Here is a 43152-nt window from a genome sequence, read left to right on the forward strand (position 1 = left end):
GACGTCGCCGCCGCGGAGAAGGCCGACTCCTCGAACCCCGGCCACGTCGCCGCGCTCGTGGGGTTCTCCTCGAGCTTCGTCGTGGTGCTCGCCGGGCTCCAGGCCGTCGGCGCCACGGCCGAGCAGGCCACCTCCGGCCTGCTCGTGCTCTGCCTGGGCCAGGGGCTGGCGATGCTGTGGCTCTCGCTGCGCCACCGCACCCCGCTCAGCCTCGCCTGGTCGACGCCGGGCGCCGCCGTCCTGGCCGGCGCCGGCGGCGTCACCGGCGGCTGGTCGGCCGCCGTCGCCGCCTTCGTGGCCACCGGCGTGCTCATCGTGCTCACCGGGCTGATCCCGCGCCTGGGCGCGCTCGTCGCCGCCATCCCGGTGCCGCTGGCCCGCGCGATGCTCGCCGGCGTCCTGCTGCCGCTGTGCCTGGAGCCGGTGACCGCGCTCGTCGCGAGCCCTGCCGCGGTGGCTCCGGTGGTGCTCGTCTGGCTCGTCGGCCTGCGGGTCGCCCGCCGCTGGGCGGTGCCCGCGGCGCTGCTCACGGCGCTGGTGGTCGTCGGCGTCACCGCCGGTGACACCCTCACCGCCTCCTCGTTGGTGCCGCACCTCGACGTCACCGCCCCGCACCCCACCCTGGGCGCCCTCATCGGGCTCACGCTGCCGCTGTACGTCGTCACGATGGCCTCCCAGAACGTGCCGGGCGTCGCGATCATGGCCGCCGCCGGCTACCGCGTGCCGTGGCGGGAGACCATGACGGTCACCGGCCTCGGCACCGCCGTCGTCGCCCCGTTCGGCGGCCACGCCATCAACCTGGCCGCCATCACCGCCGCCCTCTGCGCCGGTCCCGACGCCGGCCCCGACCGCGACCGTCGCTGGATCGCCTCGGTGACCGCCGCCTGCTGCTACCTCGTGCTCGCCGTCGGCTGCGGTGGGCTCGCCGCGCTCGTCGCCGCCGCACCCGACGGGGTCATCCAGGCGGCTGCGGGGCTCGCCCTCGTCGGCACCCTCGCCGCCTCCCTCGCCGAGGCGCTCGGGGACGAGACCGAGCGCGAGGCCGCCGCCGTCACGCTGCTCGTCGCCGCCTCCGGCATCACCGTCGCCGGCGTCGGCGCCGCCTTCTGGGCGCTGGTGGCCGGGCTCGCCGTCCGGTTCGTGCTGCGGCGACGCTGAGGACGCACCTCGAGCCCGACACCGAGGTGGTCACGGGCTGGGGCTCAGCGGGGTGTCAGGGTGCGGGGGTCTCGACAGGCTCGACCACCGGAGCCGTGCTCGACCACCGGAGTCTGACGGTGATCGAGCCTGTCGAGATCCGGTGAGCCGCGGGGCGGCAGAGCCCGTCAGCGCGCCTTCACGCTGAACGTGAACCACGTCGACCGCAGCCCCAGCCGCGAGCGGAGGGCGTCGCCGGAGACCTTCACGGTGGACTTCGAGCCGGTGAGGGTGACGGTGCCGACGCGGCCGCCCCAGGTGCCGTTGCCGTCGCGGCCGCCGATGCGCATCGAGCGCAGCGTGCCGAGGGCCGGGTAGGCCTGCTCGAAGGTGCGGTCGGTGAGGGTCTTGGTCCAGGAGTGGACGGGGTTGCCCGACCAGCCGTCGTAGGGGTCCGAGCGCGCGGTCAGGTAGGGCTGGGAGCCCTTCGCGGTCCAGCCGCCGCTGCTGGAGCCGAACTGGGTGAAGGCCGGCTCACCGTCGTGGAGGAGCACCTGGCCGCGGGTGGCGGTGATGGCGGCGTCCGAGGCGGCCTGCTCGGCGTCGACGCCGCCGTAGACCTGGCAGGAGGTGGTGTCGCAGAGGTCCCACGGCTTGGTGGAGTCGCGGCTCTCGAAGAGCGCGTAGGTGCGGGCGGCGACGGCCTGCGCGCGGACGGCGGCGGCCTTCCACGACGCCGGGATCTCCTGGGGCACGACGCCGCGGAGGTAGGTGTCGAGGCCGACGCGGTTGACGGTGACGAGGTCGGAGGAGCCAGGGGCGGCGGGGATGAGCTGCAGGCGTCCGCGGTAGGCGGCGGTGCCACTGGGCGTCACGAGCGTGACGGGACCGCCGGCGGCGCCGAAGCCCGGGCCGGAGCGGCCGTCGAGGCTGGCGTACCAGCGCCAGGGCTGACCCGAGCGCTGGTAGGAGAGCACGAGCCGTGAGCCCGAGCGGGCCATCCGCCAGCTCAGGATGCGCGAGCTCGGCAGGGCGTAGCGGGGCTTGTCGGCGTCCGCGGGGTCGACGGCGACCAGGCCGGGCTGGGCGCGCACGACCAGGTCGTCGCCGGTGTCGGCGGTCAGCAGCACCTTGAGGACGTCGTCGGCCTTCGCGAGGGTGGTGCCCGGGTAGTAGAAGGCGAGGATCTTTCGGTGGTCCAGGCCCTCGCGGGCCGCGCCCTCCGCGCCGTACTGCGACATGCCGTGGCCGTGCCCGAAGCCGCGGCCCGAGACGGTGATGGTGGCCGAGGACGGCACCGTCCAGGCGTCGGCGGCCGACGCGGGCTGCGGCGCGAGCACGAGGCCCGACGCCGTCAGCGCACCCGCTCCGAGGGTCGCGCCGACGACCGTGCGCAGGCGGCTGCGGACGGGCTCGGACGGGCGCGTGGAAGCGTCGTGAGGGAGCACGTCGTCCATCGCATCACGCGTCACACACGTCACGCAAAGGTTCCTGGGTAACTACAATCCTGTAGTTCGAGGGCGCCCGCCTGCATGCCCCCGGGAGTCTCCTCAGAGCACCCGGAACCAGGTGCTCCGCAGGCCCATCCGCGAGCGGAACCGGTCGGCGGACTCGCCGGTGATCGAGCCGTTCGTGCCGCTGATCGTCAAGGTAGTCGCGCGGCCGCCCCAGAAGTTCCCCTGGCCGTCGGTGTCCGTGATCGTGACGCCGGTGAGCTGGCCGATGCTCGGGTACCAGCCCTCGATCCTCGACGCGGGGATCTCCGCCGTCCAGGTGCTGTAGGGGTTGCTGGAGGTGCCGTCGTAGGGGTCCTCCTGCGCCACCAGGTACGGCTGTCCGCCGTCGCTGCTCCAACCGCCGTCGCTCGCGGCGAACTGCGCGAAGATCGCCGAGCCCGCGTAGGTCACGACGCGCCCCGCCACCGAGGAGATCGCGGAGTCGCTGTTCGGGTGCTCGGCGCTGGCGCCGCCGTAGACCTGGCAGGCGGCGGTGTCGCAGAGGTCCCAGTACCGGCCCGACGGCGCGTGGTCGCGCTCGTAGACCGCGTAGGTGCGGGCGGCGACCGCCTGGGACTGCACGGCAGCGCGAGGCCACAGCGCGGGCACCTCCTTCGGGACGACGCCGCGCACGTAGGTCTCCAGCGGCACGACGTTCACGACGTCACGGCCGCCGGCGCCGTCGGAGGCCAGCCGCAGCTGGCCGCGGTAGCGCGTCAGCGCGCCGTCGTCCTCGCGCAGGGTGAGCGCGTTCGAGGAGGCAGAGAACTGCACGGTGCCGGAGAGGGTCTTGTAGCCGACCCAGGTGCGGCCGTCGCGGCTGCGCTGGACGCGCGTCTGGCCGGAGGTGCCGTACGGCACCGCCCGCCACCAGGTGGCCTTCGGGTCGACCGAGTAGAGCTTGGTGGCGCTCTTGCCGATCTGGGCCACCGTCAGCGCCTTCTGGGCCCGGACGGGGAGCCGGTCGTCGGCGAGCTCGGTGAGCCGCACCCGGATGCTGCCGCCGGCCTGGCCAAGGCTGGTGCCGGGGTAGTGGAAGGACAGGATCTGGCGATACGTGAGGTCGTGGTCCCGCGCGGCGCCGAGCGCGCCGTACTGCGAGAGCCCGTGGCCGTGGCCATTGCCACGGCCCTCGAGCGTGAAGGTGGTGACGGCTCCGCTTGCCTCAGCCGCCTGGGCGGGGCCTGCGAGGAACGGGGTCAGGGGTGCGAGCAGGCCGACGACCAGGGCGGTGCGGGCTGCGCGAGGCGTCCGAGAGCGCATGGCGGCAAGCGTGCCACCCGGCACGCCCGCGCCGCCAGGCACGGACGGACCGACGTCAGAAGCGGTGCAGGCGGCGCGCGGCCTCGGCGATGGAGCCGCTCATCGACGGATAGACCGTGAAGGCCTGCGCGAGCTGGTCGGCGGTCAGGGACTCCGCGACGGCGAGCGAGACCGGGTGGATCAGCTCGCTGGCGCGCGGCCCCACCACCACTCCCCCGACGACGATGCCGGTGCCCGGGCGGCAGAACAGCTTCACGAAGCCGTCGCGCACGCCCTGCATCTTCGCCCGCGGGTTGCCCGAGAGCGGCAGCATGACGACCTCGGCCTGCATGTCGCCGGCGTCGACGGCGGCCTGCGACCAGCCGACCGTGGCGATCTCGGGGGCGGTGAAGACGTTGCTGGAGACCTTCTTGAGGTCCAGCGGGTGCACGGTGTCGCCGAGGAAGTGCCACATCGCGATGCGGCCCTGCATGGCCGCCACCGAGGCGAGCATCAGGACGCCGGTGCAGTCGCCGGCGGCGTAGACCCCGCGGGCGGAGGTGCGCGAGACGCGGTCGACGTTGACGAAGCCGCCGTCCTTGAGGATGACGCCGGACTCCTCCAGACCCATGCCCGCGGTGTTCGGCACCGAGCCGAGCGCCAGGATGCAGTGCGAGCCCTGGACGGTGCGGCCGTCGGTGAGCGCGACGGTGACGACGTCGCCGTCGCGGGTGACCGACTCCATCCGCGAGCGGGAGAGCACGGTCATGCCGCGCCGGGTGAGGACCTCCTCGAGCACGGCCGAGGCGTCGGCGTCCTCGCCGGGGAGCACGCGGTCGCGGCTGCTGACGAGGGTGACGGGGATGCCGAGCGCGAGGTAGGCGCTGGCGAACTCGGCGCCGGTGACGCCGGAGCCGACGACGATCAGCTCGGTGGGCACCTCGGTGAGGTCGTAGACCTGCTCCCAGGTGAGGATGCGCTCGCCGTCGGGCTGCGCGCTGGGCAGGGTGCGCGGCGCGGCGCCGGTGGCGACGAGCACGGCCTCGGCGTCGATGACCTCCTCGCCCCCGTCGTCGAGCGCGGCCACGACGCGGCCCGGACCGTCGAGACGACCGCGGCCGCGGACGATGCGCACGCCGTCACGGTCGAGGCGACGCGAGATGTCGGAGGACTGCTCGGCGGCCAGCGCCTTGACGCGGCGGTTGACCCGCGCGAGGTCGACGCGGATGGTGGTGGCGGCGTCGCCCTCGGAGTCCTGGAAGGCCACGCCGAGCTCGGCGGCGCCGGCCACCTCGGTCATCAGCTCGGAGGTGGCGATGAGGGTCTTGCTCGGCACGCAGTCGGTGAGGACCGCCGAGCCGCCCGGGCCGTCGGCGTCGACGAGCGTGACGTCGGAGCCGAGCTGGCGCGCCACCAGGGCCGCCTCGTAGCCGCCGGGTCCGCCACCGATGATCACCACGCCTGCCATGGCTCCATCCTCCCAAGGACGGGCGGTGGACGCACATCGGGCGGGCCCGGCGAGGGAGCCGTCAGGTCTCGGCCGTCTCCACGCGAGGCTCGCGCGGCGCCGGGACGAGCGCGGCGACGAACCCGACGCCGATCAGCACGGCCGGGACGAAGCGCGCGAGGACGGTGGCCTCCGCCCCGGGCAGCAGCACCAGCAGCACGCTCAGGACGGGCATCGCGACGGTCAGCGTTCCCAGGGCGCGCACGAGCGGCGGCATCGATCGGAAGCCCGTCCACGGACGCCCGGGCCGGGGATGCCCGAGCCCGTCGCGACGGCGCCACAGCGTCACGGCGAGGAGCCCGAGCAGTCCCACCGCCCCGCGCACCGCCCACGGGACGTCGCGCGCGGCCAGGAGCGCCAGCGTGAGCAGGAGCAGACCTTCGGCGAGGAGGGTCTCGCGGATCATCCGGGAGCCCAGTCGGAGGGTCTGGACCATGAGCGCGGGCTGGGCCGGTCGTCCGACGCTCTCCGCCCGGAGATGCCGCATCGTCACGCGACCGCCCTCGCGCGAGCGCCGGATCATCGCGAGGTTCGCCGACCCGACGGCCGAGGTGGGATCGATCCGCACCGCCTGGGCGTAGGCCCACTCGGCGGCGTCGGGGCGGCGCTGGCGCTCGAAGAGCAGGCCCAGGGTGATGTGCAGGGAGACGTCGTCGGGGGCGCACCGCAGGCCGGAGTCGACCCAGTCCCGGGCGATGAGCAGCGAGGGCCGGGGGCACAGGACGAGGGCGAGGGCGACGGCCTCGTGGAGACGGGGGTCGTCGGGCACCCGGGCGACCCCCTCCTCTGCGGCCCGCTGAGACTCCTCCCAGCGCCGCAGGTCGCGCAGCGCGTCGGCCCGAACCCGGTGCGCGGCCCCGAGGTCGGGGGCGAGCGCGATCGCCTGCTCGGCGAGGCCGAGGGCCTCCTCCGGGCGCCGGCACCCACGCTCGGCGCGCGCCCGCAGCACGAGCGCGTCGACGTCGTCGGGATGCTGCTCGAGGTGGCCGACGAGCATCGCCGAGGCCTCGACCCACTGCAGCCGCTCCAGGCAGGCGCGGGCCTGCTCGACGACGGTCGTGCGCGACCCCTCCGGACCTGAGCCGCCCTCTGGCTCCTCGGCCTGCTCGTCCATGCGTCCCCCCGAGATCCGCGACCTCCGAGCGGGTGTCGCGAGGCGCGACGCTAGCAGCGACGACCGGGCCCGGAGGAGGCCTCGCGGGAACGACGACGGGGCGCCGCCGGCGAACAGGCGACGCCCCGTCGATCAGGGATCAGAAGTTGATCATGTGCCCCGCGATGCCGTGGACGGCCTCCTTGACCGCCTCCGACAGCGTCGGGTGGGCGAAGACGTTGCGCGAGACCTCGTCGGCGGTGAGGTCCCACTGCTGGGCCAGGGTCAGCACCGGCAGCTGCTCGGTGACGTCGGGGCCGATCATGTGGGCGCCGAGGATCTCGTTGTGCTCGGCGTCGGCGACGACCTTGACGAAGCCGACGGCGTCGCCGAGGCCCTGGGCCTTGCCGTTCGCGGAGAACGGGAAGGTGGAGGTCTTGACGTCGTAGCCCTTCTCCTTGGCCTGGGCCTCGGTGTAGCCGAAGGAGCCGATCTGCGGCTGGCAGTAGGTGGCGCGCGGGATCATGTCGAAGTCGATCTCCATGGTCTCCGCGCCGGCGATGGTCTCGGCGGCGACGATGCCCATGGCCTCGGCGACGTGGGCGAGCATCATCTTGCCGGTGACGTCGCCGATGGCGTACACGTGCGGCACGTTGGTGCGGCCGCGGCCGTCGACGGCGATGGCGCCGCGCTCGGTGAGCTCGACGCCGAGGGCCTCGAGGCCGTAGCCGGCGGTGCGCGGGGCGAAGCCGAAGGCCGCGAGGAACTTGTCGGCCTCGAGCACCTGCTCCTCGCCGCCGCCGGCGGGGGCGACGGTGACGCGGACGCCGGAGCCGGTGTCCTCGACGTTCTTCACGGCGGTGGAGGTCAGCACCTTCACGCCGAGCTTCTTGTAGTGCTTGGCGAGCTCCTTGGACACGTCGGCGTCCTCGGTGGGCACCATGCGGTCGAGGAACTCCACGATCGTGACGTCGACGCCGAAGTTCTTCATGACGTAGGCGAACTCGACGCCGATGGCGCCCGAGCCGCCGATGATGATCGAGCCCGGCAGGTTCTCGTCGAGGATCTGCTCCTCGTAGGTGACGACGTTCTGGCTCAGCTGCACGCCCGGCACGAGGCGCACGGTGGCGCCCGAGGCGATGATGAGGTCGGTGCAGGTGTGGGAGGTCACCGAGCCGTCGGGGCCCTTGACGTCGATCGACTGCGGGCCGGTGAGGGTGCCCCAGCCGTCGATCTCGGTGATCTTGTTCTTCTTCATGAGGAAGTGGACGCCCTTGACGATGCCGGCGCTCACCTGACGGCTGCGGGCGTGCGTCGGGCCGAAGCTCATCGTCACGTCGCCCTCGATGCCGTACTTGGCCTTCTCGTGGGTGAGGACGTGGGAGAGCTCGGCGTTCTTCAGCAGCGCCTTGGAGGGGATGCAGCCGACGTTGAGGCACACCCCGCCCCAGTACTTCTCCTCCACGACCGCCACGGTCTTGCCGAGCTGGGCGGCGCGGATGGCGGCGACGTAGCCTCCGGGGCCGGCGCCGAGGACGAGGACATCGAAGTGGGTCACGCAGGCCAGCCTAGTGCGGCGGCCGACCCGCTGCGCGGGGTGGTGTCGAGCCCCGGCAGGGGTGGGGCGCTAGCGTTCGGACGCGTGACGCTCTACGCCGCCTACGGGACCAACCTCGACCCGGCCCGCATGGGCGAGCGGTGCCCCCACAGCCCGCTGCAGACCACCGGCTGGCTCGAGGGCTGGCGGCTGACCTTCGGCGGCGAGGAGCACGGCTGGGACGGCGCCCTGGCCACCCTCGTCCAGGATCCCTTCGAGCACGTCTTCGTGGCCGTCTACGACGTGACCCGCGAGGACGAGACCCGCCTGGACTCCTGGGAGCAGGCCGACACCGGGCTGTACCGCAAGACACGGGTGCGCATCGAGACCCTCCCCGGCGAGCAGGTGGTGTGGGTCTACGTGCTCGACGCCTACGAGGGCGGCCTGCCCTCGGCGTCCTACCTCGGCGTGCTGGCCGACGCCGCGGAGGCCGCGGGCGCGCCGGACGACTACGTGGCCGCCCTGCGTCGTCGCCCCTGCCGTTCGATCGAGCAGTAGCCGGCCACAGCGGGAACGCCTCAGCCGACCGCCACGCCGGCCTCCTCGGCCTCCTCCTTGTGACGGCGCACGGCGTCGACGCCGGGGAGCGCGAGGCTCGCGACGGCGGCGACCAGCAGCGCGATGCCGGGCACGAGCAGCGCGGGCAGCAGCGCGTCGCGCAGCACCGGGCCCGACGGCGGGCCGTCGACGCCCTCGAAGAACACGACGCCGACGATCGCCAGCAGCATCGCCGCGCCCACCTGCTGCACGGTGCCGATGACCGCGGAGGCCGCGCCGGCCGAGGCCAGCGGGACCGTGGCCAGGGCGACGTCGAGCAGCGGGATGGCCGCCAGCGCGAGACCGACGCCGCCGAGCGCCATGGGACCGATCAGGTCCGAGCCGCCGAGGGCGTCGCCGTGGTGGTCGACGCTCTGGGCGAGCCAGGCGATGGCGGTGGCGAAGAAGATCAGGCCGAGGGCCACCAGGCCCTTGCCGAGCCGGGTGACCAGCGGCACGCAGCTGGCGGAGGCGACGAACGCGCCGATGCTGAACGGGACCGTGGCCAGCGCGGCGGAGATCGGGCTGAAGCCGAGGCCGACCTGCAGGTAGATCACCAGCACGAAGAACATCGCGCCGATGGAGCCGAAGAACCCGAGCGAGGTGAGCACGCCGGCGCTGAAGCCGCGATCGCGGAAGAGCGAGAGCGGGACGAGGGGGTCGCCGCCGCGGGCCTCGAGGCGCCGCTGGGTGAGGGTGAAGACGCCGAGCAGCACCACTCCGCCGGCGATCATCGTCCAGATCCACCACGGCCAGCCCTCGGGACGACCCTCGATGAGCGCGAAGACGACGAGGAACAGCGCCACCGAGGACAGCGCGACGCCGACGAGGTCCAGACGCACCCGGCGCTCGCCGCGCGACTCGGGGATGACCGCGCTGCCCAGCGCGAGGAGCAGCAGCCCCACGGGCACGTTGATGACGAAGATGCTGCGCCACTCCAGCCCGAGCACGTCGTAGGTGGTGAGCACCCCGCCGAGCAGCGGGCCGGCGACGGCCGCCGTGCCCGTGACCGCGCCGTACGCGCCGAGCACGGCCGCACGCTCGCGGGGGGCGTAGAGCACCTGGATGATCGAGAGCACCTGCGGCACCATCGTCGCCGCGAAGAGGCCCTGGACGAACCGGGCGATCACCAGCGACTCGGCGTTGGGCGCGACGCCGGCGATCATCGACGCCGCGGTGAAGCCGGCGACGCCGATGAGGAACACGCGCTTGCGGCCGTAGAGGTCGCCGAGGCGGCCGGTGGTGACGAGCACGACGGCGAAGGCCAGCACGTAGCCCGACACGATCCACTCCAGCTGCGAGGGGCTCGCGCCGAGGTCGGTCTGGATGGAGGGCAGCGCGACGTTGACGATCGTGGTGTCGAGCAGGTCCATGAACGTCGCGAGGAACAGCACCAGCACGGCGATGCCGCGGGCGCGGCCGGGCGTCGCGGCGGGCCGGGCAGGGTCAGCGAGGGCGGCGGCAGCCGCGGGCAGGTCGGTCGTCACGAGCGTGTCCTGGGGTGTGAGGGAGGGCGGGCAGACCGGAGCGGTCGCTGCACTGCGACGCTGCGAGAACAGCCGGGCGCCGCATTCGATTCCCGGGCGTCGCCACCGGAGGGGCGGCGTCCTAGGGTGGCCGCGTGAGCACGCAGACGACCCCCTCGGGCACGACCCCCTCCTCGACCACCTCCGCTGCCGACCCGTTCGCCGACCCCGCCGTCGACACCGACGCCCTCGCCCGCGCCGCCGCCGACCGCCTGCGCGAGCTGACCGGCGTCGAGCGCCACGACGTGGCGCTCGTGCTCGGCTCGGGCTGGCTCCCGGCCGTCGACGCCCTCGGCGAGGCCACCGCCGAGATCGACACCACCGATCTGCCCGGCTTCTCCGCGGCCGCCGTCGCGGGCCACTCCGGGAAGATCCGCTCGGTGCGCGCGGGCGACAAGCAGCTCCTCGTCTTCCTCTCCCGCACCCACTACTACGAGGGCCGCGGCGTCGCCGCCGTCGTGCACCCGATCCGCACCGCAGCCGCCGCGGGCGCGCGCACGATCGTGCTGACCAACGGCTGCGGCGGCCTCAAGGAGACCTGGACGCCGGGCACCCCCGTGCTCATCTCCGACCACATCAACCTCACCGGCCAGAGCCCGCTGCGCGGCGCCCACTTCGTCGACCTCACCGACCTCTACTCCCAGCGGCTGCGCGACCTCGTCCGCGAGGTCGACCCGACCCTCGACGAGGGCGTCTACGTGCAGTTCACCGGCCCGCACTACGAGACCCCGGCCGAGGTGCGGATGGCCGGCGTGCTCGGCGGCCACCTGGTCGGCATGAGCACCACCCTCGAGGCGATCGCGGCCCGTGCGGCCGGCATGGAGATCCTCGGCATCAGCCTGGTCACCAACCTGGCCGCCGGCATCAGCGACGCTCCCCTCGACCACGCCGAGGTGCTCGAGGCCGGCCGCGCCGCGGCCAGTCGCATGGGCGACCTCCTCTCCCGGGTGGTTCCGCGGCTGTGACCGTCGACGAGCAGGGAGGCACCCCCTCCTACGTGCCCGGACAGGGACTCGGGTCCGGCCCGGCCCGCGAGACGCGGCTGCGTCTCGTGGAGGCCGCCACACGCGCCTTCGCGGAGAACGGCGTCCGCAACGCCTCCCTGCTCGACATCACCCGGCAGGCCGGGCAGCGCAACCGGGGGGCGGTGCACTACCACTTCGGGTCGCGGCTGGGCCTGCTGCTGGCGGTGCTCGACCAGCACGTCGACTTCCTCGGCGTGCGCGAGGGCGCCCTGCTCGAGGTGGCCCTCACCCGCCCCGACGACGATCTCGGCTCCGCCATCGAGGCGATCGTGCGACCGACGACCGAGCTGGCCGGCACCGGCTGGGCCGGACGCTGCTTCCTGGTCATCGTCGCCGACCTCATCGCCGAGGAGCAGACGGCCGCGCTGCCCGGCGTCGCCGAGGTGCTGGCCCGCAGCGGCGGCGTCCCGGTCTACGAGCTGATCTCGGCCCGGCTGCCCCCGCTCGCGCCGTCGCTGATCGACGAGCGCCTCTCGCTGGCCACGGCGTTCGTGCTCCGCGCCGTCGCCGACCGCGCCCGTGCGCTCGACGCCGCGGAGCAGGACGACACCCCGCGCCGTCAGCAGCTCGACGACGACGCCTTCGTGGCCAACCTGGTGGCGATGGTCGTCGCGATGCTGCGGGCGCCGGCCACGTGATGCGGGGCGGACGTTGACCTGGAGCGCACTCCAGGAGTGAGGATGGGGACATGACCCCCGCCGCCCTCCGCCCGCCCGCCGTCGACGCCGTGCCCATCGCGGACGCCGCGGCGCTCACCGGGCTCAGCGTCGACACCCTGCGCTACTACGAGCGCGACGGCCTGCTGCTGCGCCCGGTGCCGCGCTCGGCCAGCGGCCAGCGTCGCTATGAGGACGCCGACCTGCGCTGGATCGAGCTGCTCACGCGCCTGCGCTCCACCGGCATGCCGATCCGCGACGTGCGCCGCTACGCCGACCTCGTCCGCGAGGGGGCCGGCACCGAGGCCGCCCGGCTCGACCTGCTGCGCGCCCACCGCGCGGCCGTGCTGGCGCAGCTGGCCGAGCTCACCGAGCACCTCGGGGCGATCGACCGCAAGATCGGGATCTACGAGGAGACCCTCTCCTCCGGGGGTTGACCTGGAGCGCGCTCCAAGGGCTTGAGTGGGGTCATGAGCACTCCCACCCGCACCCTCGGCACCGCGTCCCCCCTGACCGTCTCGGCCCTCGGCCTGGGCTGCATGGGGATGTCGGAGTTCTACGGCAGCCCCGACGAGGCCGGCGGCATCGCCACGATCCACCGCGCCCTCGACCTCGGCGTCACCTTCCTCGACACCGCCGACATGTACGGCCCGTTCACCAACGAGCGCCTGGTCGGCCGGGCCATCGCCGGCCGCCGCGACGAGGTGCAGCTGGCCACGAAGTTCGGCAACCAGCGCGCCGAGGACGGCACCCGCCTGGGCATCAACGGCCGCCCGGAGTACGTCCGCGCCGCCTGCGACGCCTCGCTCGAGCGGCTCGGCGTCGACCACATCGACCTCTACTACCAGCACCGCGTCGACAAGACCGTCCCGATCGAGGAGACCGTCGGCGCCATGGCCGAGCTCGTCGAGGCCGGCAAGGTGCGCCACCTCGGCCTCTCCGAGGCCTCGGCGTCCACGATCCGCCGGGCCCACGCGGTGCACCCGATCACCGCCCTGCAGACCGAGTACTCGCTGTTCACCCGCGACCTCGAGGCCGAGATCCTGCCGACCCTGCGCGAGCTCGGCATCGGCCTGGTGCCCTACTCCCCGCTGGGCCGCGGCATCCTCACCGGCCGTCTCACCGAGAGCTCGATGGAGGAGGGCGACTCCCGCACCAGCGCCTACTTCCCGCGGCTCAACGGCGAGGCCCTCCAGGCCAACCTGCGCCTGGTCGACCGCGTGCGCAGCATCGCCGACGAGGTCGGCTGCACGCCCGGCCAGATCGCGCTCGCCTGGGTGCTCGCGCAGGGCGACGACGTCGCGCCGATCCCCGGCACCAAGCGCGTCACGTACCTGGAGGAGAACCACGGCGCGGTCTCCGTCCGCCTCACCGAGGCGCACGTGACGGCGCTGCGCGACGCCGTCCCGGCCGACGCCGTCGTCGGCGACCGCTACGGCGACCTCTCGAGCATCGACGCCTGAGCCGGCACCAGCCAGCACCACCCTGACGGGGACGCGGCCCCGGTTAGGTTGCGGGCATGGACGAGGTGACGACCCAGCTGCTCGACCGCGCGCGGGCCTGGCAGGACGACGACCCGGACCCCGACACCCGCGCCGAGCTCGCCGCGCTGATCGCGCAGGTCGAGCAGGGCGACGACGCCGCTCGCGCTGAGCTGGCCGATCGCTTCAGCGGACTGCTGCAGTTCGGCACCGCCGGCCTGCGCGGCGCGCTGGCCGCCGGCCCGAACCGGATGAACCGCGCGGTCGTCGCCCGGGCGGCGGCGGGCCTGGCGGCGTACCTGCGCGCCGAGGTCGGCTCCGGCACCGTCGTGATCGGCTACGACGCGCGCCACCTCTCCGACCGCTTCGCGCGCGACACCGCGGAGATCGTCACCGGAGCCGGGCTCGAGGCGCTGCTCCTCCCCCGGCCGCTGCCGACCCCCGTGCTGGCCTACGCCGTGCGCGAGCTCGGCGCGATCGCCGGCGTCATGGTCACCGCGAGCCACAACCCGCCGCAGGACAACGGCTACAAGGTCTACCTCGGCGACGGCAGCCAGATCGTGCCTCCCGCCGACGCCGGCATCGCCGCGCGCATCGACGAGGTGACCTCGGTGGCCGCGCTCCCCCGGGGCGCCGGCGGCCGGGTGCTCGAGGAGGACGTCGTCGACCGCTACCTCGACGCCGCCGCCGGGCTGGTCGAGGACGGCCCGCGCGACCTGCGCGTCGTCTACACCCCGCTGCACGGGGTGGGCGCCGAGCCGGTGCTCCAGGTGCTCGAGCAGGCCGGCTTCGACGCGCCCCAGGTGGTGCCGGAGCAGGAGCAGCCCGACCCCGACTTCCCGACCGTCGCGTTCCCGAACCCCGAGGAGCCGGGCGCCCTCGACCTCGCGCTGGCGCTCGCCGCGCGCACCGACGCCGACGTCGTCGTCGCCAACGACCCCGACGCCGACCGGTGCGCGGCGGCCGTCCCGACGCCCACCGGCTGGCGGATGCTGCGCGGCGACGAGGTGGGCGCGCTGCTGGCCGACCACCTGCTGCGTCGCGGTGCCGTGGGCACGCTGGCCACCAGCATCGTGTCGTCCTCGCTGCTGGGCCGGATGGCCGCCGACGCCGGGCGCCCCTTCGCCGAGACCCTCACCGGGTTCAAGTGGATCGGCCGCGTGCCCGACCTCGCCTTCGGCTACGAGGAGGCGCTGGGCTACTGCTGCGACCCGGCCAACGTCCGCGACAAGGACGGCGTCTCGGCGCTGCTGCTGCTCTGCGAGCTCGCCGCCGCGCTCAAGGCCGAGGGCCGCACCCTGCTCGATCGCCTCGACGACCTCGCCCGCCGCCACGGCCTGCACGCCACCGACCAGGTCAGCGTGCGCGTCGAGGACCTCTCGCTCATCCAGGACGCCATGGCCCGCCTGCGCGCCGACGCCCCCACGAGCCTGGGCGGGCTCGCGGTCGAGCGCGTCGACGACCTCGCCGCCGGCGACGGCGGGCTGCCTCCCACCGAGGGCCTGCGGTTCGTGCTCGCCGAGGGCGCGCGAGTGATCGTGCGGCCCAGCGGCACCGAGCCGAAGCTCAAGGCCTACCTCGAGGTCGTCGTCCCCGTGGAGTCCGGCGGCGCCGCTGACGACGACGCCGTGGGCGCGGCCCGCATCGCCGCGGCCACCCGCCTCGACGCCCTCGCCGGCGACGTGCGCCAGGCGCTGGGGCTCGACCGGTGAGCCGGGTCCGCGAGGGCAGCGCCTCGGCGGCCGACCTGGCCCATCTGCGCGAGGCCATCGCGCTGTCGGTCGCAGCGGTCGTGCACGGAAACCATCCCTTCGGCGCGGTGCTCGTCGACGCCGACGGCGCCGTGGTGGCCCGAGCGGAGAACACCGTGCTCACCGAGCGCGACGTCACCGGCCACGCCGAGACCAACCTCGTGCGCCTGCTGGGCGATCGCACGCCCGAGGAGCTGGCCGCGAGCACGCTGGTCACCAGCTGCGAGCCGTGCGCGATGTGCACCGGGGCGATCTACTGGGCCGGCATCGGCCGCGTCGTCTTCGGCCTGCCGGAGTCGGCGCTCGTCGAGCTCACCGGCGCCGACCCCGAGAACCCGACGCTGCGGCTGCCCTGCCGCCAGGTGCTGGCCGCCGGCCAGCGCGAGGTCGAGGTCGTCGGGCCGCTGCTGATCGAGGAGGCGCGAGCGCCCCACGAGGGGTTCTGGGGCTAGGCCAGGGTCAGCACGAGTCCGAGCACCAGGGAGCCGGCCAGGACGACGATCTCCGGCCAGGCCCAGCGGCGCGTCGGCGGACCCTCGGGATCACGGAGGCGACGCGCCTCGTCGGCGGCGTGGGAGATGCGGTCGACGACGAGCTCGGCGACGTCGACGTGGTGGCTGGGACGCTCGGTGGTCTCCGCGGCGATGAGCGCCGCGAGACCACGGCGGCGCTGGCGGTCGGGGCCGCGCTCGGCCTGGCGCAGGCGACGGCGCGAGCTGCCGATCGCCGCCGACAGGTAGCGCCCCTCGCCGAACGGCACGACGAGCATCTGGCGCACGACCGGGGAGCCGACGCCGACCAGCGGCAGGTCGAGGGTGGAGACCATGCCGCGGATGCGCAGGCGGGCAGGGCGCTCGGCGGGCACGAGGCCGACGCGCGGGCGCAGCAGGACGCTCCAGGAGAGCACGGCGACGAACACCGCGGCGCACAGCGTCGGCGGGCTGGCGTCGGCCGACCAGTCGACGACGGCGAAGGCCACCAGGCCCGCCGCGGCCACCAGACCGACCACGCCGCCGAGCAGCCCGCTGGTCGCGGGGAGCCATGCGACGTCGTCGTGAGGTCGACGCGAGGGCCCGGAGGTCGACGGTTCGGCGCTCATGCCGCCCAACCCTATGCTGACGCCCATGGCAGCCAGTCCCACCCTCGACCTGCCGGATCCCAGCGACGTCACCACCTCCGACGCCGCCCTCCGACGGTTCCTCCACGGCCTCCCGGGCGTCGACCAGGTCGGCGCCGAGCAGCGCGCCGCCGCGCTCGGCACCCGGTCGATCAAGACCACCGCGAAGGCCTTCGCCCTCGACCTCGCGATCTCGATGGTCGACCTCACCACGCTGGAGGGGCAGGACACCCCCGGCAAGGTGGCGGCCCTCGCGGCGAAGGCGATGCGTCCCGACCCCACCGACCGCACGTGCCCCTCGACGGCCGCCGTGTGCGTCTACCCCGACCTCGTGCCGGTGGCGCGGGAGGCCCTCGGCACCAGCGGCGTCCAGGTGGCCGCCGTCGCCACGGCCTTCCCCAGCGGCCGTGCGTCGCTGGCCATCAAGCTGGCCGACACCCGCGACGCCGTCGCGGCCGGCGCCGACGAGATCGACATGGTCATCGACCGCGGCGCCTTCCTCACCGGGCGCTACGCCCAGGTGCACGACGAGATCGTCGCCGTCCGCGAGGCCTGCGCGCGCCCCGACGGCACCGCCGCGCACCTCAAGGTGATCCTCGAGACCGGCGAGCTGCAGACGCTCGACAACGTGCGCCGCGCCAGCCACCTGGCGATGCACGCGGGCGCCGACTTCATCAAGACCAGCACCGGCAAGATCCAGCCCGCGGCCACCCTGCCCGTCACGCTCGTGATGCTCGAGGCCGTCCGCGACCACCGCGAGCAGACCGGCCGGATGGTCGGCGTGAAGCCCGCCGGCGGCATCCGCACCAGCAAGGACGCCCTGAAGTACCTCGTGATGGTCAACGAGGTCGCCGGCCCCGACTGGCTCGACCCCGTCTGGTTCCGCTTCGGCGCCTCCACGCTCCTCAACGACCTGCTGATGCAGCGGATGCGCCTGCGCACCGGCCGCTACACCGGCTCCGACGACGTCACCCTGGACTGATCCTGATGAGCACTCCCACCGCGGGCACCCCCGCCACGCCGTTCTCCGAGTCCCCCTTCGCCTACGCGCCGGCCCCGGAGTCCACCGCCGTCGTCGACATCCGGCCCACCTACGGCCTCTTCGTCGACGGCGCCTTCACCGACGGCCGCGGCACGCCGTTCAAGACCGTCAACCCCGCCACCGAGGAGGTCCTGGCCGAGGTGGCCGAGGCCTCCGAGGCCGACGTCGACGCCGCCGTCAAGGCCGCCCGCCGCGCCTACGAGAAGGTCTGGGGCCCGATGCCGGGCCGCGAGCGCGCGAAGTACCTCTTCCGCATCGCGCGGATCATCCAGGAGCGCGGCCGCGAGCTCGCCGTCCTCGAGACGATCGACAACGGCAAGCCGATCAAGGAGTCGCGCGACGTCGACATCCCCACCGTCGCCGCGCACTTCTTCTACTACGCCGGCTGGGCCGACAAGCTCGAGCACGGCGGCTACGGCACCACGCCGCTGGGCGTGGCCGGCCAGGTCATCCCGTGGAACTTCCCGCTGCTGATGCTGGCCTGGAAGATCGCCCCGGCGCTGGCGTGCGGCAACACCGTCGTCCTCAAGCCGGCCGAGACCACTCCGCTCACCGCGCTGCTGTTCGCCGAGATCTGCCAGCAGGCCGAGCTGCCACCGGGCGTGGTCAACATCGTCACCGGCGCGGGCGCCACCGGCCAGGCGCTGGTCTCCCACCCCGGCATCGACAAGGTCGCCTTCACCGGCTCCACCGACGTCGGTCGCGCGATCGCGCGATCGGTGGCCGGAACCTCGAAGAAGGTCACCCTCGAGCTCGGCGGCAAGGCCGCCAACATCGTCTTCGACGACGCCCCGCTCGACCAGGCCGTCGAGGGCATCGTCAACGGCATCTTCTTCAACCAGGGCCACGTGTGCTGCGCGGGCTCGCGCCTGCTGGTGCAGGAGTCGGTGGCCGAGGAGGTGCTCGAGCGGCTCAAGCGCCGCATGGGCACCCTGCGCGTCGGCGACCCGCTCGACAAGAACACCGACATCGGCGCCATCAACTCCGCCGAGCAGCTGGCCCGCATCCGCGAGCTCAGCGAGGTCGGGGACGCCGAGGGCGCCGAGCGCTGGTCGCCGGCCTGCGAGCTGCCGAGCACCGGCTACTGGTTCGCGCCCACCCTGTTCACCGGCGTCACCCAGGCCCACCGCATCGCCCGCGAGGAGATCTTCGGCCCCGTGCTCTCGGTGCTGACCTTCCGCACGCCCGGCGAGGCGATCGAGAAGGCCAACAACTCCCCCTACGGCCTCTCGGCCGGCGTGTGGAGCGAGAAGGGGTCGCGGATCCTCGAGGTCGCCGAGCGCCTGCGGGCCGGCGTCGTCTGGGCCAACACCTTCAACAAGTTCGACCCCACCAGCCCGTTCGGCGGCTACCAGGAGTCCGGGTACGGCCGCGAGGGCGGCCGCCACGGGCTGGCCGCCTACCTGCAGGGAGGCCACGCGTGAGCCCCACGGCCAGCCGCTCGGAGCGGCTCGACGTCCGCAAGACCTACAAGCTCTACATCGGTGGCGCCTTCCCCCGCTCGGAGTCCGGGCGCAGCTACCAGGTGACCGACGCGAAGGGACGCTTCGTGGCCAACGCCTCGCTGGCCTCGCGCAAGGACGCGCGCGACGCCGTCGTCGCCGCCCGCAAGGCCTTCGCCGGCTGGTCCGGGCGCACCGCCTACAACCGCGGGCAGGTGGTCTACCGCATCGCCGAGGTGCTCGAGGGCCGTCGCGCCCAGCTCGAGGCCGAGATCCGCCAGGCCGAGGGCGTCAACGCCGCCAAGGCCACGGCCGCCGTCGACGCCGCCGTCGACCGCCTCGTCTGGTACGCCGGCTGGGCCGACAAGCTGGCCCAGGTGGTCGGCAACGCCAACCCGGTGGCCGGGCCGTACTTCAACGTCTCGGTGCCCGAGCCCACCGGCGTCATCGCCGCCGTGGCGCCGGCCGGTCCGCTGCTGGGCCTGGTCAGCGTCGTCACGCCGCTCATCGTCACCGGCAACACCTGCGTGGTCGTGGCCAGCGAGGAGCACCCGCTGCCGGCCATCACGCTGGCCGAGGTGATGGCCACCAGCGACCTGCCCGGCGGCGTCGTCAACGTGCTCACCGGCCTGCGCTCGGAGCTGGCTCCCCCGCTGGCCTCGCACCTGGACGTCGACGGCCTCGACCTCACCGGCGTCGACGACCCCGCGCTGGCCACCGAGCTCGAGGTGCAGGCGGCGGAGAACCTCAAGCGCGTGCGGCGTCCGCAGGCCGAGGACCTCTTCGCCGAGCCGTCGCTGGCCCGGATGACGACGTTCCTGGAGACCAAGACGGTCTGGCACCCGCGCGGGCTGTGACCGCCCGCGGATTTCACGTTCGCAACTGACAATCATTATCGTTCCCGTTCATGCGGGAGCGAGCACTGGACGTCACGGACCTCGGGGTCCGGCGCGGTGATCGCGTCCTGCTCGCCGGCGTCTCCCTGCAGGTGGAGGCCGGCGAGCGGGTCGCCGTGCTCGGCGCCTCGGGCGCCGGCAAGTCGCTGACCGCGGCGGCCGTCGCCGACGTCCTGCCGCCGGCCCTGCGCCGCACCGGCACGGTCCGCGCGGCCGGACCGGTCGCGCTGGTGCGCCAGGACTCCCACACCGCGCTGCACCCGCTGGTGCCCGTCGGCCGGCAGCTGGCGCTGCCCTGGCACGCCCGCGGCCACGAGCGCGCCGCGGCCCGCGCGGCCGCGGCCCGCACCGCCGCCGACCTCGACCTCGACGCCGACCTGCTCGAGCGGCTGCCCGGCGAGCTGTCGGGCGGCCAGCGTCAGCGCGCCTGCCTGGCCCTCGCCCTCGGCTGCGCGCCCGCCGTGCTCGTCGCCGACGAGCCCACCTCGGCGCTCGACCCGATCACCCGCGGCCAGGTGGCCGCGGCGCTGGGCACCGTGCCGGCCGCGGTGCTCCTGGTGACCCACGACCACGCCCTCGCCGAGCGGCTGTGCACCCGCGCCGTCGTCGTGGCCGACGGACGGCTCGTCCCGTGCTGAGGCTCGACGGCGTCACGGTGCGGCACCGTCGCGCCGCCGCGCCCGCCCTCGACCGGCTCGACCTCGCCGTCGAGGAGGGCGAGGCCGTCGCGCTCGTGGGACGCTCCGGCGCCGGCAAGTCCACCGCCCTGCACGTGGCCCTCGGCCTGCGACGCCCCGACGCCGGCGCGGTGACCTGGCGCGGCGAGCCGCTCCCCCAGGACCGCGCCGGGCTGCGCGCCTGGCGTCGTCAGGTGCAGCACGTGCCGCAGGACCCCGCCGGCAGCCTGAGCCCGCGTCGACGCATCGGCGCCACCCTCCACGAGCCGCTGCGCGCCCTGCGGGTGCCCGGCGACCACGACGCCCTCGTCCGCGAGGCGCTCGCCGCCGTCGACCTCTCCCCCGAGCTCCTCGGACGCCGTCCGGCCGAGATCTCCGGCGGCCAGGCCCAGCGCGTCGCCCTGGCCCGGGCGCTCGCCGTCGGCGCACGACTGCTGCTGGCCGACGAGCCGCTCTCCTCGCTCGACCCCGCGCTCACCGCCGACCTCCTCGGCCTGCTCGAGCGGCTGCGCCACGAGCGCGGCCTGGGCCTCGTGCTCGTCGCCCACGACCTGGCCGCGGTGCGCCGTCTGTGCGAGCGCACGGTCGTGCTCGAGGCCGGAGCCGTCGTCGAGCAGGGCGCCACCGCCCACGTGCTCGACACACCTCGGCATCCGCTCACCGCCGCGCTCGTCGCGGCCCCCTGATCCCAGCACCGCCCGGCACCACCCCAGCACCACCCCGACGCACCGACCCCGAGGAGCCTCCCGTGCGCCACCCCGTCCCCGTCTCCGTCCCCGCCCCCGTCTCCAGGCTCGTCCCCGGCCTCGCCCTGGGACTCTGCCTCGCCGGCGGCCTCACCGCCTGCGGCGGCGAGGCGACCTCCGCCGACTCCGACCGCATCCGGCTCGCGATGCTGCAGCCGCCGCGCTCGGGCCTCTCGCCCCTCAGCGACGACGCCTTCAAGCTCTCGCGCTGGAGCACCGCCGAGACCCTCGTGCAGCTCGACGCCGACGGCGTCGCGGAGCCGATGCTCGCGACCCGCTGGGAGCAGACCGCGCCCACCCGCTGGCGCCTGGACCTGCGCGGCGACGTCACCTTCCACGACGGCACCCCGCTCGACGCCGACGCCGTCGTCGGCTCGCTCACCGAGGCGGCGGGCGCCTCGCCGCTGCCCCGCGTGCTCGACGGCGTCACGCTGCGCGCTCGCGCCATCGACGACGACACCGTCGAGGTCACCACCGCCACCGAGGACCCCCTGCTGCCGCAGCGTCTCTCCAGCCCGCAGCTCTCCATCCTCGCCCCGGCGGCCTACGAGGGCTCGACCGTCGACCCCGTCGGCACCGGCACGGGCCCCTTCGAGCTGGTGTCGGTCGACGGCACCAGCGGCGCCCGCCTCGACCGCTTCGACGGCTACTGGGGCACCCCCGCGCAGGCCGGCGGCATCGACGTCTCCTTCGTCCCCGACGGCACCGCTCGGGGCGCGGCCCTGCGCACCGGCACCGCCGACGTGGTCGAGGCCGTGCCGGTGGGCCAGGCGGCCTCGCTGGACGCCGACCTGCTCCACGAGGTGCCGATGCCGCGCACCAACACGCTCTACCTCAACACCGAGAAGGGCCCGTTCGCCGACCCCGCCGTGCGCGCGGCCGCCCGCGCGGCCGTCGACCGCGCCCGGCTCGTGGCCGACGTCTACGAGGGCCGGGCCGACGTCGCCGAGGGCCTGCTCGGCCCGGCGCTGCCGTGGGCGGCCGACCTGCGCGACGCCGCGACCTACCAGCGCGCCCTGGCCGGGCGCCCCGCGGCGCGCACCGTCGACGGCGTGCGGATCACCCTCGGCACCTTCACCGACCGCGCCGAGCTGCCGGAGGTGGCGGTGCTGCTCGAGCAGGCCTTGGAGGAGGCCGGCTTCGAGGTGACCCAGGACGTCCGGGAGTACCAGTACATCGAGTCCGACGCGCTCGACGGCGCCTTCGACGCCTTCATCCTCTCCCGCGCCACGGTGCTCGACACGGGCGACCCGGTGGCCTACCTGACCAGCGACTTCACCTGCCGCGGCTCCTTCAACCTCAGCCAGCTCTGCGACGCGAGCGTCGATCGCGCCGTCCGTCGCACCGAGGCGACGCCCGCCGGGCCGCAGCGTCAGGCGGCGACGATGGCCGCCGAGGCCGCCGTCCTGCGCACCGACGCCGCGATCCCGCTGCTCCACGAGCGGGTCATCCAGGGCGAGTCGGGGGTCGCCGACGCCCTGCGGGACCCGCGCGAGCGCACGCTGATCGACGCCGCGACCCGCCGCACCCCGTGAGCGGAGCCTGGCTGCGCGCCGGCTCGCGGATCGGGGCGCTCGCGGGCGTCCTGGCCGGGGTCGGCGCGCTCCCCTGGCTGGCCGACCGCGATCCGGCCTACACCGTGCTGCGCGCCCGCTACGCCGACCGCGAGGCGACGCCGCAGGCGCTGGCCTCCGTGCGCGCCGACCTCGGGCTCGACGGCGGGCCGCTGGGCAGCCTCGCGACCTGGCTCGGCGGCGTCGTCCGGGGCGACCTCGGCACCTCGTGGGTGTCGGGGCGCCCGGTCGCGCCGAGCGTCACCGGCGCCCTGGGCGTCTCCCTGGAGCTGATGCTCGCTGCCCTGGGCGTCACCGTCGTGGTCGCGGCCCTCATCGCCGCTCCGACGCTGCGCGGCGTCGTCATCGGACGGGGTCGGCGTGGCTCTGGCCCGGCCGCCGCCGCGCTGACCGCGGTGCCGGAGTTCGTGCTCGCCCTGATCCTGCTGCTGGTCGTGGCGGTGTGGCTCGGCTGGGTGCCGCCCTACGGCTGGGGCACGCCGGCCCTGGCCGTGCTGCCGGCCCTCGCGCTGGGCCTGCCCGGCGGGGGCCTGCTCGGCCGTCTGCTCGCCGACGCCGTCGCCGACACCGCCGGCGAGCCCTGGATCGCCACCTGGCGGCTGGCCGGGACGCCCCGACGCACGCTGGCGCTGGCGGTGCTGCGGCGGGCCGCGCCCTCGGTGACCGGCCAGGCGGCCCTCGTGGTCGTCGGCCTCACCGCGGGCGCCGTGGCGGTCGAGGAGGTCTTCGCGATCCCCGGTCTGGGACGACTGCTGCTCGGCGCCGCCGCGGCACAGGACCTGCCGGTGCTGCAGGGCGGGCTCCTGCTCCTGCTCCTGCTCGCCCTCGGCGTCGGGGCGGCCGCCGGTCTGGCCCAGCGTCTGCTGCTCGGCCGGGCCGTGCGGCTCGGCTCCCTCCCCCGACCCGTCCCGACGCTCACCACCCGACGGCGCGACCTCGTCGTGCCCGGCGCCTGCCTGGCCGTCCTCGCGCTCGTCGTGGCGGTCGGGCTGCCACGCGACCCCGACGCCGTCGTCCACGGACGCCTCACCGCACCGTCGTGGTCGCTGCCGCTGGGCGCCGACGCCACCGGACGCGACGTGCTCGCACGCGTCGCCGACGGCACGGTGACCACGGTCGGCGTCGCCCTGCTCGTGACGGCGGCCTGCGTGGTCGTCGGCCTGCTGCTCGGCTGCCTGGGCGACCTGGCCGCCGGGCCCGTCGAGACGGCCAACGCGCTGCCGCCCGTGCTCGTCGGCCTGCTGGTCGTCGCCGTCACCGGCCCCTCGACGCTCGGCGCCGCGGTGGCCGTCGGGCTGGTGGCGTGGGCTCCCCTGGCCTCCCACACCGCCGCGCTGCTCACCGAGGCCCGCGCGCAGCCGCACGTGCGCCAGCTGCCGGTGCTCGGCGTCGGCCGCGCTCGCGCCCTCGTGGTGCACCTGCTGCCGGCCGTCGTCCCGGCCGTCGTGCGGCACGCGGCCCTGCGGCTGCCCGGCGTCGTGCTGGCCCTCACCGCGCTCGGCTTCCTGGGCCTCGGCCCCCGCCCGCCCGCGGCCGAGTGGGGCCTGGTGCTCGCCGACGGGACGCCCTACCTGGAGCGAGCGCCGTGGGTGGCGGGCGGGCCCGCGATCGCCCTGGTGCTCCTCGCGGTGGCCGCCGTCGCGGGCGCCGCGCTGAGCCGTCCGACGCGATCCGTCACCGGTCGCTGAGCCGCCACTGAGCCGCCACCCCGTGGCCGCCGCGGCCGGCGTCCTCTGAGAGGATTCCGGCCGTGCGTGCCCGGGTCGTCGTCCTCGCCGGCCCCTCGGGGTCGGGCAAGTCACGCCTGGCAGCCCGTCTCGGGCTGCCCGTGCTGCGCCTCGACGACTTCTACAAGGACGGCTCGGACCCGACGCTGCCGCGCATCGACCACGGCCCCAACGCCGGCATCGTCGACTGGGACCATCCCGACTCCTGGCTGGCCGAGGACGCCCTCGCGACGCTGCGCACGCTATGCCGCGACGGCGCAGCCGACGTGCCGATCTACGACATCGCGCAGGACGGCCGCTGCGGCTGGCAGCACCTCGATCTCGAGGGCTCCCCGCTGGTGCTGGCCGAGGGGCTCTTCGCCCAGGACATCGTGGCGGCGCTGCGCGCGGAGGGCCTGCTCGCGCGGGCGATCTGCCTGCGCCGGGCCCCGCTCACGACCTTCGTGCTGCGGCTGACCCGCGACCTGCGCGAGCATCGCAAGCCGCCGCTGGTGCTGGTGCGCCGGGGCCTCGACCTCATGCACGACCAGCGCCGCGTCGTCGCCGCCCAGGTGGCCGCCGGCTGCGAGCCGATGGGGCCCGAGGAGGCCCTCAGGGCCGTCCGAGCGCTGCGTACCCCGGCTTGACCACCTCGTCGATGATCGCCAGCCGCTCGTCGAAGGGCAGGAACGCCGACTTCATCGCGTTGACGGTGAACCAGCGCAGGTCGTCGGCGTCGTAGCCGAAGGCCTCGACGAGCGACCACATCTCGTCGGTCATCGAGGTGCGGCTCATCAGCCGGTTGTCGGTGTTGACGGTGACCCGGAACCGCAGCCGCGTGAGCAGTCCGATGGGGTGCTCGGCGATCGAGGACGCGGCGCCGGTCTGCACGTTGGAGGCCGGGCACAGCTCGAGCGGGATGCGCTGGTCGCGCACGTACGCCGCGAGCCGGCCCAGGGTGACGCTGCCGTCGTCGGCGACCTCGATGTCGTCGACGATGCGCACGCCGTGACCGAGCCGGTCGGCGCCGCACCACTGGATGGCCTGCCAGATCGAGGGCAGGCCGAACGCCTCGCCGGCGTGGATGGTGAAGTGGGCGTTCTCGCGCTGGAGGTACTCGAAGGCGTCGAGGTGGCGGGTGGGCGGGTAGCCGGCCTCGGCACCCGCGATGTCGAAGCCCGCCACTCCGCGGTCGCGCCAGGCCACCGCGAGCTCGGCGATCTCCCGCGAGCGGGCCTGGTGGCGCATCGCGGTGAGCAGCTGGCGGACGACGATCGGCTCCCCAGCCGGGGTGCGGGCCGCGGCCATGCCCTCGGCGAAGCCCTGGGCGACGGCCTCGATGACCTCGTCGAGGCTCAGGCCCTGCTCGACGTGCTGCTCGGGGGCGTAGCGCACCTCGGCGTAGACGACGCCATCGGCGGCGAGGTCCTCGACGCACTCACGGGCGACGCGGGTGATCGCCTCCGCGCTCTGCATGACGCCGACGGTGTGCTGGAAGGTCTCGAGGTAGCGCTCCAGGGAGCCGGAGTCCGCGGACTCCGCGAACCACGTCGCGAGCTCGGCCTCGGTGCCGGCCGGCAGCGCGTGGCCCGCGCGAGCGGCGAGCTCGAGCACGGTGCCGGGACGCAGCCCGCCGTCGAGGTGGTCGTGCAGCAGGACCTTGGGGGCTCGGGCGACGAGCTCGCGTGTAAGTTCCACCTGCCAATCCTTGCACCCCCGGAAGCGAGCCCCCGATGCGCACCTTCACCTCCTTCGACGACGTCGTCGCCGCGGCGAACACCGAGATCGGCACCACCGACTGGGTCGAGATCACCCAGGAGCGCGTGAACACCTTCGCCGACGCCACCGGCGACCACCAGTGGATCCACGTCGACGTCGAGCGTGCCGCGTCGGGCCCCTTCGGCGGCACCATCGCGCACGGCTACCTCACGCTCTCGCTGGTGCCCTACCTCGGCAGCCTCGTCTTCGCCCTCGACACCCCCGGCGCGAAGCTCAACTACGGCGTCAACAAGGTGCGGTTCCCGAACCCGGTGCGCGTGGGCAAGCGCGTGCGCGGCGTCGTCGCCTTCGGCGAGGTCACCGACCTGCCCACCGGCAAGCAGCTGATCATCCGCTACACCGTCGAGATCGAGGACGAGGCCAAGCCGGCCTGCGTCGCCGAGACCGTCGTGCTGCTGCTGGAGGGCTGAGCACCGCACCCGCGCAGGTGTGGGGTGGTGCCCCAGCGGGCATGGGGCAGGGGTGTCCCACCAGCTGGAGCTGAGCACGCCGCATCGGCCTGACACCGCGGTGGTCGTCGCGGCGTTCACCGACGCCTGGCAGAGCGCCGGACTGCCCGCACCCGCGGTCACCGGAACCCTCGAGGACGATCCGATGGTCGAGCTCGTCGACACCGCCGCCGACCGCCTCGCCGTCCAGATCCTGCGACCCCGCCGGGCCCCCGGCACCGTCGACCGGTGGCGCACCACCGTGCTCCTCGACTCCGCACCCCTGGCCACCGGCACCGAGCAGCAGGCCCACGCCACCCGCCTCGCCGCCAGCCTCGCCGCCCTGCACGACCTCGCCCGCCGTCTCGACGGCGACCTCCACGAGGAGGCCGCCCCGAACGCACCGACGCCTGACGGGCTCCTCGACCCCGCATCCACGCCGATTCCGCTCCTGGCCACCGTGATGCTCGACGTCCACACCCCCGGCGACCACGGCTGGCGCACCCTCCTCTCCGCGCTGCGCACCTGGGTCGGCCTCCTCCAGCTCACCCCCCACCCCGACGACGTCCACCACGACCACGACGCCTTCACCCACGCCCGCACCCTCGCCACCCACCACCTCGGACCCGACGTCTTCACCAGCACCCCCGGACCCACCCGACTCCCCCGCCTCCTCGACCTCGCCCACCGCGGCATCGTGCCCCGCCCCTCTTGGTGAATCAGCGCGCAAAGTGATATCACTTTGATAGATCACCGACTCGGGAGGAACCCATGAGCGAGCACCCCGTCCCCACGACCACCCCCGCCGACGACCGCGGAGCCGTCTCCGGCGCCGCGCGCGTCGACGTCGTCGAGCGCCCCGCCTGGGCCATCGGCGGCTGGCCGATGATGGGCCTGCTCCTGGTGGTCATCGCCGCGGCGGTGGGCGCCGGCGTCGTCACCGGCGAGACGACGGGTGGCGCGCAGGGAGCCGCGGGCGTCGCGACCGTCGTGCTGGCGATCCTCGCCTTCGTCCTGCTCACCGGCTTCGCGGTCGTCGCGCCCGGCGAGACCCGCGTCGTGGTGTTCTTCGGCAGCTACCTCGGCACCATCCGGCGCACCGGGCTGGCCTTCACCTGGCCGCTCACCGGCCGCACCAAGGTGCCGGTGCGGATCCTCAACTTCGAGACCGAGACCCTCAAGGTCAACGAGCGCAACGGCAGCCCCGTGCAGGTCTCGGCGATCGTGGTGTGGCAGGTCGACGACACCGCCCGCGCCCAGTTCGCGGTCGAGGACTACCACGCCTTCATCGAGAGCCAGGCCGAGTCGGCGCTGCGCCAGGTCGTCGCCCGCCACCCCTACGACCACCAGACCGAGCGGATCGCGGCCGTCGTCTCCTCCGAGGTGGCCGCCGAGACCGAGCCGGCCCACGACGACCCGGCCGCGGAGATCACGCTGCGCGAGGACGGCGGGGTGGTCGGCGAGGAGCTCGCCCGCGAGGTCAACGACCGCGTGCAGGTGGCCGGTCTCGACGTCGTCGAGGTGCGGCTCTCCAACCTCTCCTACGCCCCCGAGATCGCCGGGGCGATGCTCCAGCGGCAGCAGGCGCAGGCCGTGCTCGACGCCCGCCGCGTCGTCGTCGACGGCGCGGTCGGCATCGTCGCCGAGGCGCTCGACCGGCTCGAGAGCGAGAGCCGCATCGACCTCGACCCCGAGCGTCGCGCCTCGATGACCTCGAACCTGCTCACCGTCGTCGTCAGCGGCCACGGCGTGCAGCCGGTCGTCAACGTCGGCTCGCTCTACTCCTGAGGCCGGCCGAGCACCGAGCAGGAGGGAGGCGCCGTGCCCCGCGAACGACGCGAGCGCACCCAGGTGCTGCTGCGCATCGATCCTGCGCTCGCCGACGCCCTGCGCCGGTGGGCCGAGGACGAGATGCGCTCCACCAACGCCCAGATCGAGGTCGTGCTCCGCGACGCGCTGCGCCGGGCCGGGCGGCTGCCCGGCGCAGGAGGAGTGACGCTCAGGCGATCCGATCGATCACCAGCGGCGTGAGCGCCGGACGGCTGCCCTCGGGCACCACGTCGAAGCCGCCCTCGAGGGAGGCCAGCGCGCGCTCGAAGCGCTCCGGCTCGTCGGTGTGCAGGGTGAGCAGCGGCTGACCGGCGGTGACGACGTCGCCCGGGCGGGCGTGCCACTCGACGCCGGCACCGGCCTGCACGGCGTCCTCCTTGCGGGCCCGGCCCGCACCGAGGCGCCAGGCCGCCAGACCGACGGCCATCGCGTCGAGACGGGCCAGGACGCCGTCGGCGGGGGCGAGCACCACGTGCTGCTCGCGGGCGGTCGGGAGCGTCGCGTCGGGGTCGCCTCCCTGGGCCGCGATCATCCGGCGCCAGGCGTCCATGGCCGAGCCGTCGGCGAGGCGGTCGGCGGGGTCCACGTCGGTGACGCCCGCGGCCGCGAGCATCTCGCGGGCCAGCGCGAGGGTCAGCTCGACGACGTCGGCGGGCCCGCCGCCGGCGAGCACCTCCACCGACTCGCGGACCTCCAGCGCGTTGCCGGCGGTGAGGCCCAGCGGCGTCGACATGTCGGTGAGCAGCGCGACCGTGCGCACGCCGGCGTCGGTGCCCAGGGCCACCATCGTCTCGGCGAGCTCGCGGGCCGAGGCGACGTCCTTCATGAACGCGCCCGTGCCGACCTTGACGTCGAGCACCAGGGCGCCGGTGCCCTCGGCGATCTTCTTGCTCATGATCGAGGAGGCGATCAGCGGGATCGCCTCGACCGTGCCGGTGACGTCGCGCAGGGCGTAGAGCTTCTTGTCCGCAGGCGCCAGGCCGTCGCCGGCCGCGCAGATGACGGCGCCGACGTCGTCGAGCTGGGAGAGCATCTCGGCGTTGGAGAGCGCAGCGCGCCAGCCCGGGATCGACTCCAGCTTGTCGAGCGTGCCGCCGGTGTGGCCCAGGCCGCGCCCCGACAGCTGCGGCACCGCGACGCCGCACGCGGCGACCAGCGGCGCGAGCGGCAGGGTGATCTTGTCGCCGACGCCGCCGGTGGAGTGCTTGTCGGCGGTCGGGCGCGAGAGCGAGGAGAAGTCCATCCGCTCCCCCGAGGCGATCATCGCCGCGGTCCAGCGGGCGATCTCGGCGCGCTCCATGCCGTTGAGCAGGATCGCCATGGTGAGGGCCGACATCTGCTCGTCGGCGACGACGCCGCGGGTGTAGGCGTCGACCATCCAGTCGATCTGGCTGTCGCTGAGGCGGTGACCGTCGCGCTTGGCGGTGATCACCTCGATCGCGTCGTGCTGTGGCACGGCGTCTCCTTCTCTGGTTCCGGGGGCGGCGCCACGGTGGTGGCGGCCGCGGCGACCCTACGCGGACGGCGCGGGTCGGGCGAGGTCAGGCGAGGGTCAGGCGAGGGTCAGGTCGTCGGGGCCGAAGGCGTCGGGCAGCACCTCGGCCATGGTGCGCTCCCCTGCGGGGGTCAGGACGACGAGCGCGGGCCCGCCGTTCTCCCACAGCAGCTGCCGACAGCGGCCGCACGGCATGACGAGGTGGGCCTCCTGGCCCTCGGGCGAGCCGACGCAGACGAACCGGCGCAGCCGTCCGCCCCCGCCGAGGTGGAGGCTGCTCACCAGCCCGCACTCGGCGCACAGCGTGACGCCGTAGCCGGCGTTCTCGACGTTGCAGCCCGCCACGACCCGGCCGTCCTCGACCTCCGCGGCCGCGCCGACCCGGAACCGCGAGTAGGGCGCGTAGGCACGGCCCTGCGCCTCGACGGCGGCCGCCGTCAGCTCCGCCCACGCCGCGGGCACCTGTGCCGCCGTGGTCACCTGCGTGCTCACCGGTCCTCCTCAAGGCCGCGGACGGACGCCGCGGGAGCGCCAGCCTGTCCGACGTCGCGACGACGGACAAGCGTCCACACCTCACCGGCAGATGACGACTCGATAACCGTTCGCCCCGGAGACCTTGCGGGAGTCCCGCCGAGGGACCGGATTCGGTACGGTGCGCGCAGTCGTCCCCGCAGGAGCGGGACCAGACCTGGAGGAACACGTGAACAACATCCGGAAGGCCGTCGTCGGCGGCGTGGCCCTGCTGGCCGTCGCTCCCGCTCTCGCGGCATGTGGGGACGCCCCCGACTCGACGTCCGACGGCTCCGCCGCCAAGAGCGACTTCAAGCCCTGCATCGTCTCCGACGCCGGCGGCTTCGACGACAAGTCGTTCAACCAGCTGAGCTTCGAGGGCATCCAGGCCGCCGCGAAGAAGCTCGGCACCAAGGCCACCTCGGTGGAGTCCAACAGCGAGAACGACTTCGCCCCGAACCTCGAGAGCCTGGTCGGCGAGGGCTGCAACACCATCGTCACGGTCGGCTTCGCGCTCGCCGCGGCCACCAAGGAGTCGGCGAAGGCCAACCCGAACATCGAGTACGTCCTCATCGACGACGCCGCCGACGGTGGCGACGACGGCAAGACCTTCGACGGCAAGCCGGACGTCTCCAACATCAAGCCGCTCCTCTACGACACCGCCCAGGCCGCGTTCCTCGCCGGCTACGTCGCGGCCGACTACTCCAAGACCGGCGTCGTCGGCACCTACGGCGGTCAGCCGTACCCGACCGTCACGATCTTCATGGACGGCTTCAAGCAGGGCGTGGAGTACTACAACAAGGAGAAGGGCAAGAAGGTCAAGGTCGTCGGCTGGGACGGCAAGGACGGCTCCTTCACCGGCGGCTTCGACGCCAACCAGGCGGCCACCAACACCGCGGCGCAGATCATCGACCAGAACGCGGACGTGATCCTGCCCGTCGGCGGCCCGATCTACCAGGGCGCGCTCACCGCCATCGCCGACTCCGGCAAGGACGTCGCCCTCATCGGCGTCGACGCCGACCTCTACAAGACCGACCCGAAGACCCGCCCCGTGGTCCTCACCTCGATCCTGAAGAACATGGACGTCTCCACCGAGGAGGCCGTCGTGCAGGCCGGCGAGGGCAAGGTCGACTACACCCCCTACGTCGGCACCCTGGAGAACGACGGCGTGGGCATCGCGCCGTTCCACGACTTCGAGGGCAAGGTGTCCTCGTCGCTGGCCGGCGAGATCGACAAGATCAAGGCCGGCATCATCGACGGCTCGATCAAGGTGAACTCCTACCTCAACCAGTGAGTCATCCGGCACGCCCCGCGTGCCCCCGGAGGGTGGTCGACCTGATCGGTCGACCACCCTCCGTCCGCGTGTCCTCCACTTCCTAGGATCGCCCCATGCAGCTGGCCCTGCGCGACATCACCAAGCGCTTCGGCGCCCTCGTCGCCAACGACCACATCTCCTTGACCGTCGAGCCCGGTGAGATCCACTGCCTGCTCGGCGAGAACGGCGCCGGCAAGTCGACGCTGATGAACGTCCTCTACGGCCTCTACCAGGCCGACGAGGGCGAGATCGTCCTCGACGGCGAGGTCCGCCACTTCTCCGGCCCCGGCGACGCCATGTCGGCCGGCATCGGCATGGTGCACCAGCACTTCATGCTGATCCCCGTCTTCACGGTGGCCGAGAACGTGATGCTCGGCCACGAGTCCACCGGCTTCGCCGGCTCGCTGGACCTCGACACCGCGCGGGCCCGCGTCCGCGAGATCTCCGACCGCTTCGGCTTCCACGTCGACCCCGACGCCCTCGTCGAGGACCTCCCCGTCGGCGTGCAGCAGCGCGTCGAGATCATCAAGGCGCTCTCACGCGACGCGAAGGTGCTGATCTTCGACGAGCCCACCGCCGTCCTGACGCCGCAGGAGACCGACGAGCTGATGGCGATCATGCGCCAGCTGCGCGAGGCCGGCACCGCGATCGTGTTCATCACCCACAAGCTGCGCGAGGTCCGCGAGGTCGCCGACCGCATCACCGTGATCCGGCTCGGCAAGGTGGTCGGCGAGGCCGATCCCGCCGCCAGCAACGCCGAGCTCGCCGCCCTCATGGTCGGCCGGCCCGTCGAGCTCACCGTCCCCAAGGAGCCGCCGACGCTGGGCGAGGAGGCGCTGGTCGTCTCCGGGCTCACCGTCAGCGACGCCACCGGCACCGTTCACCTCGACGACGTCAGCTTCTCGATCCGCGCCGGCGAGGTGCTGGCGGTGGCGGGCGTCCAGGGCAACGGCCAGACCGAGCTCACCGAGGCCCTCGTCGGCCTGCAGGAGCACGTCTTCGGCTCGGTGCTCCTCGACGGCCGCGAGCTCGTGGGCCGCACCGTCCGCGACGTGCTCGAGGCCGGCGTGGGCTTCGTCCCCGAGGACCGCCAGGTCGACGGCCTGGTGGGCAGCTTCTCGATCGCCGAGAACCTCATGCTCGACCGCAGCAGCAGCGCCCCCTTCGTCAAGCGTGGCACCGTGCAGCGCGAGGAGCTCGAACGGTTCGCGAAGGCCAAGCTCGCGGAGTACGACGTCCGCGCCCCCAGCATCCACACCCAGGCCGCCAACCTCTCCGGCGGCAACCAGCAGAAGGTCGTCGTCGCGCGCGAGCTCTCCCGCGACCTGCGACTGCTCGTGGCGGCCCAGCCCACCCGCGGCGTCGACGTCGGGTCGATCGAGTTCATCCACAGCCAGCTCATCGCGACGCGCGACTCCGGGATCCCGGTGCTCGTCGTCTCCACCGAGCTGGACGAGGTGGTGGCGCTCGCCGACCGGATCATGGTGCTCTACCGCGGACGGATCGTCGGGATCGTCCCCGCGGACACCCCGCGCGACGTCCTGGGACTGATGATGACCGGAGAGCGACCGGCAGGAGTGACGGCATGACCACCGCCCAGCAGCAGGGCTCCCCCGCCCCGGAGCAGGAGGACGCCCCGCGTCCGCCCGACAACGGACAGTGGCATCACGTGATGCGCTCCATCACCACCGGCAACGCCCTCGTGGGCGTCCTCGCCGTGGTGCTGGCGGTGCTCGTCGGGTCGCTGCTGATCCTGCTCACCGACGACCAGGTGCGCTCGACGGCGGGCTACATCACCGCCCGTCCCAGCGACTTCCTCTACGCCTCGCGCGACGCCATCACCGGCGCCTACAGCGCGCTGTTCCGCGGCTCGATCTACAACACCCGGGCCACGGACTTCCAGACCGGCATCCGCCCGCTCACCGAGACCCTGAAGTTCGCCGGCCCGCTCATCGCGGCCGGCCTCGGCGTCGGCCTGGCCTTCCGCGCGGGCATGTTCAACATCGGCGGCCGCGGCCAGATGCTCATGGCCGGCGGCGCCGCCGGCTGGATCGGCATCCACGCCGACCTGCCCGGCCCGCTGCAGCTGATCCTCGGCGTCCTGGTCGGCATGGCCGCCGCGGCCCTGTGGGCCGGCATCGCCGGACTCCTCAAGGCCCGCACCGGTGCGCACGAGGTGATCGTCACGATCATGCTCAACTACGTCGGCTTCTACCTGCTCTTCTACGCCCTCTCCAGCCAGTCGCTGCTGCAGGCGCCGGGCACGGTGAACCCGAAGTCGCTGCCGATGGACCAGAACGCCGTCATGCCCAAGCTGCTCGGCGACCGGTTCAACCTGCACCTCGGCTTCGTGCTGGCGCTGGTGGCCGTCGCGGTCGTGTGGTGGCTGCTGAACCGCTCCTCGCTGGGCTACCGCTTCCGCGCGGTCGGCGAGAACCCGCACGCCGCGCGCACCGCCGGCATCGACGTCGGCCGCACCTACGTGCTCGCGATGCTCATCGCCGGCTCGCTGGTGGGCCTGGCCGGCGCCAACCAGGTGCTCGGCACCGTCCCGTCGGGCGTCTCCACCGACCTCGACGCCGGCATCGGCTTCGACGCCATCACCGTGGCGCTGCTGGGCCGCTCGAACCCGCTGGGGATCCTCGGCGCCGGCCTGCTGTTCGGCGCCTTCAAGGCCGGCGGCTTCGCCATGCAGGCCTCCGAGGGCATCCCGGTCGACATCGTGCTGGTCATCCAGTCCCTCATCGTGCTCTTCATCGCCGCCCCGCCGCTGGTGCGCGCGATCTTCCGGCTGCCGACCAAGGAGGCCAAGTGAGCCAGTCCAGCGCCCCGAGCGCAGCCCCGGACGTCGTCGCCGACGAGCCGACCGTCATCGCCGTCGTCAGTGCCAAGGCCACGGTGGTCCTCGGCGTCCTGACGCTGGCCTTCGCCGCCGCGCTCGCCTTCGCCGGCCAGCAGGGCGACACCACGTTCCGCCTCGCGGCGCCGAACGACTTCTTCGCCCTGCCCGAGGTCACCGTGCCCGGCCCCGGCACCGGCTGGATCGCCGTCGTCGTCATGGCGCTGATCACCGGCGAGTCGGCCCGCCGCCTCGTCGCCAAGCAGACGACCCCCGCCTGGCTGATCGCGATCTACGCCGTCATCGGCCTGATCGGCTTCCTGGCCTGGTCGGCCGCGGGCGGCACCATCCCCGTCGTCGGCCTCCTGGCCGGCTCGCTGCTGCTGGCCGTCCCGCTGGTCTTCGGCGCCCTCGGCGGCGTCCTCGGCGAGCGGGTCGGCGTCGTCAACATCGCCATCGACGGCCAGCTGCTGCTGGGCGCCTTCGCCGCGGCGATCGTCGGCTCGGTCACCGGCTCCACCTGGCTCGGCGTCATCGCCGCCATGGCCGCCGGCGCGCTGGTCGCCCTGATCCTCGGCGTCTTCGCGATCACCTACTTCGTCGACCAGGTGATCGTCGGCGTCGTGCTCAACGTGCTGATCGTCGGCATCACCAGCTTCATGTTCTCCCAGGTGCTCACCGCGAACACCGACACGCTCAACAGCCCGCCGCGGCTGAGCGCCGTCGCGGTCCCGGTGCTCGGGGAGATCCCGCTGGTCGGGCCGATCCTGTTCCGCCAGTCCCCGATCGTCTACCTGCTCTACGTCGCGGTCGCGGCGGTCACCTGGGCGCTCTACCGCACCAAGTGGGGCCTGCGCGTGCGCGCCGTCGGCGAGCACCCCAAGGCCGCCGACACCGTCGGCATCGACGTCAACCGCACCCGCTATCGCACCATCCTCCTGGCCGGCGCCATCGCCGGCGCGGGCGGCGCGTTCTACACGCTGGTCTCGGTGCAGGCCTTCAACCGCGAGATGACCGGCGGCGCGGGCTACATCGCGCTCGCGGCGGTCATCTTCGGCAAGTGGGACCCCATCCGGGCCACGCTGGCGGCGCTGCTGTTCGGCTTCGCCTCGAACCTGCAGGGCGTGCTCTCGGTGCTGGGCTCGCCCGTGCCGAGCCAGTTCATGCTGATGCTGCCCTACGTCGTCACGATCTTCGCCGTCGCCGGTCTCGTCGGCCGCTCCCGCGCGCCCGCCGCCGTCGGGCTGCCCTACCGCAAGGGCTGATCAGGTCACGGAGAGCTGGACGTCGTCAGGGGGAGCTTCCCCTGACGACGTCCAGCCTCCCCGGACATCCGGGGAGACTGCCCCTCAGCGCAGCGCTCGCACGGCGGTCTCCGCGAGGATCCGGGCGCCCAGGCCGATGGCGCGCTCGTCGACGAGCAGGTTGCCCTGGTGGAGGTCGTAGGTGGGGCCGCCGGGGCGACGCACGCCCAGGCGCGCCATGGCGCCGGGGACGCGGGTGAGGTACCAGCCGAAGTCCTCGCCGCCGAGGCTCTGCGGCACGGTGGCCTGGCCCGTGGGGCCGAGGACGGAGAGGGCCGACTCCCCGAGGAGCGAGGTGGCCAGCGCCTCGTTGACCACCGGCGGCACGCCGCGCTGGTAGTCGACGATCGCGTGGACGCCGTAGGGCCGCACGATCTCCTGGACGACCTCGCGCACCAGCGGCTCGCACTCCGACCACGCATCGGCGTCGAGGATGCGCACGGTGCCGGCGACGACGCCGCTCTCGGGGATCACGTTGGCCGCGGAGCCGGCCTCGATGCGGCCCCACACGACGCTGACGCCCGCGCGCGGGTCGATGCGGCGGCTGACGATGGCCGGCAGCTCGGTGGTGACCTTGGCCAGCGCGAAGGTGAGGTCCTCGGTGAGGTGGGGGCGCGAGGTGTGGCCGCCGGTGCCCTCGAGGCGCACCTCGAGGTGGTCGGCGGCGCTGGTGAGCGCGCCGGTGCGCAGCCCGAGCCGGCCGACGTCGACGGCGGGATCGCAGTGCAGCGCGAAGATCCGCTCGACGCCGGCGAGGGCGTCGAGGCCGAGCAGGTGCACCGCTCCCCCGGGCATGACCTCCTCGGCGGGCTGGAACAGCAGCCGGACGGCGCCGGGGAGCTCGCCGCGATCGTGCGCCTCGGCGAGCGCGAGGCCGGCACCGAGAAGCGCGGTCGTGTGGACGTCGTGTCCGCAGGCGTGCGCGACGCCGGGCACGGTGCTGCGCCAGGACTCCTCGACGAGGTCCTCGATCGGCAGGGCGTCGAGGTCGGCGCGCAGGGCCACCGAGCCGCGTCCGGGGGCGGGCTCGCCGAGGTCGGCGACGACGCCGGAGCCGGTGGTGGGCAGCACCCGCCAGCCGGCCTGGGCCAGGCGGGTGGCGACGAGCTCGGAGGTGCGGTGCTCCTCCCACGAGAGCTCGGGGTGGGCGTGCAGGTCGCGACGCACCGCGACGAGCTCGTCGGCGTGCTTCTCGACGACGGCGGCGATGGTGCCGGCGGCGGGCAGGGAGCGGTCGGGATCGTGGGAGGACATCGCCTCCCAGGGTAGTCCCGTCGCCTCAGGCGCCCGGGGCGTCGTCCAGGGCGTCGCTCGGGGCGGGGGCGCCGTCGAAGGCCGCGAGCAGCCGGTCGGCGGCGACGGTGGCCGGCAGGTCGCCGGCCAGCACGGCCGCGCGGACGTCCTCGCGCACCTCGCGCACGCCCGGGGAGTGCCGCAGCCGCTGGTCGAGCTCGTCGCGCACCAGCGCCCAGGTGAACTCCAGCTGCTGCTCGGCGCGCTTGCGGCGCAGCCCGTCCTCGCCGAGGAACTCGCGGTGGCCGAGGATCCGCTGCCAGAGGTCCTCGACGCCGACGTCGGTGAGGCCCGAGCAGGTGACCACCGGCGGCGCCCACTCGTCGTGGCCGCGCACCAGGCGCAGCGCGCCGGCGAGCTCGCGGGCGGCGCCGCGGGCCTCCTGCTCGCGGTCGCCGTCGGCCTTGTTGACCGCGACGACGTCGGCGAGCTCGAGGATGCCCTTCTTGATGCCCTGCAGCTGGTCGCCGGTGCGGGCCAGGGTGAGGAAGAGGAAGGTGTCGACCATCCCCGCCACGGTCACCTCGGACTGCCCGACGCCGACGGTCTCGACGAGCACGACGTCGTAGCCGGACGCCTCGAGCACCGCCATCGCCTGCACGGTGGCCCGGGCGACGCCGCCGAGGGTGCCCGCCGACGGCGAGGGCCGGATGAAGGCGCCGGGGTCGGCGGAGAGCCGGCCCATGCGGGTCTTGTCGCCGAGCACCGAGCCGCCGGTGCGCACGCTGGAGGGGTCGACGGCGAGCACCCCGACGCGATGGCCGGCGGCGGTCAGCCGCGAGCCGAGGGCCTCGATGAAGGTGGACTTGCCGACGCCGGGCACGCCGGAGATGCCCACGCGCACGACACCCTCCCCGGCACCACCGCCCTCCGCGGCGAGCGCGGTGAGCAGCTCGCGGGCGAGCACGCGGTGCTGGGGACGCGACGACTCCACGAGGGTGATGGCGCGCGAGACCGCCGCGCGCCGTCCCTCCCGGATGCCGTCGAGGAGCTCCTCGACCGAGGGCATCGAGCCCTCAGTGACCCAGCTGCTCGCGCAGCTTGGCCAGGAGGTCGAGGGCGGACTCCGCGATCACGGTGCCGGGCAGGAACACCGAGGCGGCGCCCATCTCCTTGAGCGTCGCGACGTCGTCGGGCGGGATGACGCCACCGATCACCATCATGATGTCGGGGCGACCCTGCTCGGCGAGGGCGTCGCGCAGCGCGGGCAGGAGCGTGAGGTGGCCGGCGGCCAGCGAGCTGACGCCGACGATGTGCACGTCGGCGTCCACGGCCTGCTGGGCGACCTCCTCGGGCGTGGAGAACAGCGGCCCCACGTCGACGTCGAAGCCGAGGTCGGCGAAGGCGGAGACGATGACCTTCTGGCCGCGGTCGTGGCCGTCCTGGCCCATCTTCGCCACGAGGATGCGCGGGCGGCGGCCCTCGGACTCCTCGAACGCGGCGGTCTCGGAGAGCACCTGCTGGATGAGGGATCCGCCGTCCTCGCCCAGGGCCGACTCGTCGCGGTACACGCCGGAGATCGTACGGATGACGGCCTGGTGGCGGCCGTAGACCTTCTCCATCGCCTCGGAGATCTCCCCGACGGTGGCCTTCGCGCGGGCGGCGTCGACGGCCAGCGCGAGGAGGTTGCCCTCGAGCCCCTGACCGGTGCCCCGCTCGGCGGCGTTGGTGAGCGCCTCGAGCGCGGAGCGGACGGCGTCGTCGTCGCGCTCGGCGCGCAGCCGCTCGAGCTTGGCGATCTGCTGGCGGTAGACCGAGTCGTTGTCGACCTTGAGGACCTCGAGCGGGTCCTCGGCGGCGAGCCGGTGGGTGTTGACGCCGATGACGCTCTGCAGGCCGGCGTCGATGCGGGCCTGGGTGCGTGCGGCGGCCTCCTCGATGCGCATCTTCGGGATGCCCTGCTCGATGGCCTTGGCCATGCCGCCGGCGGCCTCGGCCTCCTGGATGTGGGCCCAGGCGCGCTCGGCGAGGTCGTGGGTGAGGCGCTCGATGTAGTAGGAGCCGGCCCAGGGGTCGATGGTGCCGGTGGTGCCCGACTCCTGCTGCAGCAGCAGCTGGGTGTTGCGGGCGATGCGCGCGGAGAAGTCCGTGGGCAGCGCGATGGCCTCGTCGAGGGCGTTGGTGTGCAGCGACTGCGTGTGGCCCTGAGTGGCGGCCATCGCCTCGATGGCGGTGCGGCCGACGTTGTTGAACACGTCCTGCGCGGTGAGCGACCAGCCGGAGGTCTGGGAGTGGGTGCGCAGCGAGAGCGACTTGGGGTTCTTCGGGTCGAACTCGCGCACCAGGCGGGCCCACAGCGCGCGGGCGGCGCGCATCTTGGCCACCTCCATCGCGAAGTTCATGCCGATGGCCCAGAAGAAGGAGAGGCGGGGGGCGAACGTGTCGATGTCGAGGCCGGCGTCGAGGCCGGCGCGGATGTACTCCACGCCGTCGGCCAGCGTGTAGGCGAGCTCGAGGTCGGCGGTCGCCCCGGCCTCCTGCATGTGGTAGCCGGAGATCGAGATCGAGTTGAAGCGGGGCATCCGCGCCGAGGTGAAGCTGAAGATGTCGGAGATGATCCGCATCGACGGCGCGGGCGGGTAGATGTAGGTGTTGCGGACCATGAACTCCTTGAGGATGTCGTTCTGGATGGTCCCCGCGAGCTGCTCCGGCGCCACCCCCTGCTCCTCGGCCGCCACGATGTAGAGGGCGAGCACCGGCAGGACGGCGCCGTTCATGGTCATCGACACCGACATCTGGTCCAGCGGGATGCCGTCGAAGAGGGTGCGGGTGTCGTAGATGGAGTCGATCGCCACGCCCGCCATGCCGACGTCGCCGCGCACGCGTGGGTGGTCGGAGTCGTAGCCGCGGTGGGTGGCGAGGTCGAAGGCCACCGAGAGGCCCTTCTGGCCGGCCGCGAGGTTGCGGCGGTAGAAGGCGTTGGACTCCTCGGCGGTGGAGAAGCCGGCGTACTGACGGATGGTCCACGGCTGGGTCGTGTACATCGTCGGGTACGGGCCGCGCAGGAACGGGCTCAGGCCCGGCAGGGTGTCGAGGCCGTCGAGGCCGGCGAGGTCGTCGGCGGTGTAGAACGGCTTGACCTCGATGCCCTCGGGGCTCTGCCAGCCCTCCCCCGCGCTGTCCGGGGCGGACGCGGCCGAGCCGCCGACCGCCGTGCCACGGAAGCTCTTCGGAACCGTCATGCCAGGGCCTCCCGGGTGCGGTGGAGGAAGGCGAGGGCGTCGACGCCCAGCGCGCAGGAGTCATCGGCGTACTCGGTGGCCTTGCCCGCGATGATCACGCGGGAGGCACCGGCGGAGCGGAGCGCGGCCGCGGCGGCCTCGCCCCACTCGGCGTAGGCGGCGTCGGCGCCGGCCAGGCACACGACCGGCTGGCCGGCGTAGGCGGCGACGAGGTCGTCGGGCGAGGCGGTGGCGCCCACGACGTCGACGGCGACGCCGCCCGCGGCCAGCAGGTTCGAGGCGAACGTGGCGCGGGCGGTGTGCGCGGCGATCGGACCGAGCGTCGCGAGGAAGACGTGCTGGGCCGGCGGGGCGGCGCGCAGCGCCTCGTAGCTGGCACCGTAGGAGCGGACGGCGTCGAAGGCGCCGTCGGGCTCGCGCTGCAGCAGCTCCTCGGCGAGGTTCGGGAACTCCGAGACGCCGGTCAGCGGGCGCTTGCGGGTGGCGACCTGCTTCTCGCGGGCCTCGACTGTGGCCTCGACCAGCGGCGCGACGGCGGCGTCGAGGTCGCCCTCCTGCGCCGCAGCGTCGAGCTCGACGAAGACGTCCCACGCCCTCTGCGCGAGGTCGTCGGTGAGCCGCTCGACGGCGTAGGAGCCGCCGGCGATGTCGCCGACCTTGCCCAGGTGGGCCTCGTCGATGAGCAGGTGGCTGGTGTTGCGGGCGATCCGGCGGCCGAACGCCTCGGGGCGGCCGAGCGGGGCGTCGAACGGCAGCACCGTGACGGCGTCGGCGCCGCCCACGCCCGCGGCGAACGCGGCGACGGTGGTGCGCAGCATGTTCACGTAGGGGTCGTAGGCGCTCATCATCGGGCGGCTGGTGATCGCGTGCACCCGCTGTGCGGTCCCGGCGGCGTCGGCGGCGCCGGAGAGCTCGAGCACCCGCGCCCAGAGGCGGCGCACGGCACGGAGCTTGGCGATGCCGGGGAACTGCTCGTCGGTGACGGCCAGGCGCAGCTCGACGAGCGGGGCGGCCGCAGCGGCGTCGACGCCGGCCTCCTCCAGCACGCGGAGGGCGCGGACGCCGGCGGCCAGCACGTAGGCCAGCTCCTGGGCGTCGGAGGCGCCGCGGTCGTGCACCGCGGTGCCGTCGACGACGACGCCGAGCACGCCGGCCTCCTGTGCGAGCCGAGCCACGGCGACGAGGTCGTCGGCCGCGGCGAGGGCGCTGACCCCGAGGTTGGTGCCGGCGGCGGGCTCCGTGCTCTCCAGGTGGGCGAGGAACGCCCGCGCGGCCGCCACGGGGGCGTCCGGCGCGTCGAGCACCACCGGGGCGAGGTCGAGGTACACCCCCGCCAGGACGGCGGCGAGGTCGGTGTCGGCGTCCGCGCCGAGCAGCACGGAGGTGACGCCGCCCTCGAGGTCGGCCAGCACGGTCTCGTTGACGGCGGCGGCCGCGACGCCGCGGGCGTCGACGTGGCTGCGCACGTCCCAGGGGCCGACGCGGGTCGGGCGACCGGAGGTCGTGAGCCCCTCGAGGTCGGCGGCGGTGCCCAGGGGCGTGACGGCGATGCCGTCGAGCGTCGTGCGCGTGAGGCGGTCCCAGACGGCGGAGTCCGCGTCGTCCTCGCCGAGGCGCCGGGCCTTGCGGAGGACGGCCGCGGCCTGGGCCTCCCAGTCGGCGAGCGTCCAGCGGTCCTCGGGACCGGCCAGGCTCAGACTGCCCTGATCGGGCGCCAGTGCGGCCGGCTCGGCCAGGCCGCCGTCGATGTCGGTCATGCTCGCACCCTAGAGAACCTGACACCGCCGCTGTCAGAGACCCCGTCAGATGAGATGCGGACCACCTCCTCAGGGGAGACCCGGACGAGGGCCGCACCGGGATCTCGGCGCGGAGTTCACCGGACCGTCGCCCGAGGCTCGCCCGACGGACGCCGGGACCGCCCCGGGGGCCGCGATCCTGCGACCATGCGGATCCTCCTCGCCACCGAGGCCTTCTACCCCGCCGTCGACGGCACCACGACGACGCTCAAGGCCACAGCCGACCGCCTCATCGACCTCGGGCACGACGTCGCGATCGTCGCGCCCGGCCCCGGCCTGCGCGACTACCGCCGCGCGCCGATCACCCGGATCAGCCCCCTCGGCAAGCTCGGCGCCCAGGTGCGCGGGGCCATCGAGGCCTTCGCGCCCGACGTCGTCCACGTCACCAGCCCGGCCCTGACCCCCGCCGGCGTCGGTCGTCGCGCCCTCAAGCAGGCGCGGGCCCTCGGCGTCCCGACGCTGGTGGTGCAGCAGTCCGTCGTCCCCGACCTCGCCTGGGAGATGTGGCGCTCGCGCGTCGCCGCCCGCGCCGACGCCGTGCTGGTCACCGCCCCGTGGATGGCCTCCCGGATGGCCGGCCTCGGGCAGGAGACGGGGCTGTGGGAGCCCGGCGTCGACACCCGCGCCTTCACCCCCGCCCTGCGCGACGACTGGCTGCACGACTCGTGGTCGCGCGCCCGCTCCGCCGGCGGCCCCCGCGTGGTCGTCGGCTTCGTCGGCAGCCTCCACCGCCGTCACGGCGTCCGCTCGCTGGCGGCGCTGGCCGACCTGCCCGGGGTGCGGCCGGTCATCGTCGGGGACGGACCGCAGCGCGACTGGCTCGCCGACCGGCTCCCCGGCGCCCGCCTCACCGGCACCCTCGGCACCGGCGACCTCGCCGTCGCGATGGCCACCTTCGACGTCCTGGTCCACCCCGGCACCCAGGAGACCTGCTGCCACGCCCTGCGCGAGGCCTCGGCCAGCGGCCTGCCGATCGTGGCGCCGCGGGCCGGCGGCGCGCGCTCGTGGGTGCGTCCGCTCGAGACGGGTCTCCTCTACGACCCCGAGGACGAGCACGGCCTCGTGCGCGCCGTCCACGCGGTCGCCTCGGACTCCCGTCGCGACCTCCTCGGCGCCGAGGGCCGCCGCCGGGC

The 43152-nt window shown here is 74.2% G+C and carries 39 protein-coding genes; 25 read left to right on the plus strand and 14 right to left on the minus strand.

Going from position 1 to position 43152, the window contains the following annotated elements; translation table 11 throughout:
- On the plus strand, positions 1-1158 hold a 1158-nt coding region (locus tag ACZDWJ_RS17145), incomplete at its 5' end, for a benzoate/H(+) symporter BenE family transporter (RefSeq protein WP_463522918.1).
- Between the two features lie 167 nt (positions 1159-1325).
- On the opposite strand, the gene ACZDWJ_RS17150 is transcribed toward ACZDWJ_RS17145, so the two are convergent.
- The 5 genes from ACZDWJ_RS17150 to lpdA all read right to left on the minus strand — a co-directional run bounded on the left by ACZDWJ_RS17150 (position 1326) and on the right by lpdA (position 8033).
- The gene (locus ACZDWJ_RS17150) at positions 1326-2594 is read right to left on the minus strand and encodes a SpoIID/LytB domain-containing protein (protein ID WP_463522920.1); all 1269 of its coding nucleotides are present in this window, start codon (positions 2592-2594) and stop codon (positions 1326-1328) included.
- A 93-nt stretch (positions 2595-2687) separates the two neighbouring features.
- Complete coding sequence (locus tag ACZDWJ_RS17155; protein WP_463522922.1) at positions 2688-3896, minus strand: SpoIID/LytB domain-containing protein; 1209 nt, start codon at positions 3894-3896, stop codon at positions 2688-2690.
- 55 nt (positions 3897-3951) lie between these two features.
- Complete coding sequence (locus ACZDWJ_RS17160) at positions 3952-5343, minus strand: NAD(P)H-quinone dehydrogenase (protein ID WP_463522924.1); 1392 nt, start codon at positions 5341-5343, stop codon at positions 3952-3954.
- A gap of 61 nt (positions 5344-5404) precedes the next feature.
- Entirely contained in the window at positions 5405-6496 is a 1092-nt protein-coding gene (locus tag ACZDWJ_RS17165; protein WP_463522926.1) for a tetratricopeptide repeat protein, read from the minus strand.
- A gap of 139 nt (positions 6497-6635) precedes the next feature.
- A complete protein-coding gene (lpdA, locus tag ACZDWJ_RS17170) occupies positions 6636-8033 on the minus strand; it encodes a dihydrolipoyl dehydrogenase (RefSeq protein ID WP_463522928.1) in 1398 nt (465 codons plus the stop codon).
- A gap of 84 nt (positions 8034-8117) precedes the next feature.
- Here lpdA and ACZDWJ_RS17175 point away from each other — a divergent pair, with 84 nt between their 5' ends.
- Positions 8118-8570, plus strand: coding sequence for a gamma-glutamylcyclotransferase family protein (locus tag ACZDWJ_RS17175; protein ID WP_463522930.1), 453 nt, complete (start codon positions 8118-8120; stop codon positions 8568-8570).
- 20 nt (positions 8571-8590) lie between these two features.
- Here ACZDWJ_RS17175 and ACZDWJ_RS17180 read toward each other — a convergent pair whose 3' ends face one another.
- Positions 8591-10096, minus strand: a complete 1506-nt coding sequence (locus ACZDWJ_RS17180; RefSeq protein WP_463522932.1) for an MFS transporter — start codon at positions 10094-10096, stop codon at positions 8591-8593.
- Positions 10097-10230: 134 nt separating this feature from the next.
- Here ACZDWJ_RS17180 and ACZDWJ_RS17185 point away from each other — a divergent pair, with 134 nt between their 5' ends.
- From ACZDWJ_RS17185 to ACZDWJ_RS17210, 6 genes are read left to right on the plus strand one after another with little or no spacing between them, the layout of a single operon-like run.
- Positions 10231-11100, plus strand: coding sequence for a purine-nucleoside phosphorylase (locus tag ACZDWJ_RS17185; protein ID WP_463522934.1), 870 nt, complete (start codon positions 10231-10233; stop codon positions 11098-11100).
- Positions 11097-11798, plus strand: a complete 702-nt coding sequence (locus ACZDWJ_RS17190; protein WP_463522936.1) for a TetR/AcrR family transcriptional regulator — start codon at positions 11097-11099, stop codon at positions 11796-11798. Before ACZDWJ_RS17185 ends, ACZDWJ_RS17190 begins: the two co-directional genes overlap by 4 nt.
- A gap of 50 nt (positions 11799-11848) precedes the next feature.
- Positions 11849-12253 carry a MerR family transcriptional regulator gene (locus ACZDWJ_RS17195; RefSeq protein WP_463522938.1) on the plus strand — a complete coding sequence of 135 codons (405 nt, stop codon included), beginning with the start codon at positions 11849-11851 and terminating at the stop codon, positions 12251-12253.
- 33 nt (positions 12254-12286) lie between these two features.
- A complete protein-coding gene (locus tag ACZDWJ_RS17200) occupies positions 12287-13279 on the plus strand; it encodes an aldo/keto reductase (protein ID WP_463522940.1) in 993 nt (330 codons plus the stop codon).
- A 56-nt stretch (positions 13280-13335) separates the two neighbouring features.
- Positions 13336-15009, plus strand: a complete 1674-nt coding sequence (locus ACZDWJ_RS17205; protein WP_463522942.1) for a phospho-sugar mutase — start codon at positions 13336-13338, stop codon at positions 15007-15009.
- Positions 15006-15500: a nucleoside deaminase gene (locus ACZDWJ_RS17210; protein ID WP_463522944.1), complete on the plus strand. Its 495-nt coding sequence runs from the start codon at positions 15006-15008 to the stop codon at positions 15498-15500. Before ACZDWJ_RS17205 ends, ACZDWJ_RS17210 begins: the two co-directional genes overlap by 4 nt.
- Here ACZDWJ_RS17210 and ACZDWJ_RS17215 read toward each other — a convergent pair.
- The gene (locus ACZDWJ_RS17215; protein WP_463522946.1) at positions 15497-16147 is read right to left on the minus strand and encodes a hypothetical protein; all 651 of its coding nucleotides are present in this window, start codon (positions 16145-16147) and stop codon (positions 15497-15499) included. The two genes, ACZDWJ_RS17210 and ACZDWJ_RS17215, sit on opposite strands and share 4 nt — an antisense overlap.
- A 25-nt stretch (positions 16148-16172) precedes the next feature.
- Here ACZDWJ_RS17215 and deoC point away from each other — a divergent pair, with 25 nt between their 5' ends.
- From deoC to ACZDWJ_RS17255, 8 genes are all read left to right on the plus strand, one after another.
- Positions 16173-17147, plus strand: a complete 975-nt coding sequence (gene deoC, locus ACZDWJ_RS17220; protein WP_463522948.1) for a deoxyribose-phosphate aldolase — start codon at positions 16173-16175, stop codon at positions 17145-17147.
- A 5-nt stretch (positions 17148-17152) separates the two neighbouring features.
- A complete protein-coding gene (locus ACZDWJ_RS17225; RefSeq protein ID WP_463522950.1) occupies positions 17153-18631 on the plus strand; it encodes an aldehyde dehydrogenase family protein in 1479 nt (492 codons plus the stop codon).
- Complete coding sequence (locus ACZDWJ_RS17230) at positions 18628-19506, plus strand: aldehyde dehydrogenase family protein (RefSeq protein WP_463522952.1); 879 nt, start codon at positions 18628-18630, stop codon at positions 19504-19506. The genes ACZDWJ_RS17225 and ACZDWJ_RS17230 overlap by 4 nt, the downstream gene beginning before the upstream one ends.
- Positions 19507-19556: 50 nt before the next feature.
- Positions 19557-20183 carry an ATP-binding cassette domain-containing protein gene (locus ACZDWJ_RS17235; protein WP_463522954.1) on the plus strand — a complete coding sequence of 209 codons (627 nt, stop codon included), beginning with the start codon at positions 19557-19559 and terminating at the stop codon, positions 20181-20183.
- The gene (locus ACZDWJ_RS17240) at positions 20177-20908 is read left to right on the plus strand and encodes an ABC transporter ATP-binding protein (protein ID WP_463522956.1); all 732 of its coding nucleotides are present in this window, start codon (positions 20177-20179) and stop codon (positions 20906-20908) included. Before ACZDWJ_RS17235 ends, ACZDWJ_RS17240 begins: the two co-directional genes overlap by 7 nt.
- 62 nt (positions 20909-20970) lie before the next feature.
- Positions 20971-22503: an ABC transporter substrate-binding protein gene (locus ACZDWJ_RS17245; RefSeq protein WP_463522958.1), complete on the plus strand. Its 1533-nt coding sequence runs from the start codon at positions 20971-20973 to the stop codon at positions 22501-22503.
- The gene (locus ACZDWJ_RS17250) at positions 22500-24230 is read left to right on the plus strand and encodes an ABC transporter permease subunit (RefSeq protein WP_463522960.1); all 1731 of its coding nucleotides are present in this window, start codon (positions 22500-22502) and stop codon (positions 24228-24230) included. Before ACZDWJ_RS17245 ends, ACZDWJ_RS17250 begins: the two co-directional genes overlap by 4 nt.
- Positions 24231-24292: 62 nt before the next feature.
- A complete protein-coding gene (locus tag ACZDWJ_RS17255) occupies positions 24293-24895 on the plus strand; it encodes a uridine kinase family protein (RefSeq protein ID WP_463522962.1) in 603 nt (200 codons plus the stop codon).
- Here the strand turns inward: ACZDWJ_RS17255 and ACZDWJ_RS17260 are convergent.
- Positions 24861-25946, minus strand: a complete 1086-nt coding sequence (locus ACZDWJ_RS17260; protein WP_463522964.1) for an adenosine deaminase — start codon at positions 25944-25946, stop codon at positions 24861-24863. The genes ACZDWJ_RS17255 and ACZDWJ_RS17260 overlap by 35 nt on opposite strands.
- A gap of 35 nt (positions 25947-25981) precedes the next feature.
- Here ACZDWJ_RS17260 and ACZDWJ_RS17265 point away from each other — a divergent pair, with 35 nt between their 5' ends.
- The 4 genes from ACZDWJ_RS17265 to ACZDWJ_RS17280 are packed head-to-tail and all read left to right on the plus strand — an operon-like array spanning position 25982 to position 28486.
- On the plus strand, positions 25982-26437 hold the full coding sequence (locus ACZDWJ_RS17265; RefSeq protein ID WP_463522966.1) for a MaoC family dehydratase: 456 nt from the start codon (positions 25982-25984) through the stop codon (positions 26435-26437).
- Positions 26438-26489: 52 nt separating this feature from the next.
- Complete coding sequence (locus tag ACZDWJ_RS17270; protein ID WP_463522968.1) at positions 26490-27173, plus strand: hypothetical protein; 684 nt, start codon at positions 26490-26492, stop codon at positions 27171-27173.
- Positions 27174-27226: 53 nt separating this feature from the next.
- Entirely contained in the window at positions 27227-28243 is a 1017-nt protein-coding gene (locus ACZDWJ_RS17275) for an SPFH domain-containing protein (RefSeq protein WP_463522970.1), read from the plus strand.
- A gap of 33 nt (positions 28244-28276) precedes the next feature.
- Entirely contained in the window at positions 28277-28486 is a 210-nt protein-coding gene (locus tag ACZDWJ_RS17280; RefSeq protein WP_463522972.1) for a type II toxin-antitoxin system antitoxin, read from the plus strand.
- On the opposite strand, the gene ACZDWJ_RS17285 is transcribed toward ACZDWJ_RS17280, so the two are convergent.
- Together ACZDWJ_RS17285 and ACZDWJ_RS17290 are read right to left on the minus strand one after the other, a co-directional pair.
- Complete coding sequence (locus ACZDWJ_RS17285) at positions 28455-29741, minus strand: thymidine phosphorylase (protein ID WP_463522974.1); 1287 nt, start codon at positions 29739-29741, stop codon at positions 28455-28457. The genes ACZDWJ_RS17280 and ACZDWJ_RS17285 overlap by 32 nt on opposite strands.
- A gap of 96 nt (positions 29742-29837) precedes the next feature.
- Positions 29838-30242: a cytidine deaminase gene (locus tag ACZDWJ_RS17290; protein ID WP_463522994.1), complete on the minus strand. Its 405-nt coding sequence runs from the start codon at positions 30240-30242 to the stop codon at positions 29838-29840.
- Positions 30243-30480: 238 nt separating this feature from the next.
- Here ACZDWJ_RS17290 and ACZDWJ_RS17295 point away from each other — a divergent pair, with 238 nt between their 5' ends.
- The 4 genes from ACZDWJ_RS17295 (at position 30481) to ACZDWJ_RS17310 (ending at position 35709) form a co-directional block, all read left to right on the plus strand.
- Positions 30481-31584, plus strand: a complete 1104-nt coding sequence (locus tag ACZDWJ_RS17295; protein WP_463522976.1) for a BMP family lipoprotein — start codon at positions 30481-30483, stop codon at positions 31582-31584.
- Positions 31585-31679: 95 nt separating this feature from the next.
- Positions 31680-33194, plus strand: a complete 1515-nt coding sequence (locus tag ACZDWJ_RS17300) for an ABC transporter ATP-binding protein (RefSeq protein ID WP_463522978.1) — start codon at positions 31680-31682, stop codon at positions 33192-33194.
- Positions 33191-34420: an ABC transporter permease gene (locus ACZDWJ_RS17305; RefSeq protein WP_463522980.1), complete on the plus strand. Its 1230-nt coding sequence runs from the start codon at positions 33191-33193 to the stop codon at positions 34418-34420. The genes ACZDWJ_RS17300 and ACZDWJ_RS17305 overlap by 4 nt, the downstream gene beginning before the upstream one ends.
- A complete protein-coding gene (locus ACZDWJ_RS17310; RefSeq protein ID WP_463522982.1) occupies positions 34417-35709 on the plus strand; it encodes an ABC transporter permease in 1293 nt (430 codons plus the stop codon). Before ACZDWJ_RS17305 ends, ACZDWJ_RS17310 begins: the two co-directional genes overlap by 4 nt.
- Positions 35710-35793: 84 nt before the next feature.
- Here ACZDWJ_RS17310 and ACZDWJ_RS17315 read toward each other — a convergent pair whose 3' ends face one another.
- Genes ACZDWJ_RS17315 through ACZDWJ_RS17330 form a run of 4 tightly spaced genes read right to left on the minus strand, consistent with a single transcriptional unit; the run spans position 35794 to position 41980 of the window.
- Positions 35794-37002 carry an amidohydrolase gene (locus ACZDWJ_RS17315; protein WP_463522984.1) on the minus strand — a complete coding sequence of 403 codons (1209 nt, stop codon included), beginning with the start codon at positions 37000-37002 and terminating at the stop codon, positions 35794-35796.
- Between the two features lie 25 nt (positions 37003-37027).
- The gene (gene meaB / locus ACZDWJ_RS17320; RefSeq protein WP_463522986.1) at positions 37028-38050 is read right to left on the minus strand and encodes a methylmalonyl Co-A mutase-associated GTPase MeaB; all 1023 of its coding nucleotides are present in this window, start codon (positions 38048-38050) and stop codon (positions 37028-37030) included.
- Positions 38051-38057: 7 nt separating this feature from the next.
- A complete protein-coding gene (gene scpA, locus ACZDWJ_RS17325) occupies positions 38058-40223 on the minus strand; it encodes a methylmalonyl-CoA mutase (RefSeq protein WP_463522988.1) in 2166 nt (721 codons plus the stop codon).
- A complete protein-coding gene (locus ACZDWJ_RS17330) occupies positions 40220-41980 on the minus strand; it encodes a methylmalonyl-CoA mutase family protein (RefSeq protein WP_463522990.1) in 1761 nt (586 codons plus the stop codon). The genes scpA and ACZDWJ_RS17330 overlap by 4 nt, the downstream gene beginning before the upstream one ends.
- A gap of 186 nt (positions 41981-42166) precedes the next feature.
- Between ACZDWJ_RS17330 and ACZDWJ_RS17335 the strand changes: the two genes are divergently transcribed.
- Positions 42167-43152 (plus strand): glycosyltransferase (locus ACZDWJ_RS17335; RefSeq protein ID WP_463522992.1); only part of this gene is annotated, 986 nt, incomplete at its 3' end.

This window comes from Nocardioides sp. B129/18 (genome assembly GCF_055282735.1).

What these genes read in the sequence shown, in the direction of transcription:
- ACZDWJ_RS17315 (WP_463522984.1), bottom strand. Translation starts at nt 37,002, where the DNA reads ATGTCCTCCCACGATCCCGACCGCTCCCTGCCCGCCGCCGGCACCATC.
- ACZDWJ_RS17165 (WP_463522926.1), bottom strand. Translation starts at nt 6,496, where the DNA reads ATGGACGAGCAGGCCGAGGAGCCAGAGGGCGGCTCAGGTCCGGAGGGG.
- meaB (WP_463522986.1), bottom strand. Translation starts at nt 38,050, where the DNA reads ATGCCCTCGGTCGAGGAGCTCCTCGACGGCATCCGGGAGGGACGGCGC.
- ACZDWJ_RS17160 (WP_463522924.1), bottom strand. Translation starts at nt 5,343, where the DNA reads ATGGCAGGCGTGGTGATCATCGGTGGCGGACCCGGCGGCTACGAGGCG.
- ACZDWJ_RS17265 (WP_463522966.1), top strand. Translation starts at nt 25,982, where the DNA reads ATGCGCACCTTCACCTCCTTCGACGACGTCGTCGCCGCGGCGAACACC.
- ACZDWJ_RS17215 (WP_463522946.1), bottom strand. Translation starts at nt 16,147, where the DNA reads ATGAGCGCCGAACCGTCGACCTCCGGGCCCTCGCGTCGACCTCACGAC.
- ACZDWJ_RS17200 (WP_463522940.1), top strand. Translation starts at nt 12,287, where the DNA reads ATGAGCACTCCCACCCGCACCCTCGGCACCGCGTCCCCCCTGACCGTC.
- ACZDWJ_RS17235 (WP_463522954.1), top strand. Translation starts at nt 19,557, where the DNA reads ATGCGGGAGCGAGCACTGGACGTCACGGACCTCGGGGTCCGGCGCGGT.
- scpA (WP_463522988.1), bottom strand. Translation starts at nt 40,223, where the DNA reads ATGACGGTTCCGAAGAGCTTCCGTGGCACGGCGGTCGGCGGCTCGGCC.
- ACZDWJ_RS17330 (WP_463522990.1), bottom strand. Translation starts at nt 41,980, where the DNA reads ATGACCGACATCGACGGCGGCCTGGCCGAGCCGGCCGCACTGGCGCCC.
- ACZDWJ_RS17225 (WP_463522950.1), top strand. Translation starts at nt 17,153, where the DNA reads ATGAGCACTCCCACCGCGGGCACCCCCGCCACGCCGTTCTCCGAGTCC.
- ACZDWJ_RS17155 (WP_463522922.1), bottom strand. Translation starts at nt 3,896, where the DNA reads ATGCGCTCTCGGACGCCTCGCGCAGCCCGCACCGCCCTGGTCGTCGGC.
- ACZDWJ_RS17305 (WP_463522980.1), top strand. Translation starts at nt 33,191, where the DNA reads ATGACCACCGCCCAGCAGCAGGGCTCCCCCGCCCCGGAGCAGGAGGAC.
- ACZDWJ_RS17300 (WP_463522978.1), top strand. Translation starts at nt 31,680, where the DNA reads ATGCAGCTGGCCCTGCGCGACATCACCAAGCGCTTCGGCGCCCTCGTC.
- ACZDWJ_RS17195 (WP_463522938.1), top strand. Translation starts at nt 11,849, where the DNA reads ATGACCCCCGCCGCCCTCCGCCCGCCCGCCGTCGACGCCGTGCCCATC.
- ACZDWJ_RS17275 (WP_463522970.1), top strand. Translation starts at nt 27,227, where the DNA reads ATGAGCGAGCACCCCGTCCCCACGACCACCCCCGCCGACGACCGCGGA.
- ACZDWJ_RS17150 (WP_463522920.1), bottom strand. Translation starts at nt 2,594, where the DNA reads ATGGACGACGTGCTCCCTCACGACGCTTCCACGCGCCCGTCCGAGCCC.
- ACZDWJ_RS17205 (WP_463522942.1), top strand. Translation starts at nt 13,336, where the DNA reads ATGGACGAGGTGACGACCCAGCTGCTCGACCGCGCGCGGGCCTGGCAG.
- deoC (WP_463522948.1), top strand. Translation starts at nt 16,173, where the DNA reads ATGGCAGCCAGTCCCACCCTCGACCTGCCGGATCCCAGCGACGTCACC.